The sequence below is a fragment of the Rhodococcus sp. T7 genome, from assembly GCF_009872365.1.
Taxonomy (GTDB): domain Bacteria; phylum Actinomycetota; class Actinomycetes; order Mycobacteriales; family Mycobacteriaceae; genus Rhodococcus_F.
Window position 1 is genome coordinate 56915 of record NZ_WXYH01000055.1, and the last position, 56581, is coordinate 113495.

The 56581-nt window shown below is 68.1% G+C and carries 50 protein-coding genes and 1 riboswitch (2 of these 51 cut by a window edge); of the genes, 22 read left to right on the forward strand and 28 right to left on the reverse strand.

Annotation, left to right across the window (positions count from 1 at the left end):
- Positions 1 to 1147: the 3' portion of a CoA transferase gene (locus MLGJGCBP_RS07980; RefSeq protein ID WP_160094694.1), read on the forward strand. 65 nt of this gene lie to the left of the window's left edge; 1147 of the gene's 1212 nt are visible here — the last part of the coding sequence; its start codon lies off the left edge, out of view; the stop codon is at positions 1145 to 1147.
- 15 nt (positions 1148 to 1162) lie between these two features.
- Here MLGJGCBP_RS07980 and MLGJGCBP_RS07985 read toward each other — a convergent pair whose 3' ends face one another.
- From MLGJGCBP_RS07985 to MLGJGCBP_RS08005, 5 genes are read right to left on the reverse strand one after another with little or no spacing between them, the layout of a single operon-like run.
- Positions 1163 to 1861 (reverse strand): cation transporter, encoded by a 699-nt coding sequence (locus MLGJGCBP_RS07985; protein ID WP_160094695.1) that lies wholly within the window; start codon positions 1859 to 1861, stop codon positions 1163 to 1165.
- On the reverse strand, positions 1861 to 2190 hold the full coding sequence (locus MLGJGCBP_RS07990) for an ArsR/SmtB family transcription factor (protein ID WP_160094696.1): 330 nt from the start codon (positions 2188 to 2190) through the stop codon (positions 1861 to 1863). Before MLGJGCBP_RS07990 ends, MLGJGCBP_RS07985 begins: the two co-directional genes overlap by 1 nt.
- A gap of 27 nt (positions 2191 to 2217) precedes the next feature.
- Positions 2218 to 2802 (reverse strand): cytochrome b, encoded by a 585-nt coding sequence (locus MLGJGCBP_RS07995; RefSeq protein ID WP_160094697.1) that lies wholly within the window; start codon positions 2800 to 2802, stop codon positions 2218 to 2220.
- On the reverse strand, positions 2792 to 3913 hold the full coding sequence (locus tag MLGJGCBP_RS08000) for a catalase family peroxidase (protein WP_160094698.1): 1122 nt from the start codon (positions 3911 to 3913) through the stop codon (positions 2792 to 2794). The genes MLGJGCBP_RS07995 and MLGJGCBP_RS08000 overlap by 11 nt, the downstream gene beginning before the upstream one ends.
- On the reverse strand, positions 3897 to 4397 hold the full coding sequence (locus tag MLGJGCBP_RS08005; protein WP_236580969.1) for a COG4315 family predicted lipoprotein: 501 nt from the start codon (positions 4395 to 4397) through the stop codon (positions 3897 to 3899). Before MLGJGCBP_RS08005 ends, MLGJGCBP_RS08000 begins: the two co-directional genes overlap by 17 nt.
- Before the next feature lie 210 nt (positions 4398 to 4607).
- Here MLGJGCBP_RS08005 and MLGJGCBP_RS08010 point away from each other — a divergent pair, with 210 nt between their 5' ends.
- The 5 genes from MLGJGCBP_RS08010 (at position 4608) to MLGJGCBP_RS08030 (ending at position 8701) form a co-directional block, all read left to right on the forward strand.
- Complete coding sequence (locus MLGJGCBP_RS08010; protein WP_160094699.1) at positions 4608 to 5165, forward strand: sigma-70 family RNA polymerase sigma factor; 558 nt, start codon at positions 4608 to 4610, stop codon at positions 5163 to 5165.
- Complete coding sequence (locus tag MLGJGCBP_RS08015; RefSeq protein WP_236580970.1) at positions 5155 to 5820, forward strand: zf-HC2 domain-containing protein; 666 nt, start codon at positions 5155 to 5157, stop codon at positions 5818 to 5820. Before MLGJGCBP_RS08010 ends, MLGJGCBP_RS08015 begins: the two co-directional genes overlap by 11 nt.
- Before the next feature lie 127 nt (positions 5821 to 5947).
- Positions 5948 to 7393, forward strand: a complete 1446-nt coding sequence (locus MLGJGCBP_RS08020; RefSeq protein WP_160094700.1) for a ferredoxin reductase family protein — start codon at positions 5948 to 5950, stop codon at positions 7391 to 7393.
- A gap of 7 nt (positions 7394 to 7400) precedes the next feature.
- Complete coding sequence (locus MLGJGCBP_RS08025; protein ID WP_160094701.1) at positions 7401 to 7889, forward strand: FMN-binding protein; 489 nt, start codon at positions 7401 to 7403, stop codon at positions 7887 to 7889.
- A complete protein-coding gene (locus MLGJGCBP_RS08030; RefSeq protein ID WP_236580971.1) occupies positions 7886 to 8701 on the forward strand; it encodes an FAD:protein FMN transferase in 816 nt (271 codons plus the stop codon). The genes MLGJGCBP_RS08025 and MLGJGCBP_RS08030 overlap by 4 nt, the downstream gene beginning before the upstream one ends.
- A 316-nt stretch (positions 8702 to 9017) precedes the next feature.
- On the opposite strand, the gene MLGJGCBP_RS08040 is transcribed toward MLGJGCBP_RS08030, so the two are convergent.
- Entirely contained in the window at positions 9018 to 9419 is a 402-nt protein-coding gene (locus tag MLGJGCBP_RS08040) for a DUF6069 family protein (RefSeq protein ID WP_236580972.1), read from the reverse strand.
- Between the two features lie 592 nt (positions 9420 to 10011).
- On the opposite strand from MLGJGCBP_RS08040, the gene MLGJGCBP_RS08045 reads away from it, so the two are divergent.
- Positions 10012 to 10977, forward strand: a complete 966-nt coding sequence (locus MLGJGCBP_RS08045; RefSeq protein ID WP_160094702.1) for a DUF389 domain-containing protein — start codon at positions 10012 to 10014, stop codon at positions 10975 to 10977.
- Positions 10978 to 11105: 128 nt separating this feature from the next.
- On the opposite strand, the gene MLGJGCBP_RS08050 is transcribed toward MLGJGCBP_RS08045, so the two are convergent.
- The 3 genes from MLGJGCBP_RS08050 to kdgD are packed head-to-tail and all read right to left on the reverse strand — an operon-like array spanning position 11106 to position 14887.
- Complete coding sequence (locus MLGJGCBP_RS08050; RefSeq protein WP_160094703.1) at positions 11106 to 12314, reverse strand: L-talarate/galactarate dehydratase; 1209 nt, start codon at positions 12312 to 12314, stop codon at positions 11106 to 11108.
- 51 nt (positions 12315 to 12365) lie between these two features.
- Positions 12366 to 13970 (reverse strand): aldehyde dehydrogenase (NADP(+)), encoded by a 1605-nt coding sequence (locus MLGJGCBP_RS08055; protein WP_160094704.1) that lies wholly within the window; start codon positions 13968 to 13970, stop codon positions 12366 to 12368.
- A gap of 2 nt (positions 13971 to 13972) precedes the next feature.
- Positions 13973 to 14887: a 5-dehydro-4-deoxyglucarate dehydratase gene (gene kdgD / locus MLGJGCBP_RS08060; protein WP_160094705.1), complete on the reverse strand. Its 915-nt coding sequence runs from the start codon at positions 14885 to 14887 to the stop codon at positions 13973 to 13975.
- Between the two features lie 122 nt (positions 14888 to 15009).
- Here kdgD and MLGJGCBP_RS08065 point away from each other — a divergent pair, with 122 nt between their 5' ends.
- From MLGJGCBP_RS08065 to MLGJGCBP_RS08075, 3 genes are all read left to right on the forward strand, one after another.
- Complete coding sequence (locus MLGJGCBP_RS08065) at positions 15010 to 15936, forward strand: LysR family transcriptional regulator (protein ID WP_160094706.1); 927 nt, start codon at positions 15010 to 15012, stop codon at positions 15934 to 15936.
- A 139-nt stretch (positions 15937 to 16075) separates the two neighbouring features.
- Entirely contained in the window at positions 16076 to 17467 is a 1392-nt protein-coding gene (locus MLGJGCBP_RS08070) for an MFS transporter (RefSeq protein WP_160094707.1), read from the forward strand.
- A 41-nt stretch (positions 17468 to 17508) separates the two neighbouring features.
- A complete protein-coding gene (locus MLGJGCBP_RS08075; RefSeq protein ID WP_160094708.1) occupies positions 17509 to 17967 on the forward strand; it encodes a hypothetical protein in 459 nt (152 codons plus the stop codon).
- Between the two features lie 5 nt (positions 17968 to 17972).
- On the opposite strand, the gene MLGJGCBP_RS08080 is transcribed toward MLGJGCBP_RS08075, so the two are convergent.
- The 7 genes from MLGJGCBP_RS08080 to MLGJGCBP_RS08110 form a co-directional block, all read right to left on the reverse strand.
- Positions 17973 to 18725, reverse strand: a complete 753-nt coding sequence (locus MLGJGCBP_RS08080) for an SDR family NAD(P)-dependent oxidoreductase (protein WP_160094709.1) — start codon at positions 18723 to 18725, stop codon at positions 17973 to 17975.
- Complete coding sequence (locus tag MLGJGCBP_RS08085) at positions 18722 to 19030, reverse strand: YciI family protein (RefSeq protein WP_160094710.1); 309 nt, start codon at positions 19028 to 19030, stop codon at positions 18722 to 18724. Before MLGJGCBP_RS08085 ends, MLGJGCBP_RS08080 begins: the two co-directional genes overlap by 4 nt.
- Before the next feature lies 1 nt (position 19031).
- On the reverse strand, positions 19032 to 20765 hold the full coding sequence (locus MLGJGCBP_RS08090; RefSeq protein WP_160094711.1) for an FAD-dependent oxidoreductase: 1734 nt from the start codon (positions 20763 to 20765) through the stop codon (positions 19032 to 19034).
- Between the two features lie 170 nt (positions 20766 to 20935).
- A complete protein-coding gene (locus MLGJGCBP_RS08095; RefSeq protein WP_072936918.1) occupies positions 20936 to 21697 on the reverse strand; it encodes an IclR family transcriptional regulator in 762 nt (253 codons plus the stop codon).
- An 18-nt stretch (positions 21698 to 21715) separates the two neighbouring features.
- Positions 21716 to 23065 carry an MFS transporter gene (locus MLGJGCBP_RS08100; RefSeq protein ID WP_160094712.1) on the reverse strand — a complete coding sequence of 450 codons (1350 nt, stop codon included), beginning with the start codon at positions 23063 to 23065 and terminating at the stop codon, positions 21716 to 21718.
- Between the two features lie 96 nt (positions 23066 to 23161).
- Positions 23162 to 24433, reverse strand: coding sequence for a hypothetical protein (locus tag MLGJGCBP_RS08105; protein ID WP_160094713.1), 1272 nt, complete (start codon positions 24431 to 24433; stop codon positions 23162 to 23164).
- 94 nt (positions 24434 to 24527) lie between these two features.
- Positions 24528 to 25175, reverse strand: coding sequence for a TetR/AcrR family transcriptional regulator (locus MLGJGCBP_RS08110; protein WP_160094714.1), 648 nt, complete (start codon positions 25173 to 25175; stop codon positions 24528 to 24530).
- A gap of 76 nt (positions 25176 to 25251) precedes the next feature.
- Between MLGJGCBP_RS08110 and MLGJGCBP_RS08115 the strand changes: the two genes are divergently transcribed.
- Both MLGJGCBP_RS08115 and MLGJGCBP_RS08120 read left to right on the forward strand, forming a co-directional pair.
- On the forward strand, positions 25252 to 26145 hold the full coding sequence (locus tag MLGJGCBP_RS08115) for an SDR family oxidoreductase (RefSeq protein ID WP_160094715.1): 894 nt from the start codon (positions 25252 to 25254) through the stop codon (positions 26143 to 26145).
- Between the two features lie 29 nt (positions 26146 to 26174).
- A complete protein-coding gene (locus MLGJGCBP_RS08120) occupies positions 26175 to 27680 on the forward strand; it encodes a flavin-containing monooxygenase (RefSeq protein ID WP_160094716.1) in 1506 nt (501 codons plus the stop codon).
- Between the two features lie 40 nt (positions 27681 to 27720).
- Here MLGJGCBP_RS08120 and MLGJGCBP_RS08125 read toward each other — a convergent pair whose 3' ends face one another.
- Positions 27721 to 28782 carry a YihY/virulence factor BrkB family protein gene (locus MLGJGCBP_RS08125; protein WP_160094717.1) on the reverse strand — a complete coding sequence of 354 codons (1062 nt, stop codon included), beginning with the start codon at positions 28780 to 28782 and terminating at the stop codon, positions 27721 to 27723.
- A gap of 160 nt (positions 28783 to 28942) precedes the next feature.
- On the opposite strand from MLGJGCBP_RS08125, the gene MLGJGCBP_RS08130 reads away from it, so the two are divergent.
- Positions 28943 to 30289, forward strand: coding sequence for an MFS transporter (locus MLGJGCBP_RS08130; RefSeq protein WP_160094718.1), 1347 nt, complete (start codon positions 28943 to 28945; stop codon positions 30287 to 30289).
- Positions 30290 to 30358: 69 nt separating this feature from the next.
- Here the strand turns inward: MLGJGCBP_RS08130 and lpdA are convergent, their stop codons facing one another.
- On the reverse strand, positions 30359 to 31729 hold the full coding sequence (gene lpdA, locus MLGJGCBP_RS08135; RefSeq protein ID WP_160094719.1) for a dihydrolipoyl dehydrogenase: 1371 nt from the start codon (positions 31727 to 31729) through the stop codon (positions 30359 to 30361).
- A gap of 35 nt (positions 31730 to 31764) precedes the next feature.
- Entirely contained in the window at positions 31765 to 32703 is a 939-nt protein-coding gene (lipA, locus tag MLGJGCBP_RS08140; RefSeq protein ID WP_160094720.1) for a lipoyl synthase, read from the reverse strand.
- 330 nt (positions 32704 to 33033) lie between these two features.
- Positions 33034 to 33125, forward strand: a riboswitch (glycine riboswitch).
- Between the two features lie 122 nt (positions 33126 to 33247).
- On the opposite strand from lipA, the gene gcvP reads away from it, so the two are divergent.
- Genes gcvP through MLGJGCBP_RS08165 form a run of 5 tightly spaced genes read left to right on the forward strand, consistent with a single transcriptional unit; the run spans position 33248 to position 40402 of the window.
- Positions 33248 to 36202: an aminomethyl-transferring glycine dehydrogenase gene (gene gcvP / locus MLGJGCBP_RS08145; RefSeq protein ID WP_160094721.1), complete on the forward strand. Its 2955-nt coding sequence runs from the start codon at positions 33248 to 33250 to the stop codon at positions 36200 to 36202.
- Positions 36199 to 37311 (forward strand): glycine cleavage system aminomethyltransferase GcvT, encoded by a 1113-nt coding sequence (gene gcvT, locus MLGJGCBP_RS08150; protein WP_160094722.1) that lies wholly within the window; start codon positions 36199 to 36201, stop codon positions 37309 to 37311. Before gcvP ends, gcvT begins: the two co-directional genes overlap by 4 nt.
- 36 nt (positions 37312 to 37347) lie before the next feature.
- Positions 37348 to 37752 (forward strand): glycine cleavage system protein GcvH, encoded by a 405-nt coding sequence (gene gcvH, locus MLGJGCBP_RS08155; protein WP_160094723.1) that lies wholly within the window; start codon positions 37348 to 37350, stop codon positions 37750 to 37752.
- Positions 37749 to 39017 carry a serine hydroxymethyltransferase gene (glyA, locus tag MLGJGCBP_RS08160; RefSeq protein ID WP_160094724.1) on the forward strand — a complete coding sequence of 423 codons (1269 nt, stop codon included), beginning with the start codon at positions 37749 to 37751 and terminating at the stop codon, positions 39015 to 39017. Before gcvH ends, glyA begins: the two co-directional genes overlap by 4 nt.
- A 2-nt stretch (positions 39018 to 39019) precedes the next feature.
- Complete coding sequence (locus tag MLGJGCBP_RS08165; RefSeq protein WP_160094725.1) at positions 39020 to 40402, forward strand: L-serine ammonia-lyase; 1383 nt, start codon at positions 39020 to 39022, stop codon at positions 40400 to 40402.
- Positions 40403 to 40461: 59 nt separating this feature from the next.
- Here the strand turns inward: MLGJGCBP_RS08165 and MLGJGCBP_RS08170 are convergent, their stop codons facing one another.
- Entirely contained in the window at positions 40462 to 41970 is a 1509-nt protein-coding gene (locus MLGJGCBP_RS08170; RefSeq protein ID WP_160094726.1) for a carboxyl transferase domain-containing protein, read from the reverse strand.
- Positions 41970 to 43166 (reverse strand): CaiB/BaiF CoA transferase family protein, encoded by a 1197-nt coding sequence (locus MLGJGCBP_RS08175; protein ID WP_160094727.1) that lies wholly within the window; start codon positions 43164 to 43166, stop codon positions 41970 to 41972. Before MLGJGCBP_RS08175 ends, MLGJGCBP_RS08170 begins: the two co-directional genes overlap by 1 nt.
- A 183-nt stretch (positions 43167 to 43349) precedes the next feature.
- On the opposite strand from MLGJGCBP_RS08175, the gene MLGJGCBP_RS08180 reads away from it, so the two are divergent.
- A complete protein-coding gene (locus MLGJGCBP_RS08180) occupies positions 43350 to 44045 on the forward strand; it encodes a FadR/GntR family transcriptional regulator (protein WP_160094728.1) in 696 nt (231 codons plus the stop codon).
- Positions 44046 to 44057: 12 nt separating this feature from the next.
- Here MLGJGCBP_RS08180 and MLGJGCBP_RS08185 read toward each other — a convergent pair whose 3' ends face one another.
- Genes MLGJGCBP_RS08185 through MLGJGCBP_RS08195 form a run of 3 tightly spaced genes read right to left on the reverse strand, consistent with a single transcriptional unit; the run spans position 44058 to position 48312 of the window.
- Positions 44058 to 45239, reverse strand: a complete 1182-nt coding sequence (locus MLGJGCBP_RS08185) for a CaiB/BaiF CoA transferase family protein (protein WP_160094729.1) — start codon at positions 45237 to 45239, stop codon at positions 44058 to 44060.
- The gene (locus MLGJGCBP_RS08190) at positions 45236 to 46951 is read right to left on the reverse strand and encodes an acyl-CoA dehydrogenase family protein (protein WP_160094730.1); all 1716 of its coding nucleotides are present in this window, start codon (positions 46949 to 46951) and stop codon (positions 45236 to 45238) included. The genes MLGJGCBP_RS08185 and MLGJGCBP_RS08190 overlap by 4 nt, the downstream gene beginning before the upstream one ends.
- The gene (locus MLGJGCBP_RS08195; protein WP_160094731.1) at positions 46948 to 48312 is read right to left on the reverse strand and encodes an MFS transporter; all 1365 of its coding nucleotides are present in this window, start codon (positions 48310 to 48312) and stop codon (positions 46948 to 46950) included. The genes MLGJGCBP_RS08190 and MLGJGCBP_RS08195 overlap by 4 nt, the downstream gene beginning before the upstream one ends.
- A gap of 140 nt (positions 48313 to 48452) precedes the next feature.
- Here MLGJGCBP_RS08195 and MLGJGCBP_RS08200 point away from each other — a divergent pair, with 140 nt between their 5' ends.
- Positions 48453 to 49343, forward strand: a complete 891-nt coding sequence (locus MLGJGCBP_RS08200; protein WP_160094732.1) for a LysR family transcriptional regulator — start codon at positions 48453 to 48455, stop codon at positions 49341 to 49343.
- A 69-nt stretch (positions 49344 to 49412) separates the two neighbouring features.
- Here the strand turns inward: MLGJGCBP_RS08200 and speB are convergent, their stop codons facing one another.
- Together speB and MLGJGCBP_RS08210 are read right to left on the reverse strand one after the other, a co-directional pair.
- Entirely contained in the window at positions 49413 to 50435 is a 1023-nt protein-coding gene (gene speB / locus MLGJGCBP_RS08205; RefSeq protein ID WP_160094733.1) for an agmatinase, read from the reverse strand.
- Positions 50436 to 50472: 37 nt separating this feature from the next.
- Positions 50473 to 51852 (reverse strand): MFS transporter, encoded by a 1380-nt coding sequence (locus MLGJGCBP_RS08210; protein WP_160094735.1) that lies wholly within the window; start codon positions 51850 to 51852, stop codon positions 50473 to 50475.
- 163 nt (positions 51853 to 52015) lie between these two features.
- Between MLGJGCBP_RS08210 and MLGJGCBP_RS08215 the strand changes: the two genes are divergently transcribed.
- On the forward strand, positions 52016 to 53554 hold the full coding sequence (locus MLGJGCBP_RS08215; protein WP_201452995.1) for a PucR family transcriptional regulator: 1539 nt from the start codon (positions 52016 to 52018) through the stop codon (positions 53552 to 53554).
- Between the two features lie 36 nt (positions 53555 to 53590).
- Here the strand turns inward: MLGJGCBP_RS08215 and MLGJGCBP_RS08220 are convergent, their stop codons facing one another.
- Together MLGJGCBP_RS08220 and MLGJGCBP_RS08225 are read right to left on the reverse strand one after the other, a co-directional pair.
- A complete protein-coding gene (locus tag MLGJGCBP_RS08220; protein WP_201452998.1) occupies positions 53591 to 54793 on the reverse strand; it encodes a cytochrome P450 in 1203 nt (400 codons plus the stop codon).
- Between the two features lie 59 nt (positions 54794 to 54852).
- Positions 54853 to 55827, reverse strand: a complete 975-nt coding sequence (locus tag MLGJGCBP_RS08225; RefSeq protein ID WP_160094739.1) for a PDR/VanB family oxidoreductase — start codon at positions 55825 to 55827, stop codon at positions 54853 to 54855.
- A gap of 244 nt (positions 55828 to 56071) precedes the next feature.
- Here MLGJGCBP_RS08225 and MLGJGCBP_RS08230 point away from each other — a divergent pair, with 244 nt between their 5' ends.
- Positions 56072 to 56581 carry the 5' portion of an NAD(P)-dependent alcohol dehydrogenase gene (locus MLGJGCBP_RS08230; protein ID WP_236580973.1) on the forward strand. The gene runs 531 nt beyond the window's last position, so only the first 510 of its 1041 coding nucleotides appear in the window; its start codon is at positions 56072 to 56074; its stop codon lies off the right edge, out of view.

Genomic DNA, 56581 nt, shown 5'->3' on the forward strand with positions numbered 1-56581 from the left:
CCTGTGCGGACTGACCCTGTCCCAGCTGGGGGCCGAGGTCATCCGGATCGACCCCATCGGCGGCGCCGCCGACTACAACCGCTGGCCGATCACGGGCGACGGCGAGAGCATCTACTGGACCGGACTCAACCGCGGCAAGCGGTCCGTGGCCGTCGACATGCGCAACCCCGAGGGGCAGCGGCTCGTCCAGCAACTGGTCGCGGCCCCCGGAACGGGCGGCGGAATTCTCGTCACGAACGCGGGAGGTCGTGACTGGCTCTCCCACGACACGCTGAGCGCGCTCCGCTCCGATGTCATCACCCTCGAAATCCTCGGTGGCCGTGACGGTTCCCCCGGCGTCGACTACACGGTCAACGCCGGGCTCGGATTCCCGTCCATCACCGGTCCCGCCGACCACGCCGGCGTCGTCAACCACGTCCTCCCCGCCTGGGACGTGGCGTGCGGGCTGTACGCCGCGCTGGCCGTCGCGTCCGCGGCCCGTCACCGCGACGCCACCGGCGAGGGCACCCGCATCTCCCTGCCGCTCGAGGACGTCGCGCTCGCCACCGCCGGCACCCTCGGATACCTCACCGAGGTGCAGATCAACGGCACCGGCAGGCAAGGCACCGGCAACTCCGTCTACGGCACGTACGGAACGGATTTCACCACCAGCGACGGCGCCCGTTTCATGATCGTGGCCCTCACCCCACGGCACTTCCGCGACCTCGTTGCCGTCACCGGAACCACCGCCCCGGTGGAGGCACTCGCCACCGCACTCGACGCCGACTTCGCGCGCGAAGCCGACCGCTTCACCCACCGCGACGTCCTCACCGCACTGTTCACCCGCTGGTTCCGCGAACACACCGCAGCCGAAGTGGCCGAGGCACTCTCGAAGACATCCGTCCTCGCCGAGCGCTACCGCACGTTCGAGGAACTGGTCAAATCCGGCGAACTCGAGAACAACCCGATGTTCACCCCCCTCGACCAGCCGCGGATCGGCACCTACCTCGCCTCCGGACACCCCGCATCATTCGACGGACACCACGCCACCGTGGCACCCGCCTCCGCCGTCGGCGACGACACCGGCAGCGTCCTCCGCGACATCCTCGGCAGCTCCGACTCCGACGTCGCCAAACTCCTCGACAGCGGCATCGTCGGGGGGAAGTGACCGTCGGGGGACCTTTCAGTCGTCGCAGCAGTCGCAGGCAGGACCGGCGCCGGCACCGGAGGTGGTGACCGGCGCCGGGCAGCAGGTGTCGCCCTGCCAGGCGCTGATGCCCTCCTTGACCGCGATCGCGGCGATGACCAGGGCGGCGATCGGGTCGGCCCAGGACCACCCCAGCAGGGAGTTGAGCAGCAGCCCGACCAGCAGGACGGCAGACAGGTAGGTGCACAGCAGGGTCTGTTTGGAATCGGCGACCGCCGAGAGGGACCCGAGTTCGCGTCCCGCGCGCCGCTGCGCCCACGACAGCACGGGCATGATCGCGAGACTGACTGCCGCCAGGGCGATCCCGACGATCGAGTGTTCCGCTTCGCCGATGCCGAAGAGGGAACGGATCGCGTCGACCGTGACGTACACGGCCAATGCGAAGAACGAGAACGCGATGATCCGCAGCGTCACCCGCTCCCGCGATTCCGGGTCCTTCCCGGCGAACTGCCAGGCCACGGCCGCCGCGGAGGACACCTCGATGACCGAGTCGAGACCGAACCCGATCAGCGCGGTCGACGACACCCGCGCGCCCTCGCTCAGCGCGATGATCGCCTCGAGCAGGTTGTAGCTGATCGTCGCGGCCACGAACCACCGGATCCGCCGCCCCAGGACCTGCCGCCGCTGCGCGGTGAGAGCCGTTCGCGTGGCGGGCATTCCGAGTTCCGACGCCATCAGCAGCAGCCGTCGGTCTCGGCGTCCGGGCAGCAGGACGGATCGACGGCCAGCACCAGACCGATCAGGTCGTCCAGCGCGCGCCCGATCCGCGGATCCGCCAGTTCGTACCGCGTCCGCCGCCCCTCCGGCGCCGCGACGACGAGGCCGCAACCACGCAGGCAGGCCAGGTGATTCGACAGGATCTGACGCGACACCCCGATCTGTTCGGCCAGCTCGGACGGATACCCGGGACCCGACCGCAGGCTCAGCAGGATCTGCGTGCGCGTCGTGTCCGACAGCGCGTAGCCGAACCGGGCCAGCGCGTCGCGATGAATCAACATCTCCATTCTCCGACGATACAGCGATTCCTGTATTCAGGAAACCCTGAACTCTTGATCCTGTCGTTGCGGCGGCTGGGCGGGCCGGTGTCGGCGCCCCATCGTCATCCGGCCGAGAATCCGGTCACGCAGGACGAACGTGTGGAACAGGATGGCGCACAGGTGCGCGGTGAACGCTGCGAACAGCAGGTACCCGAGCACCGTGTGGAACTGCCGCAACACCGAGTACAGATCCGGATCGCGGGGAGCGATCGCGGGCAGACTCAGCTGCGCGGTGAGGGCGATCGGGAACCCGCCCGCCGACAGCATCGCCCACCCGGTGACCGGTTGCAGCACAAGGAGTCCGTAGAGCAGGTATTCCGACCCGGTCGCGACCATCCGCTCGGCGGGCCGCATCCCGGCGGACGGCGGCGGACGGTGGAGGACCCGGTTGCCGATGCGCACGACCGTGAGGACGAGGATCGCGAACCCCAGCGGTTGATGCACCGTCCGCAACAGGTGGTAGGCGTCCAACGACGCCACCATTGCGACGCCGAGGAAGAGCTGGGCGATCACCAGGATTGCCATCGTCCAGTGCAGCACCCGCGACGTGAACGCATACCGTGTCGGGCTATCGCTCATCGGGCACCTCCGAAACGTTGACTCGACTCGGCGATTTCGGCTCACCGGACCGTCGGTTGAACGATTCCGCGTAGACCGCGGATCGTGCACTGAGCAGTGGGTCATCCGACGGCGCAATGCCGTTCGGCAGTACGAGCGGATCGAAGTTGACGTCCCGCGCGTTGTCCGGTGCTTCGGTGTCGATCGCATCGACGGTCAGCGTGCCGACGTCGAGGGTCTTCCTGTCGGCCGGCCACGGTCGGGTGGCATCGTCCGTCGAGTCCCCCGCCTCCCCGATCGTGAGGATCATCCGCCAGCGCAGTGGTCCTCGCGTGACGTCCCGGACGAGGGCGTCGAACAGGTAGTCGCGGCCGGACCCCTCCTCGGCGCCGGGATGCCGGACGGGTTGCTCCGGCACCAGCTTCCAGCGCACCGGAACCGTGGCCCCGGATCGGTCGGTGCACCGGAACGCATTGAGTCCGTGAAATGTGCTGTCCCCGAACCCGGAAGTGCGAGGCTGTCGCCGGATGATGTCCATCGCCGCTGCCGTCTCGGGATGGCGTGCCAGGAACGAGGCCATCGCGACCGGATCGGGTTTGCCGGTGTCCGGGATCTTCTTCGAGGCAAGCAACCGATCACGAAAACCGTCCGGCGTGCGGTCGGGAAACACCGGACTGTCGATCATCGCGGTCCGCCACTGCTCTCCCCCGGGCAACCGGAAGACCAATCCCAGACCGCGCACGGTGTCGGCGGCGTCGACGGCGTCGGGCAGCCCGCCCGACAACGAGAACCGCCCGGTGACGGGGTGGCGGCCGCCGGCCCGGAAGACGCTCGCCGTGGACACCGCGGACCCCGCACCGGTCGCCGTGAACCACCCCGTGGCACTCACCCCCTTCGCGTGGTTGCGCCGGAACCCCTCGTGCCGGCCGAAAACCTGCTCGAACCGATCGACGAACTGCGACGGGGTGACGCTGTGCGGAGTCAGCCGGCCGCCGGCGAACAGGAACCCACCGACGTCCACCGCGGCGATCGCACCGACCGCCGCCATGCCGATCAGGGCGCTACGCCGGGTGACGCTTGCCCCTGACCGACCACCGACCGAGGGTTCGTGACCGTCACCCCTGCGCGGCATCGACCGTCACCACGTGCCACGTCCCCTTGACCCCGTCTCCGCTCGTCACTCCGGGGGCCGTGTCCTTGGCGAACCGGTAGAGAGGATGACCGTCGTAGGTCGCCTGCTCGACGCCATCGGGACGCGTCGTCGTGCCCACCGTGCCCGGCAAGACGGAGTCCGGGTTGGGTACCGGCGTGCCTTGTGTCGGCGGCCAGATCTCGGCACACGGGCCCACGCACTTCACCAGGTCGGCGGTGTCCTCGTCGAAACGGTAGAGCGTGAAGCCGTCGCCGTCGGTCAGCACGGTGCCCAGCGCGGTCTCCCGCGTGCCGAGCGTCGGCGCTGCATCCGCTACGCCGGTCGTCGGCGCTGCGCCTTGCACGCTGGTCGTCGACGCATCCGCCGCAGCGGCCGGGGCCTCGGTCGCCTGGCTGCAGCCCGACGTCAGGGCAACCGCAGCGCCCGCGCAGGCCACCGCGAGAATCGCTCGCTTCGCGATCATCAGATCTCCGTTCTCTCTTCGATGCCGCCCGCCGATCGCGGACGACGCCGGGGAGTACGGACAGCCCGCCGGCCGCGTTCACGGCGGCCGCGAACTTTCACGAAGACGCTGGTGGAGAATCGACGGTGAACGCCGCGGCACTCACGTCCGTACACCCTGGCGGACGTCGGGCGGGCCGACGACATTTCCGGTGTTGCAGGAGGTGAGGTCGTGCGGCTACGCATGTCGCGCAAGCGGGCGGAGGAGTCGGTCGGGAATTTGGCCGACAACGCGGTGTTGAGGACCGTCTACGACGATCACGCCGGCGAACTGTTCGCCCTCGCCTACCGCTCGCTCGGAGACCGAGGACGCGCGGAGGAAGTGGTGCAGGAGACGTTCCTCCGCGCCTGGCGCGGCGCGGACCGGTACGACCCGCAGCGTTCCACCGTCCGGACCTGGCTGTATGCCATCTGCCGCAACGTGGTGATAGACGCGAGCCGGGCGCGGGCCTCCCGGCCCCAGCTCGCCGACACCGAGCCGCCCGACGTTCCGGTGCCCGAGCGCCCGCTGGAACAGTTGCTGGTGGGACTGCAGGTCGAGGAGGCGCTGCGGCGACTGTCCGAACAGCATCGCGTCGTACTCGTCGAGATTCATCTGCGCGACCGGTCCACCAGCGAGGTCGCGGCGGAACTCGGCATCCCCGTGGGCACCGTGCGCAGTCGGGTGTACTACGGGCTGAAGGCGCTCAAACTCGTACTGGAAGAAATGGGGTGGCACGGTGACCAGTGATCGCTGCCGACAGATGCACACCTTGCTGGGCATGTACGCGCTCGGACGCCTCGACGACCACGAAGCCGTGGCGGTACGCGCCCACCTGGACGGATGCGCGGACTGCCGGGCCGAGTTGATCGAGCTGACCCCGGTGGCCTCGGTCCTGGGGCAAGCAGACCCCGACCGACTGCTCGAGCCGCCGCCGGCGCCGTCCCCCGCACTACCCGGCACGATCCTCGCGACGCTCGACCGCGAACGCAGCCGGCAACGGCACCGCCGGGTCGCGATCGTCGCCGCGGCCGCCGTCACCGCTCTCGGACTGCTCACCGGCGGATTCTTCCTCCGCACCCTCGTCCCGAGCACCCCGCCCGGACAGCCGGTGGCCTTCACCGCGCCCGCCGCGGGTGTGGAGGCGTCCGCGCGGGTGGAGAACCGCGCCTGGGGAACCGGGATCAGCCTCGACGTCACCGGACTCCCCCAGGGCAGCACGTACAACGTCTGGCTGCAACGACCCGACGGAAGTCGCATGAACGCAGGCAGTTTCATCGCCGGCGGCGACCGGAAGATGTCGATGAACCTCGCCGTGGCGCTACCGATGTCCGACGCCACCACGCTCGGCGTCAGCGCACCCGGCGACGACACCGCCATCTTGCAGGCACCGCTGCACCCGTAACGGTGCCATCGAATCGCTTCGCAGGAAACTCACAGCTACCTCGATCCGGGTACCCAGTTCCGTCGCCGATCCTGGGTATCCGGGCGACGTGCCCGCACTCCACCACCGCGCGCCCGAGGGACAGCCCATGCGAACCGAACCGATCCCCATCGAATCGCCAGTAGCGCCGTATACGCGGCACAGCGATCGGAGTCGCCCGGATCGTCACACCGCGGACCGGTTCACGGCTCGGCAGTTCGATGCCGGCGTCCGCTATGGTGCCGGCGTCTCGCTCTGGCTCAGTCTTCTGGTGATCTGTTACTGGTGGACGGCCGACGGCGGTATCGAGGATCTCGTGGTGCCCGAGACCGCGCTGATGTCCGTTGGGCGCCTCGCCGGACTGGTTTCCGCCGACCTTCTCCTCGCGCAGGTCTTCCTCGTCGCGCGTATTCCGATCCTCGAGCGCGCCTTCGGTCAGGACCGGCTGATCGGGTTACACCGCATCGTCGGATCGACGTCCGTCGCGGTCATGGTCGGGCATATCTGCATCATCACCTGGGGATACGCCGGTGGCGACCTCACCCGGAGTCCGGCGATGCTGTGGGACTTGACCGTCGACTATCCCGGGATGTTGTTGGCCGTTGCCGGTACCGCGCTGTTGTTGATGGTCGTGGTCACCAGCATCCGGTGGGTGCGGGACCGGCTGCGCTACGAGAGCTGGCACCTGCTTCATCTCTACGCGTATCTGGGCGTGGGACTCGCTGTTCCGCACCAACTCTGGATCGGTCAGGAGTTCCTCACCTCATCCGCGGCGACGGTCTACTGGTGGACCCTGTGGGCCCTCGCCGTTGCGGCCGTACTCGTATGGCGCGTCGGTCTTCCGTTGTGGCGCAATGCACGACACCGGCTGCGCGTCACCGCCGTCGTTCCCGAAGGCGACGGTGTCGTCTCGGTTCACCTTTCCGGACGCCGACTCGACCGTTTGCCCGCGTCCGCGGGCCAGTTCTTCCACTGGCGATTCCTGAGCGGCCCCGGGTGGACCCGGGCCAACCCCTACTCGCTGTCGGCAGCCCCGGACGGACGCAGCCTGCGGATCTCCGTCAAGGCACTCGGCGAGGGCAGCTCCCGCGCCCACACCCTGGCGCCGGGTACACCGGTGCTGTTCGAAGGCCCCTACGGGCGGCCCTCACGCCGCACCCACGGTACGCGGCGGGTTGCACTGATCGGGGCCGGCGTCGGCGCGGCCCCATTACGTGCTCTGGCGGAAGAACTCGACTATCGGCCCGGGGAGGCGATCATCCTGCTGCGCTACACCTCCGAACCGTTGTTCGTCCGGGAGCTCCAGCAGCTGGCCGAACGACGAGGTCTGCAGATCGTGTGGCTCCCCGGCCCGCGGCGGTCCTCCGCGTCGTGGCTCGGCAGCGGCATGGGCGAGATCGACGATCTCACCGCACTGACCCACTGGATACCCGACGTCGCCGCCCGCGAGGTCTACATCTGCGGTCCGCAGCCGTGGACCGCAGCGGTTCGCCGCACAACCCGCGCGGCCGGCGTCCCCGACAGCCGCGTCCACTCCGAAACCTTCAGGTGGTGACCTCTCGATGAAACGCATCGTCACATGGCTGCTGAGCACGATCACCGCGGGTGTGCTGCTGTTCGGGTACCACACCTCCACCGAGGGCCCGATCGACGCCACCCCCGACACTGTCGTCGCCTCCACCTCCCTACCGGGAAATCTCGGACCCACAGGGTCCTCCGAGCCCCCGGAACCATCCGAACCGACTGCCGCGGACGGCGACCCTGCACCGGAGTCCTCGTCCACGATCACCGGTTCCACAGCCCAGACCCGTTGGGGTCCCGTGCAAGTACAGATCGTGGTGTCGGGCGGCACGATCACCGACGTGACCGTTCCGCAGTATCCGGACGGCAACGGCAAGGACCAGCAGATCAATGCCCGCGCCCTGCCCGTGCTGGTGGACGAGACCCTCGCCGAACAAAGTGCGGACATCGACATGGTGAGCGGTGCCACCGTCACGAGCGCCGGCTATGTGCAGTCGCTGCAGTCCGCTCTCGACGAGGCGGGGCTGTGAGCGTCGACACCGTGCCCGGGTCCACATCCGATTCGATGCGCTGCGAGGCCACGCAGCGCTACGTCCAGCACGTGATGGGGATGCCGGTCAGTCTGGCGATGCGGGGACGGCACGCCGCCGATCGCCGCGGCCGCCAGGCCTGGACCGACGCACTCGCCTCCTTGCGTGCGACGGATCAGCTCTTCAGCACGTATCGACCGGACTCCTTCCTTTCCGCAATGATCCGTGGAGAGAAGGGAACCGATCAACTGCCGGCCGTGGTGGCCGAGGTCTTCGCGCTCGGCCACCGCGCCGAACGCGAATCCGGTGGCGCCTTCGCGATCCGCCGACCCGGACCCACCGGCGAGATCGTCCTCGACCCCGACGGAGTCGTGAAAGGCTGGGCGGTCGAGCGGGCCGCCGAGCACCTTCGGGCACTGGACGCCACCGACTTCTGCCTCTCCGCGGGCGGCGACATGACCTGCCGCACCCTCGACCTTGACGCGGCACCGTGGCGCATCGGAATCGAGAACCCCTTCGACACGCGAACTCTCATTGCCACCGTGCCCGTGCACACCGGTGCGGTCGCCACCTCCGGCACCGTGCACCGCGGCAACCACCTCGTCGATGCCCGCACCGGCGAGCCTCCCACCGGCGTCGCCTCGGTCACCGTCATCGCCGACACATTGACGTGGGCAGACATCGACGCCACCGCCGCCTACGCACTGGGCGAACACGCCGCCGACTGGCTCGACACCCGGCCCGGACGCTCCTACCTGGTCGTCTGGGCGAACGGAACCACCAGCCGCGCAGCAACTCCCGCTGACCGGTAGCAGAAGGGGATGCAGATGAGGCGTCGAAGAGACCCGATCCCACCCGGCCACCACGGGTCCACGCGACCGCCCCGAACACAACGAGCTCCTCCGGACTTCGGCGTCGGCGAAGATGCCGACACGAGCACGAAATCGGGGGCCAAGCCCTGGCGCGACATCCGGAGCGCCGGACAGGGCATCGGCGCCGTCGACGCAGTCGTCCCGGCAGCACAGATCGTCGAACGCCTCGATCACGAATACACGGATGCGCATCAACGCTTTCGTCGACGGTGCATCCGTGCACCGTGCGCCGTGCCGAGCTGATCGATCGGCGAAGTTACTGCGGGTACGGCGATGACGGTGGATATGGGGGCGGGGTGGGGACGATTCGCGCCGAGTTCGCCGCACCACCGACCAGGGAGATGATCACCATGCCGATCACCAGGTAGATCAACGCGCTGCCCAGGCGGGTAGCCGTCGTCGCTTCGACGGTGAACGGCCACAACGCGACGGCGATCGTGACCAGAGCGGTGATCCAGCTGAAGAAAACTAACGGTCGTGGTGTCGTCATCGACAGCAGATGCACGAGTGCGGTCGCCAGCAGCGCCGCCAAGGCCGCGTGCAGTGCCAGCGAGGACACCTGACTCTCCCCGATCCGCCACCACGGTGGTGAGAGCACCGGGGTGGCGAACAAACCGTTCACCACCATGTACCCGACCACCGCGGCGAGCGCGGCCACCAGAGCGGTCGCCGCTCCGCCGACCAGAGCTTCCCCGCCCTCACGCCCGCCGCCAACCCGGATCGGTCCGGGGAACGGCCGTGCAGATAGCGTCCATCGTCACCCTCCAGAGTGAGCACCCTCTGATTCCCTTGTGCAGACTATGCGCGATGCCGACCGATGGGTCATCTGGTACGGGTGAAACCAACCGGGAGCACCACACGAAACACCCCGAATCCGGTCGGTATCGCCGCCACGTCCGATACCTGAATGCCGCACTCCACCGAGTGCGATCACGACCAGGCTCGGCACGATCAGTGCCGCCAGGGACGCGAACGGCCTCGACGTCCGTCCCGAGCCGCGTCGGCCGCTGTCCCGAGACGGGGTTGGCCGCAATGCCTATCAGGAAGTCCTCCGGCGCGACGCCGGGTTGTCGACGGCATGGTCATGCGGTGGGAAACTTCGGTCCGATCAGCATGAGACATGTCGTCATCGACCGCTTCATCCGCGCCGGGTGAGGCCAAGGACGGTCGGTGACAGCCAGTATCGAAGGCGGGCGAACACACGTGCCTGCCGTCGCGCGACGGCGGCTCCGGACGGGAGTGGATCCGCGATGTTGGTTCCGGATACGCAACGGCGAACGTCGGCTGAGCTCGATGAGCGTTTCAACATGTTCACCGGTGATCGTGCGGCGAAACGGTCCGCGTTCTGGGTGATGTTGACCCTGTCGGCGGTCATCGCGGTGTCCGGCGTCGTCGCGGACTCCACCGCGACGGTCATCGGTGCCATGATCGTCGCGCCGCTGTCGACGCCGATACTCGGTGTCGGGCTGGGCATCACCACCGGGCGGGCCTCGCTGATCGGGAAAAGTCTCCTCGTGGTGGCGCTCGGCGCGGTACTCGTCGTCGTCCTCGGGGCCGGGATCGTCCAGCTGGTGCCCAACACCACCGACGTGCTCACCAACTCGCAGGTGCTCGGGCGTACGTCACCGACATTGATGGACCTGACGGCCGCGCTCGCGACGGGACTCGTCGGCGCCATCGCTGCGGCGAGGCGGGACGTCGGCGACGTACTGCCCGGCGTTGCCATCGCGATTTCCCTGGTACCTCCGCTGGCGGTGGTCGGGGTCTGCCTGGGCTCCGGCGCACCGGCCCTCGCGGCGGGCGCGGCGGTGCTGTTCGCGTCGAACGTGTTAGCGATGATCATCACCGCCAGCGTCGTGTTCGTCGGCGCGGGGTACGCGGCCGAGGTCGAGACGACAGTCGGCAGCAGTCGGGTCCGGGCGTACACGGTGCTCGCGGCGGCCTTGGTGGCCGTAGCCATCCCGATGGTGGTCAACTCACTGGCGTCGGTGTGGGCCGGGCAGATCACGACAGCGGCTCAGCAATGGCTCGAGGACGTACCCGGGGCCCAGGTGACCGACGTGTCCTGGCAGGGTCATACCGCGACCGTCTCCGTCCTCGGCCCGGCCGAACTGCCCCCGATCAGCGCACTCGAGAACTCCGTCGACGCCCTCGTGCCCTGGCACCCCCGGCTACTCGTCGTCCACACCGTGGGCGCGCGGATCTCCGCCGAATAGCGACCGTGACGTGCGCGAGATCGGCTGATCGGATGCGGGCGCTACCGATCTCGTCGCACGTCACCCCCGTTGCGGCGCCGGACAGCGAAGGAAAGGATGGTTCACTTCGCCGCCCGGCGGGTCCGGGCTTACTTGCCGAATTCGGCGGATCCCACGGTCCAGGCGTGGGCCTGGTCGCTGAGGGTGAAGCCGAGGCCGGGACGGTCGGACAGGTGCATGCGGCCGTCACGGATCTCGAGGTGTTCGTTGAACAGCGGATCGAGCCAGTCGAAGTGCTCGACCCAGGGCTCGTAGGGGTAGACCGCGGCGAGGTGCAGGTGGATCTCCATCGCGAAGTGCGGCGCGAGCTGCAAATGCTTCTGCTCGGCGAGGGTGGCCAGCTTCAGGAACTGGGTGATGCCACCGATACGCGGTGCGTCGGGCTGGATGATGTCGACCGCACCGGCCTCGATCAGGCGCACGTGCTCGCCGACGCTGGCGAGCATCTCACCGGTGGCGATGGACGTGTCGAGGCTGCGTGCGAGGTGCGCATGGCCTTCGGCGTCGTAGGCATCGAGGGGTTCCTCGATCCAGATCAGGTTGAACTTGTCGAAGATTCGACCCATCCGCATCGCGGTGGGGCGGTCCCACTGCTGGTTCGCGTCCACCATCAGCGGGACCTCGTCGCCGAGGTGTTCGCGGACCTTCTCCAGGCGGGCGATGTCCTGCTTCCAGTCGGGCTGTCCGACCTTGATCTTGATGCCGCCGATGCCACTGGCCAGCGACGCCGAGGCGTTCTCGAGGACCTGCTCGATCGGGGTGTGGAGGAAACCACCGGACGTGTTGTAGGTCTGCACCGAATCACGATGGGAGCCGAGCAGTTTGGCGATCGGCAGACCGGCACGCTTGGCCTTGAGATCCCACAGTGCGATGTCGACGGCGGCGATGGCCTGGGTGGCGACGCCGCTGCGCCCGACGGAGGCTCCGGCCCAGACCAGTTTGGTCCAGATCTTGGCGATGTCGTTGGGGTCCTCACCGATCAGGACCGGCGCGATCTCCTGCGCGTGGGCGAATTGGGCGGGCCCACCGGCTCGTTTGGAGTAGCTGAATCCGATGCCCTCGTGGCCCTGCTCGGTGCGGATCTCGGCGAACAGGAACGCGACCTCGGTCATCGGCTTCTGCCGGCCGGTAAGCACTTTGGCATCACTGATGGGGTTCTTCAACGGCAGGGTGATCGAGGACAGCTTCACCGACTCGATGCGGTCGAGCGTGGCCGCACCGACCGCCAGTGCCGTGATCGCGGCGTCGGGTGCTGCCAGCGCGCTGGTCGGGCGGCTCGCGAGGGAATTGGTGGACATCGGTGATTCTCCTTCAGGGTGGCGTCGTTGCCGGGGTTGGGGAGCGTTCGGTCAGCTCTGCGTCACGGCGCCGTCGATGCGCCGCCAGATGCCGAGTGGATTGTCGGTGCGCAGTTCGTCGGCGAGGAGTTCCTCGGGGACGTTCTGGTAGGCGACCGGGCGCAGGAAACGTTCGATGGCACGGCTGCCGACGGAGGTCGTCGACGGCGCGGTGGTGGCGGGGAACGGCCCGCCGTGCACGATGGCGTGGCCGACCTCGACACCGGTGGGCCACCCGTTGAACAGCACCCGGCCTGCGATGAGTTCGAGCCGGTCGACGAGGACGCCCGCATGCGCGTGATCGGTCGGGGCGGCCTGGATCGTGGCGGTCAGCTGCCCCTCCAGGCGGTCGATGATCGCCGTCAGTTGGGCCACGTCGGCGACCCGGACGATCACCGAAGCCGGGCCGAAGACCTCGTCCTGGAGCTGGTGATCGTCGAGGAATTGCTCGCCGGTGGTGACGAACAGTTGCGGCACCCCGGAGCATCCGGCCGGAGCGGGAGCGGCGTCGGCGACGGCCACGGTGTCGATGTTCTCGTTCGCCGTCAGTCGGCGGGCGCCGTCGGCGAACGACGTCGCGATGCCGGGGTAGAGCATCGGCGCCGGCGTCGCAGCCCGCACAGCCTCGGACGCCGCCCGGACGAACCGGTCAGCGCCGGGAGCATCGACGAGGAAGACGAGGCCGGGGCTGGTGCAGAGCTGACCGACACCGGTCGTCATCGATGCGATGAATCCCGAGCCGAGTTCTTCGGCCCGGTCGGCGAGGGCGCCGGGCAGGACGAAGACCGGGTTGATGCTCGACATCTCGGCGTACACCGGGATGGGCACCGGGCGCGCCGCCGCGGCGGCGGTGAGGGCGATCCCGGCCTGCTGGGACCCGGTGAATCCCACTGCACGGATGCGCGGGTCGGTGACGAGCGCGATGCCGACGGTTTGACCCGAGCCGAACACGAGGGAGAAGGTGCCCTCGGGCAGGTTGTGCGCGCGGACCGCGTTGCGGATCGCCCGCCCGACCAGTTCCGAGGTGCCGGGGTGCGCCGAGTGCGCCTTCACGATTACCGGTGCCCCGGCGGCAAGCGCGGAGGCGGTGTCGCCGCCGGCGACCGAGAATGCGAGCGGGAAGTTGCTGGCGGCGAACACGGCGACCGGGCCGAGCGGCACCTTGCGCTGACGCAGGTCCGGCTTCGGCAACGGCGTGCGGTCTGGGTTCGGGGTGTCGAGGCGGGCGCCGGTCCAGCTGCCCTCTCGGACCACAGCCGCGAACAGTCGAAGCTGGCCGGTCGTGCGGGCGAGTTCACCCTGCACCCGCGGGGTCGGAATACCGGTTTCGGCGTGAACCCGGTCGATCAGCACCGAACCCAGGTCGTCGAGTTCGGCCGCGATCGTGTCGAGGAACGCGGCCCGCTGCTCGAAGCTGGTGTGCCGGTAGCTGCCGAAGGCCGCCCAGGCGAGTTCGGCTGCCCTCTCGACTGCCGCCTCGTCGGCCTCGTGGTAGATCGGCGCGAGTGCGGCGCCGGTGGCCGGGTCGGTGGCCTGGAACGGCGACCGGGTGCCGGGAATGTCGTCCGCGCCGATGAGAGAGGCGCCGGTGAGTTCTATTGTGTGCGAGGCGGTCACGATCAGCTCACCTTCTTGATCAGGTCGGCGAGTTCGGCGAGTTCGACGTCGTCGAGGTCGGTGAGCGGGCTGCGCACTGGGCCGGCGGGCCTGCCGATGACCTTCATGCCGGCCTTGATGATGCTGACCGCGTATCCCTGCTTCTTGTTGCGCAGGTTGCAGTACGGGATCACGAACTCGTTGAGGGCGTTGATGACGAACGCGTTGTCGCCGCTGCGGAGGGCGTTGTAGAAGGCGAGTGCGAATTGCGGGACGAAGTTGTAGATCGCCGACGAATACGTCGTCACACCGAGTGCCAGATACGGCAGAGCGAACATCTCCGCGGTCGGCAACCCGCCGACGTAGGTGAGGCGGTCGCCGATGCCGGCGTAGATGCGCGTCATCTGCTCGATGTTGCCGACCCCGTCCTTGAACCCCACCAGGTTCGGGCAGCTGTCGACGAGTTCGGCGACTGCCGCCTCGGTGTAGACGGCGTTGGCGCGGGAGTAGATGGTGACACCGAGATCGGTGGCGGCGCAGACCTGTTTGACGTGCGCGACCAAACCGTCCTGACTGGCCTCGGTCAGGTAGGGCGGAAGCAACAGGATTCCGTGCGCGCCTGCACGTTCGGCGGACCGGGCCATCTCGACCGCGGTCGCGGTGCCGTAGCCGGCGGGGGCGATCACCGGCAGGCCTCCGGGGGCCTCCCGGACAGCGGCCGTAACGACCTGCTCGACTTCGACCGGGGTGAGGGAGAAGAACTCGCCGGTGCCGCCGGCCGCGAACAGTCCCGACGCGTCGAACTGACTGAGCCAGCCGATGTTCTCGCGGTAGGCCGCCTCGTCGAACGACCCGTCCTCGTGTAGGTGCGTGACCGGGAACGACAACAGACCGGAGCCGAGCTTGCGGGCGATCTCCTGGGGCGAGGCGGTGGTCATGGCGTGTGGGTCTCCTCATCGACAATCGTGCGCTTCGTGTGCACTGATCCACAAGGCTAGGAACTAGGTACTATTCAAGTCCAACACTTCTTAAGAATCATTTGATACAAGAAAGGTATCGGATGTTTTCTCTCAATCAGCTGACGCAATTCGTGGCCGTCGCCGAGGAAATGCACTTCGGGCGGGCCGCGAATCGGCTGCGCATGACTCAGCCACCGCTGAGCCGGCAGATCCAGCTCCTCGAGAAGGACCTCGATGTCCTGCTCTTCGACCGCTCGAGCCGGGCGGTCAAACTCACTCCTGCGGGCAAGGCGTTCCTGGCCGATGCTCGCAGACTGCTGCAACAGTCCGAGCGTGTCGCGCTGTCCGTGCGCAAGACGTCCCAGGGCCGGACGGGCATTCTCCGGGTCGGATTCACGGGCGGCAGCGTCTACTCGGGCCTCGAGACCGTGCTGACATCCGCCCAGGCGACCATCGAGGACGTCGAGGTCGAACTACGGGAGTTGGTGACCATGGATCAGCTCGAGGCGCTGTCGGAGGGCTCGCTGGACCTGGGCCTGGTCCGTCCACCGTTAACGCGGCCCGACCTGGCCTCACACCCGCTGCTGCGCGAACCGCTCGTCGTCGCCATTCCCATCGAGCACGAGTTGGCCGGCCTGACCAGGCCCGTCGACGTCACCGACCTGCACGGGGTCGACGTAGTGATGTACACGCCCATCGAGTCGCGGTACTTCTTCGAACTGCTGTCTTCGGTGTTCCACGAGGCCTCGGTTGCCCCCGTCGTCGTCCAGTACATGCACCAGTTCCACAGCATGCTCGCCCTGGTCAATCTCGGCTGGGGTCTCGCCCTCGTGCCGGAATCGGCGAGCAAGATGCACTTCGACGGTGTCACGTACCGACCGTTGACCACCCCGCGTCCCGCCCAGGTCGAGTTGGACCTGGTGTGGCGGATCGACAACGAGAATCCGGCCCTGGCGCGCCTGCTCGCGAAGTTGGTTGCCGAGACGCCCGTGGACCCGGCTCCGCAAGCCACCGCGTCCGATACCTAACTTGGATGACTTGATGCGATTTCGGGCTTGGACGCGCATACGTCGGCGTCTGTACATTCGGTTCATTCGCGGATGTGACTCACGACACGGTCGATTCGCCGGCACCATTCTTCACGCCCCTCCGAAGGAGCCCTCAGTCATGACACTCAGTCGATCGGTTGAAGAGTCGACCATCGCCTCGACCTTGAAGATCGGCAAGGTCCGATACACGATCCTGGCGATGATCTTCGCGGTGACCGTGATCAACTACGCGGACCGCGCGACCATCTCGATCGCCGGCGACTCGATCCAGGACGAATTCGGTATCAGCTCGGTCACCCTCGGGTACATCTTCTCCGCCTTCGGGTGGGCGTACCTGATCGGGCAGATTCCGGGCGGCTGGCTTCTCGACCGGTACGGCGCGAAGAAGGTGTACGGCTGGGCGATCGTGACCTGGTCGACCTTCACCGTCCTGCAAGGATTCCTCGGGAGCTTCAGCATGGGCACCGCGGTGGGTCTGCTGGTCGCCCTCCGCTTCCTTGTCGGGCTCACCGAATCCCCTGCCTTCCCCGGCAATTCCAAGATCGTCTCCGCCTGGTTCCCGGCCAAGGAGCGCGGGACCGCCGCCTCGATCTTCAACTCCGCGCAGTACTTCTCGACCGTCGTCTTCGCCCCGATCATGGGGTGGCTCGTCACCGCCATGGGCTGGGAGCACGTCTTCACCGTCATCGGTGGCATCGGCATCGCCCTCGGATTGATCTGGACGAAGGTCATTTACAGCCCCCGCAGGCACCCGCGCCTGAAGAAGCCCGAATTCGAGTACATCGAAGCCGGTGGCGCGCTGGTCGACATGGACCAGCCCGGCCAGAAACAGCAGGCCGGATCCGATCAGCTTCGCTACATGAAACTCCTGCTGACCAACCGGATGACACTCGGCGTGTTCGTCGGCCAGTTCTTCATCACCACCATCACCTGGTTCTTCCTCACCTGGTTCCCGGTCTACCTCGTCCAGGAACGAGGCATGAGCATCCTCGAGGCGGGCTTCATCGCCGTCCTCCCCGCGATCTGCGGTTTCGCCGGCGGCATCAGCGGTGGCCTGATCTCGGATGCGCTGCTGCGCCTGGGCTGGTCCCTGACCAGGGCTCGCAAGACCCCGATCATCACCGGTTTGCTGCTCGCCACCGCGATCATCGGCTGCAACTTCGTCGACGCCTCCTGGCTCGTCGTCGTCCTGATGTGCGTGTCCTTCTTCGGCAAGGGCCTCGGCGCGCTCGGCTGGGCCGTCATGGCCGACATCTCGCCGAAGGAAATCTCCGGCCTCGGCGGCGGCGTCTTCAACACCTTCGGATCGGTCGCCAGCATCACCACACCGATCGTCATCGGCTACATCGTCGACAGCTACGGCTCCTTCGAACTCGCCCTCGTCTACGTGGGTGTGTGCGCACTGCTGACCGTCGTCTCGTACATCTTCGTCGTCGGCCCGATCAAGCGCCTCGACCTCGCCGAGATGCAGGCCCGCGCCGACCGCAAGCGCGCCCTGCGTCAGCACTGAACCCGTTGCACCCCGTCGCGCGACGCGACGATGATGGGACGGTGATCATCGAACGCAGCTCGGTCGTCGGCGCGCCGATCGGGCAGGTGTGGGCGAGGGTCGTCGCCCCGGAGGGGATCAACGACGAGATGCGTCCGTGGATGACGATGAGCATCCCGCGCCGTCAGGAGTCGATCACCATCGACTCGGTCGCGGTCGGTGAACCGCTCGGGCGGGCGTGGCTGCGACTGTTCGGGCTGGTCCCGTTCGACTACGACGATCTGACCATTGCGGAGCTGGAACCGGGCCTGCGGTTCCACGAGAAGTCGACGATGCTCAGCATGCGACGGTGGGAGCACGAACGCACGCTCCGGCCGTTCGACGACGGCAGCACCGGCGTCCACGACCGGATCACATTCGAGCCGAGGCTTCCGCTGGTGCCGCTGACGCCGGTGCTCGCCCGCGTCCTGGGCGCGTTCTTCGGGCACCGGCACCGGCGTCTGGCGCGGCATTTCGGCTGACGGCGTCAGTGCGCTGTGTAACCACCGTCGACGACGAGTTCGGTGCCGGTGGTGAAGCCGGACTCGTCCGAGGCGAGGTAGAGCACCCCGTACGCGATCTCGTCGGGTTCACCCTGCCGCGGAAGGGGGTTGCCCGACACGAGTTGGCGGTAGTACTCCTCCGGCCCGAGCGCACTGCCCTCCGCCGACCTCCGGCTCATCGCCGTTCGCATCGACCCGGGGTGGATCGAGTTGACGCGAATCCCGTCCGGCCCGTACGTGACGGCGTCGGATTTGCTCAGCAGCCGCACCGCGCCCTTCGACGCGTGATACAGCGGGACATTGGAACCTCCGGTCAGCCCGTGGATCGACGAGAAGTTCACGATGCTGCCCTTCTTCCTCCCGATCATGTGGGGCACCACGTGTTTGGTCATCAACCAGACACCCTTGACGTTGACGTCGAAGATCTGGTCGAACTCGGCGACCGACGCCTCGTGTGACGGTGCGGGCCTGCCGATGATGCCGGCGCAGTTGACGAGAACGTCGGGGACGCCGACGGTCTCGACGATCGCGGCGACGGTGTGGGCGACGCTGGTCTCTTCGGTGACGTCGACGGCGAACGGCGTGATCGCCTTCGAATCCCACGGCTTGTCCGGAAGTTTCAGGTCGAGCGCGGCGACCCGCGCGCCCTCCCTGGCGAGCATCCGGGCGGTCGCACCGCCCAGATCGCCATTCGCCCCCGTGACGACGGCGACCTTCCCTGCCACCCGACCTGTCATGACCTGCCTCCTGCTGCTGCGACGGCCCACGGACCGATCATCGGAATCCATTCGGTGATGTCGTACGACGCGACGTGCCCGTGTTTCGTGAACGGGTCGCCCTCGACGATGTCGACGACGTCCTGCCGGTCCGCGGCCGCGTAGACCATGGCGGCGCCGGGATCTTCTCCTGCCGCGAACGGCCCGGATCCGAGGATCAGTCCGCGGTCCGCGGCGGCCTGCAGGTGATTCTTGTGTGCGGGTCGGTGCGTGTCCCGGCCGGCGGTGTCGCCGGTGTAGGCGTAGCGGACGAGGTAGAACGGCACGTCAGACCTCTTCCAGGACGGTCGGTGTGGCGGATTCGCTGCGCAGCGACGCGAGGACCTCGGCGTCCCGGCCGATGGTGTATCCGAAGACGAGGGCGGGCCCGATGTTGGCGCCGTAGCCCGGGTATCCGCCGCCGAAGATGCTGACCGCCGCGGAACCGGCCGCGAAGAGACCCGGGATCGGCTGGTTGTCGTCGTCGAGGACCTGACTGTGCCGGTCGACGGCGAGGCCGGAGTAGGCGCCGAGGTCGCCCATCTCGATCTTCGCCGCGTAGTACGGTCCCTTGTCGAGCGGCTCGAGGTTCGGGTTTGGCTGGTGCTCCATGTCGCCCTTGAAGTGGTGGAACCAGTTGGATCCGCGATTGAATTTCGGGTCCTCCCCCTCGGCGGCGCCCGCGTTGAACTCGGACAGGGTCTTCTTCAGCCCGGCGGCGTCGACACCGATCTTGCGGGCGAGTTTCTCGACCGTGTCGGCCTTGTGGAGGAATCCGGTCTTCTTGAAATAGCCTTGCGGGATGGGCCACGGCTTCGCGTAGCCGATTCCGTACTTGTTCATGGCTTTCGAGTCGGCGATGATGTAGCCGAAAGTCTCGTCCTGGCCGGCGTTCTCCTGAATCATCGCCATGCCGAAGTCGTGGTACGAGCTCGACTCGTTGGCGAAGCGTTCGCCCTTGCGGTTCACGGCGATCAGTCCCGGGAGCCCGAACGCCCGCAGGTGCGGGAAGATCCGCTGCTGTCCGCGCAGCCCGGTGAACACCGTGACCGGGGCCCAGGCGGCCGGCTCGTGGACGTCGGTGTCGACGTGCCCGCCGAGCGGCGCGGCCAGCCGTACATTGTCGCCGTCGTGCCCGACCGTCGGCGTGAAGTGGTTGTCGCCGTGCGGATCATGACCCCAGTACTCGGCGCGAAGGGCCGCGTCCGAGGAGTAGCCGCCCGCCGCGATGACGACGCCGAGCCGCGCCTCCACCGTTCCCGCGTGCACGCCCCCGAGCACGGCACCGCTGACGACCCCGTTCTCCGATTGCAGGATCTTCGTGACGGGTGTCTCGGTCCACATCCGAATGCCGAGCTTCGCGGCGGACGACACCATCCGCACCATCAGTGAATTGCCGTTGGTCCGGTCGAACGACCGGCGGCAGAGCACCGTCTCGACCCACGTCTTGAGGAGCTTCTTCGACACGTAGGCAAACGATTTCAACGACTGGTTGGCGTGCAGGAACTGCGCGATGTCGGGTCCGACCTCGGGCATGTAACCGAAGACGGTGTACGTGTCGAGGTAGGGGCGCAACCGGAGCCGATTTTCGCCGAGGGTGCGCGCGTCTACGACCTTGCCGGAGATCGCGCGCCCCGACGGCTTCGCGCCCGGGGCGTCCATCTGGTAGTCCGGGGCCATTTCCGGATAGACGAATTCGACGTCGGTGTCGCGTTCGAGCCAGTCGATCGCCTCGGGGACCTCGTCGAGGAAGGTGTCGACCATCTCGGCCTTGTAGCAGTCCTTGGCGAGTGCCCGGATGTAGGTTTCGATCTCGTGACGGGTATCGCCCTGCGCGACGCCCTGCTTGTTGCCCGGCACCCACGCCCAGCCGCCCGAGATGGCGGTGGTGCCGCCGAGCCACTGCGACTTCTCGGCGACGATGACGCTGTGGCCTTCGCTCGCGGCCTTGAGCGCGGCGGCCATGCCCGCGGCCCCGGACCCGATGACCAACAGGTCGCATTTGACGGATTTCGAGCTCATGTGTGGACCTTCCCTGGAGAGTCGGCACTCGATCGTGGTGCGCGAAGACGATGCTGTGCAGCATGTTTCGAGGCGCAGTGCGCGATCGGTGACGGTGTGTTCGTGTCACCCACTCTGGTCGAGCCGAGACTCGGGTCACAGCCCGACTCCAATGGATGGAAAGGTTTCTGTCAGTGCCGCGATCCGCGCGTCATCGCCCGGGTGATGCCGCGCGACGCCGTCGTCAGCGCCGCCACCACCGACTGCGGGTTCGCCTGATCGTGCGGGATGACGACGGACAGGGCGGCGATCACCCGGCCACCGTCGCTGTCCCGCACGGGCACAGCGACTCCCGTCGCGCCCGGGGTGATGAGACCGGCAGCGACCGCGAAGTGCTGGTGCCGCACCTCGGCGAGGAGACGCCGCATCTGGTCGGGATCGGTGACGGTGGCGTCGGTGTACCGTTCGAGCGGCTGCGACAGCAGTTCGTCCTGCACGTCGCGGGAGGCGTTCGCCATCAGGACCAGACCGGACGAGCAGGCGTGCACCGGCAGCCGTCCGGCGATCTTGGTGACGTTGACGACGGACCCGCGGGTGGAGAGCCGTTCGACGAACAGCACCTCGTTGCCGTCGAGGACGCCCAGCTGGGTGTGTTGTTTGATCGCGGCGTTCACGTCTTCCATGAACGGCATCGCGGCCTCGCGCAGGCTGAGCGTGTGCGAACCGCGGGACCCTAGCTCCCACATCCGGACCCCGATGCTGATCCGGGTGTCGTTGCGCTCGAGGAGGCGGAACTTCACGAGTTCGCCGACGATGCGGTGCGCCGTCGCGACGGGGAGGTCGGACCGGCGCGCGATGTCGGACACCGACAGGGACGGTGTGTCCGCGTCGAAGGAAGACAAGACCCTCACCACGCGGGCAGTGACCGATTCTCCTGTCGGTGTCCGTGACATCGCCATATTGTCCTCCGGCTACTCCCGCGAGGTCGACGGTAGCCCGAGTTCGGCCAGCGGCACCCGGTACGTCTCGCGGGCGGTGAAGGCTGCGACCGACGAGATCAGCATGCACAGCGCCGTGAACACCGCGACCGGGACCCACGCGTTCACCCCGGTGCCCAGCAGCGCCCAGCCGATCGCCGGGGCGAAACCGGCGATGAGGAAACCGATCTGCGTGCCGACGGCGAAACCGGAATAGCGCACGGGCGCAGCGAACATCTCGGTAAAGAAGCTCGGCCACAGGCCGTTCACCATCGAGTAGAACAGCGTCATCGTGAGCAGCGCGGCGAGGAAGATCAGCGGAACGGAGCCGACCGAGATGGCCCAGAAGTATCCGAAGATCGTCACGGCGCATCCGAGGGTGCCGGTGATCCACACGGGGCGGCGTCCGACGCGGTCCGACAGCTTGGCGAGCAGCGGTATCGCGACGATGGAACCCGCGATCGACGCCGACGACGCCCACAGCATCGTGCTGCGGTCGATGCCGACGTCGGGTCCGGTGGCGTAGGCGAGCCCGAAGACGGTGAACACCGTCTGCCCGACCGCGAACAGCGAGCACAGGGCAATCCGCAGGACGTCCCGCCACTGGGTGGTCACGACGGTGACGACGGGCAGTTTCTGCACTTCCGCGTGCTCGCGCGACTCTTCGAACACCGGGGTCTCGTCGAGCTTGGTGCGCACGAAGTAGGCGACGACGAGCATCACGGCGCTGCACCAGAACGGGATTCGCCAGCCCCAGCTGTCGAGTTGATCCTTCGGCAGCGCGGCCACCGGGATGAACACGAGGGTCGCGAGCACCATCCCGGCCGCGTAGCCGGTCATCGTGAAACTGGTGAAGAACGCCCGCCGCCCCTCGGGTGAGTGCTCGAGCGTGAGCGTGCTGGCGCCTGCCGCCTCACCGCCCGCGGAGAACCCCTGCGCGAGGCGGCACAGGACGAGCAGGATCGGGGCGGCGATGCCGATCTGCTCGTAGGTGGGCAGGAATCCGATCGCGAGACTCGACAGGCCCATGATGAGCAGCGTCAGCAGCAGAATCTTCTTGCGCCCCAGCTTGTCACCGAAGTGGCCCAGCACGATTCCGCCGACCGGGCGGGCCACGTAGCCGACGCCGAACGTCGCGAGCGCGGCGACCGTGCCGATCGCGTCGTTGCCGGCCGGGAAGAACGTGTGCCCGAAGACGAGGGCGGCGGCGGACCCGTAGATGAAGAAGTCGTAGTACTCGAGCGCACTCCCGAGGAACGACGCGAGCGCCGCCTTCTTCGGCGTCTTCGTGACGGCGGGTGTCTCGCACGTCGGGCTGTCGTGCGTCACGGCGGATACGTTCATCGACTCTCCTGCGATCGGGCCTGGCGTGGTGTGACTCAACGTGCCAACCACGACCCCGCGTCCGCAACGTCACATCCATCCATTGGAAAGCCGGCGCTACGCCGGGGACAACTCCCAGCCGGTACTCATGTCGCGGGCGAGGTCCGGCACTCGCCGCAGCACCCGCTGGCTTTCGACGAAGTCGCGGAACGGGATTGCGAGCAGAGCCCGCAATTCGCCCGGACGCCCCTCGGCGAGCCGCTGGTAGGACGACGCGATGTCGCTGACGATGTACTGCCAGCGCGGTTCACGGTCGGCCCAGTTGAAACCGGGCAAGGGTGTCCGCAGACGGTAGTCCGAGCCGTTGACGTCGCCCGTCACCGACATCGGCGCGACCTGCCCCGGTGCCCGCGCGCCCGGGACCGAGGGCTGCGCCGCGAGCGTGGTGGCGTAGGTGAGCGCCCGGCCGACACCGTCGCGCGCCGCCGCCGTGACGTCCCACTGGTCGGCGATGATCTGGTTCTGCTCACGCGACGCCATCCGGAACAGGGCGTCCGCGTATCCCGCCGGGGTGCCGGAGAAGATGCCGTTCCAGGCGATCTCGGCGTTCACGTCGAGCAGTCCCGCGGCGGCCATCTCCTCGACGGCGCCCCTGCCGTCGTTCAGGTACGCCTCGTGCATGGGCACCATGTCGAAGTAGATGTGTTTCTGCATCATCAGCAGGCGTTTCTGGTACCAGTCCAGGTCGCCCGCCGTCATCGCCGGACCGACGGTGGCGAGAGTTCTCGGGTCCGGGGGCAGGAGCGTCGTAGCCTCGCCGGGCAGTCCGCGGACCGTGGACGCGACAGCGTTGCCGAGCGTGTGGACGGCGTCGACTCCGAGCACGGTCCGGCCGAGGTCGAGGTCCCAGAAGCCGGCGGCGAACGAGCCGCCCGCCAGCCCGGCCATTCCGGACCAGTAGAGCTCGGCGCTTTGGAGTTGATACCGGCCGTAGTTCTCGTAGACCCGGTCGACCACCTCCGCGTTGGCGATCAACCCGGCGTTCGGATCCCATCCGGCCAGGTCGATGCCGGACGCCTCGGATCCTCGCGCCAGCCAATATTGCTGCAGCAGAGCGGAATACCTTGTCGGCGCGACGCCGTCGGAGCGGGCGGCGGACAGCGCGGCACCGAGTGCGGCGGAGTCGGTGGGTAGCCGGGGGTCGAGCCCGCCGATCGACTCCGCCGCCGCGTTCGCGGGCGTGATGTCGAGGAGGCCCGCGTAGCCGGCGGCGTGCGCGACATTCGGCGCCGGACCGGTCAACGCGAGGACCCCGAGCAACGCGACGAGCACCCCGCGGATCGTCGTGTTGCGGACCCGAGGTGATTGGCAGTGCACAGCACCGGGCATGTCAGGTATTTAACAACATATATGTGATGGCGTCCGGGTTTTCCCTGGATTCCCCCACGTGAGTGCTAAAGAGTGCCCCGGCACACGACGCCACTCACGTGGGGCCGAGTTCACCCAGGACGGCCGAGAGAATGGTGTGCGCGCTGGCGATGACCGTCTCGATCGGCTGACGGTTCTCCGACAGCACCCACTGCTGGGCGATCATCAGGACCGCTCCGACCAGGCCGGTCGCGAGGGTGCGGAGGTGAGGGTCGGGGAACGCGGTGCGGTCGACGGCCGGACCGATGACGACGAGCACGGCGTCCACGAACGACCGAGTGACGCGGCGATAGGCGTTGTCAACCTCCGGACCGACGCCGAGGACCTCCTGGAATGCGATCCGCGGGATCCGCGGGTCGTCCGCGACGGACCGGAAGAACGCGGTCAGGGCCCCGCGCACCCTGGCGTCCAGATCGGCGCCCCCGTCCGCCGCGCCGCGCAGGACGCTGTCCCGGAGACGGTCGGTCACGCTCGCGTACGCCGCCAGCAGCAGGGCCTCGCTGTCGTCGAACGACTCGTAGAAGTAGCGCTTGGTGAGCCCGGCGGTCGCGCAGATCTTCTCGACCGTGGCGGACCGGTATCCGCTGGTCCCGAACACTTCGACGGCGGCGTCGACGAGGCGTGCGCGGCGCTCCTCCTGACGCTGGCGCGGGCCCGCACCGCGGTAGGTGCGGCCCGTCCCGTCGAGCCTGGGCGAACTCACTCCCCAATATTGACACCGCACAGTTCCAGATACAAACTGACACTGAACGGTGCCAGATCACACGCCAGGAGATCGCATGCCCACGCTCAGGAATAAAGTCGCACTCGTCACCGGCGCCGCGCGTGGCATCGGAGCCGAAACGTCCCGCGCCCTGGCCCGCAAGGGCGTCAAACTGATCCTGATCGACCTGGACGCCGAACCGCTGAAAGCCCTCGCCGCTGAACTCGGTGACGACGTCGCGCTCGGCGTCGCCGCCGACGTCTGCGAACTACCCGCCATGCAGAAGGCCGTCGACGCCGGAGTCGCGAAGTTCGGCGGCATCGACCTCGTCCTCGCGAACGCCGGCATCGCCAGCTACGGCTCGGTCATGCACGTCGATCCAGCCACATTCAAGCGGGTCATCGACATCAACGTCCTCGGCGTCTTCCACACCGTCCGGGCCGCACTGCCCTCCGTGATCGAGCGAAAGGGCTACATCCTGGTCGTCTCGTCGCTCGCCGCATTCGCGCCCGCACCCGGTCTGGCCGCCTACAACGCGAGCAAAGCCGGCATCGAGCATTTCGCCAACACCCTGCGCCTCGAGGTCGCGCACCGCGGCGTCACCGTGGGCTCCGCTCACATGTCGTGGATCGACACCCCGCTCGTTCAGGACGCGAAAGCCGACCTCACCGCGTTCAACCAACTTCTCGCCGTCCTGCCGGGACCGCTCGGCAAGACGACGTCGGTGGACTCGTGCGTCGACGCGTTCGTGGACGGCCTTACCGGGCGCAAGCGCCGGGTCTACGTGCCGCGGTGGGTGGGACTCGTCGGTTGGCTGAAGGCAGTGGTGACGTCGTCTATCGGGGATCGCAGCCTGCTGCCCCACGTCCCCCGCATTCTTCCGCTGATGGACGAAGAGGTCGCGAAACTCGGCCGCTCCACCAGCGCACGTAATGTCGCTCTCGACGACGTCGCCGTAGACCCGAAGTAGCCCCCGTCCCACCCAGCGAGAGAGTGTTCATGTCACACACCGATACCGCCGCCGACACCACCGACGCGAAGGCTCCCGTCGAACATCTCGACGTGCTGATCATCGGGGCCGGACTGTCCGGGATCGGTGCCGCGTACCACCTGCAGGACCGCTTCCCCGGCCGGACCTACGCAATCCTGGAGAGCCGCGAGTCGATCGGCGGAACGTGGGACCTGTTCCGCTACCCCGGCATTCGGTCCGACTCCGACATGTACACGCTGGGCTACCGCTTCCGGCCGTGGGAGAACGACAAGTCGATCGCCGACGGTCCCTCGATCCTCGAGTACGTCAAGGACACGGCGGCCGAGCACGGGATCGACCGAAACATCAGGTTTCGGCACAGGGTCGTTCGCGCCGAGTGGTCGACCGCGGACGCCTGTTGGACGATCGACGCCGAGCGCACCGACACCGGTGAGACGGTCCGGTTCACCGCCGATTTCCTGATGTCCTGCAGCGGGTACTACCGCTACGACGAGGGCTACACCCCCGAGTTCCCGGGCATCGACCGGTTCGCCGGGCAGGTCGTGCACCCGCAGACGTGGCCCGAGGCCCTCGACTACGCCGGTAAGCGGGTGGTCATCATCGGAAGCGGGGCCACCGCGGTGACGCTGGCACCGTCGATGGCCGCCGAGGCCGCGCACGTGACCATGCTGCAGCGCTCGCCCACGTACATCATCTCGATGCCGGCCAAGGATAAGCTGGCCAACAAGTTGCGGCGCCACCTGCCCACGCGGCTCGCCTACGCGCTGACACGACTCAAGAACGCGTCGGTGGCGACGGCGATCTACCAACTGTGCCAGCGGTACCCGGAATTCATGAAGGGCCGCATCCGGCAACTGCAGGAGAAGTGGCTGCCGAAGGGCTACGACATCGACAAGCACTTCACGCCCCGCTACAACCCGTGGGATCAGCGACTGTGCCTCGTGCCCAACGGGGATCTGTTCCGCTCCATCCGCAACGACGAGGTATCGATCGTGACCGATCACATCGACACCTTCACCGAAACCGGAATCACGCTGAAGTCCGGCGACGAGCTGCGCGCCGACGTCGTCGTCACCGCAACAGGTTTGAACCTGCTCGCGTTCGGCGGGATGACACTCGCCGTCGACGGCCGCGACATCGACCTCACCGAGACCATGGCATATAAGGGGATGATGCTCAGCGGGGTACCCAACTTCGCGTTCGTCATCGGCTACACCAACGCGTCCTGGACACTGAAGGCCGACCTGGTGTGCGAATACGTCTGCCGGTTGCTCGCGCACATGGACGCGAACGGATTCACCCAGTGCTCCCCGGAGCGGGACAGCGCGGTCGACGAGGAGCCGTTCCTCGACTTCGCCGCCGGCTACGTGCTGCGGTCGGTGGAGTCGTTCCCGAAGCAAGGCTCGAAGGCGCCGTGGCGGCTGCGGATGAACTACTTCCGCGACCTGGTCACACTGCGGCACGGCAAGATCGTCGACGACGCTATGCGCTTCGCGCCCGTGAGTACTTGTTAACCGCCGGCGGTTAACAAGTACTCACGGGCCCGGAGGGCAGTCACCGCTGCACCTCGTCGAGGTCGGACGTGCCGCCGTCACTTTCGCGTAAAGCCCTGCCCTGCTGCACGTACTGCTCATACTTCTCGGCGTTCTTGTCGGAGACCCGGGTGTCGCGAGGCGGGAGTTGCAGTTCGTCCTCGGCCGGCATGCCGGCCTGCAATTCGCGTCCGCGTTCGAGTTCGGCATCCAGTTCGGCACCGAACAGCAACGCCAGGTTGGTGATCCAGAGCCAGAGCAGGAACACGATCACACCGGCCAGGGACCCGTACGTCTTGTTGTAGCTGCCGAAGTTGGCGACGTACAGACCGAACACGACCGACGCCAGGATCCACGTCACGATGGCGAGAAACGCGCCGGCACTGATCCAGCGGAACTTCGGTTGCTTCACGTTGGGCGTGACGTAGTAGAGGATGGCCACCGCCACCACGACGACGCCGAGGACGAACGGCCAGCGGGCGATGTTCCAGACCGTCAGCGCGGTGTCGCCGAATCCGAACGCGTCACCCACCGAGCGTGCGACGGGACCACTCAGGGCGAGCATCGCCGCGGCGGTCGCCACCAGGACCAGACCGGCCACGGTGACGGCCAGCATCAACGGCCGCAGCTTCCAGACGGGACGCCCCTCCTCGACTTCGTACATGCGGTTCATGGCACGTCCGAACGCCCCGATGTAGCCGGACGCCGACCACACCGCTCCCAGCAGACCGAGAACCAGTGCCATTCCCGCGGTCGGAGTCTCGACCAGTTGCGCGATGGGGTCGCGCAACGTGTCCACCGCCGAGGACGGCCCGAGATCGTCGACCATCTGCAGCACGGCATCAGTGGTGCGCTGCCCCTGCCCGAACACCCCCAGCAGTGACACCAGCGCCAGCAGCGCGGGGAACAGCGAGAGGACCGCGTAGTACGTCAGGGCAGCCGCCAGGTCAGTGCACTGATCGCGCGTGAACTCGTGCGCCGTCTTCCTGACGACGTACCACCAGGACGGTTTCGTCAGGTCCGCAGGCGAATCCGGCTTGCGCGGATCGTCTGGTTCCGGTTCGGCGTGCTGATCGTCATTCATCGGTCACGCCTACCCGAAAGCCCACTCGGGGAAACTGCGCACGTCCGGCCTCGTCTTCCGACATTCGGAATCGGAGTTGGAAACGGGTGACCTGTCCGCCACGGTAAATGGGTCGTGAGCCACATCACAGGCCATCTCCGAGGAAGAGCAGGTCCCGCGCATGCAATTCGACCTACGCGAACGCATCGACAGCAGTCCGATGACGCGCTACCAATGGGGCGCCATCGCCATCTGCGGTCTACTCAACGTGCTCGACGGCTTCGACGTCCTCGTCATGGCGTTCACTGCACAGTCGGTGTCGCAGGAGTGGGATCTGTCCGGCTCCGTCGTCGGCCTCCTGCTCAGCGCCGGACTGTTCGGCATGGCCGCGGGGTCGCTGTTTCTGGCGCCGTGGGCAGACACCATCGGTCGCCGGGCCATGATTCTGCTGTGCCTGGCGCTGGCGTCGTCGGGCATGCTGCTGTCGGCGGTCAGCCAGAACGCGATGCAACTCGGCCTGCTCCGCGCGCTCACCGGGGTCGGTATCGGCGGAATCCTCGCCAGCAGCAACGTCATTGCCAGTGAGTACGCGTCGAACCGTTGGCGCGGGCTGGCCGTGAGCCTCAATTCCACCGGCTACGCCGTCGGCGCCACTCTCGGCGGCATCATCGCCGTCGTGCTGCAGAGCTCGCTCGGCTGGCGCTCGGTGTTCCTGTTCGGCGGTCTGTGCACGGCCGTGATCATCCCCGTCGTCTACGCGCGGCTCCCCGAATCGATCGACTTCCTGCTCGTCCGTCGCCCGGCCAACGCCCTCGACCGGATCAAGGCGTTCGCGCAACGGGCCGGTCAGCCGCCCCTCGACGAACTGCCCGCACCGCGCGCCGCCGCCGCTGCGGATGCCGGATTCGCGGTGCGCGTACTCCTCTCCCCGGAGCGGCGCCGCAGCACCCTGCTGGTGTGGTTCGCGTTCTTCATGGCGATGTTCGGCTTCTACTTCGTCACCAGCTGGACCCCGAAACTGCTGGTCGAGGCAGGCATGTCCGCCAACCAGGGCGTCACCGGCGGTGTGCTCCTCAACCTCGGCGGCATCTTCGGCGCCACCCTGCTCGGCGCGCTGTCGGCGCGGTTCGCCCTGAAGCGGGTGCTCATCGCGTACCTGGCGATCGCCGGGGTGCTCCTCGTCGTCTTCGTCCCCGCCACCGCATCCATCGTCATCGCATTCGGGCTCGGCGCCCTCATCGGCGTCTTCGCCAACGGCTGCATCGCCGGGCTGTACGCGATCACCCCGTCCGTCTACTCCCCGGCCGTCCGCGCCACCGGAGTCGGCTGGGGCATCGGCATCGGACGCGTCGGCGCCATCGCGTCCCCGATTGTCGCGGGCGCCCTCCTCGACCGCGACTGGTCGCCCACGCAGCTGTACATCCTGGTCGCCGCATCCTTCGCCCTCGCCGGGATCGCCGTGTCGCGGCTGCGGTTCGAGAAGACCACCGCAGGCACCGCCGCGGACGCACCGCTGACGACCCACTGAGGCGGCTCCGCCACTCGTGCGCCTTTCTGGTTGTCCCCGCAACCAGAAAGGCGCACGGGCCCGGAGGGCCTAGGCGTGCACGTGCAGCGGTTTGCCAGCCACCGCCAGCAGTGCCTCGCCGAGGGCCTCGCCCTGGGTGGGGTGGGCGTGCACGAATTTCGCGGCCTGGGCGGCGTCGACCTCGAAGTTGTACAGCAGCTGCGCCTCGCCGATCAGTTCGCCGACGCGGTCGCCGACCATGTGCACACCGACCACGACGCCGTCCGGCGCCACGACGAGTTTGACCGCCCCCGACGTCTTGAGGATCTGGCTCTTGCCGTTGCCGGCGAGGTCGTAGACGACCGTCCGGATCTCGTCGCCGAACTTCTCCCGCGCCGCGGACTCGGTCAGTCCGACCGATGCGACCTCGGGGTGGGAGTACGTGACCCGGGGGATGCCGGTCTCGTCGATGACGTCGGGACGGAGCCCGGCGATCTCCTCCGCCACGAAGATGCCCTGCTGGAAGCCGCGATGCGCGAGCTGGAGTCCGGGCACGATGTCGCCGACCGCGTAGACGTTGGGCACGGTGGTGCGCAGCCGGTCGCTGGTGACCACGAATCCCCGGTCGAGGACCACCCCGGTCTCCTCGTACCCCATCGAGGCGGTGTTCGGACCGCGGCCCACCGCGACCAGCACGACGTCGGCGTCGAGCACGTCGCCGGAGTCGAGTGTGACGGTTACCCCGTCGTCGTCCTGCGCCACCTCGGTGACGCGCACCCCGGTCTTCGCGGCGATCTTGCGACGACGGAACGCCCGCTCGAGGTATTTGGAGACCGTCTCGTCCTCGTTCGGAACCAGCCTCGACATCGCGTCGACGATCGTGACCGACGCACCGAACGACGCCCACACACTGGCGAATTCGACGCCGATGACACCGCCGCCGAGGATGATCGCCTTCCTCGGAACCGTCGGCAGCACCAGCGCCTGGTCACTGGAGACGACCCTGCCGCCGATGCTGATGCCCGGCAACGTCTTCGGAGACGAGCCCGTCGCCAGGACGACGGCAGCGCCGGTGATCAGCTCGCCATCGACCTCGACACCGTTGGGCCCCACCAGCCGTCCGCGTCCGTTGACGACGGTGATGCCGTAGGAGTCGACGAGACCCTGCAAGCCCTTGTGCAGGCGGGTGACGATGGTGTTCTGATAGCTCAGCACCTTCTCGAGGTCGACCCCGCCGAACGTGACGTCGACCCCGAACTGCGCGGCCGTGCGGGCACTGTCCGCGATCTCCGCGGAATGCAGCAGCGCCTTGGTCGGAATGCACCCCTTGTGCAGGCAGGTGCCGCCGAGTTCGTTCTCTTCGATCAGAATGACCGAACGGCCCAGTTCGGCCGAGCGGATGGCGGCCGCGTAGCCGCCGGAACCGCCACCGAGGATGACGACATCTGCAGATCGGGACATGGGAACTCCTTGCTGGAACGGAAAGGGAATCGACATCAGAGGGAAGCGGTCGCGGCGACGGCGTCGGCGTGCAGGCGGCCCGCCCGGTAGGACGACCGCACGAGCGGTCCGGACAGGACGCCGAGGAATCCGATCTCGCGGGCGACCCCGTCGAGCATCACGAACTCCTCCGGTTTCGCCCACCGCTCCACCGGATGATGCCGGGCCGAGGGCCGGAGGTACTGCGTGATCGTGATCAACTGGCAACCGGCGTCGTGCAGGTCACGGAGCGCCTGGATCACCTCGTCCGTGGTCTCCCCCATCCCGAGGATGAGGTTCGACTTGGTGATCAGACCGTCCTCCCGCGCGCGGGTGATCACGTCGAGGGAACGCTCGTAGGTGAACGCCGGCCGGATCCGACGGAAGATCCGGGGAACGGTCTCCACATTGTGTGCCAGTACCTCCGGGCGGGTGTCGAACACTTCGCGCAACTGCGCGGCGACGGCATTGAAATCCGGGATCAGCAGTTCGACGCCGGTGCCCGGGCACAGTTCGTGAATCTGCCGGACCGTCTCGGCGTACAGCCAGGCGCCGCCGTCGGGTAGATCGTCACGCGCCACACCGGTGACGGTGGCGTACCGGAGGCCCATGGTCTGCACCGATTCCGCGACCCGCCGGGGTTCTCCCCGATCGAGGGCCGCGGGACGGCCGGTGTCGATCTGGCAGAAGTCACACCGCCGGGTGCACTGGCTGCCGCCGATGAGGAACGTGGCCTCGCGGTCCTCCCAGCATTCGAAGATGTTGGGACATCCGGCTTCCTGACACACGGTGTTCAGGTTCTCGCGCTCGACGAGGGCGGCGAGAACCCGGTATTCGGGGCCGGTCCGCATCTGCACCTTCATCCACGACGGTTTGCGTTCGACCGGGGTCTGGGCGTTGCGGACTTCGAGGCGGAGCAGGCGCGTGCCTGCCGGGGATACAGGGGCTGTAGTCATGGAGGAACTCCTACGACCGGACGAAACCGGTCGGTATGCGACGACCCCCGGCAGCACGGCACGGGGGAAAATGAGGGAGAAGGCGAGCACACGACGACAACCGTTGCACTCGAGGCTGTCTGGGCTCTCATCGATCGGCGTGTGCGGTCACGTCCGAGCGAGGATCAATCGAGGATGCCAAATGACGAGGCGTTTTGGCAATACGGCTCCGCCACCCGTGCGCCTTTCTGGTAGCGGGAACAACCAGAAAGGCGCACGAGCCCGAAGGGCCCAGGAGACAAACCGGCACCGCCTGTGTACTGTTTGGCCAACCACAACTGAAGACGCCGTTGACGCGCAGCGGGAGAACCTCCTTTTCGGAGGCGCCGTAGGAGCAACTTCCTCCCCGGGAATCTCTCAGGCCCCAGTACCGCAGCGTAGAGGCAACTCTGGAGAACAGAATCGGCCGCAAGGCCGGTACTTACCGAAGGTGAAGAGCACGCCGCGCAAGCGGTACGCCCAAACTCTCAGGTTTCAGGACAGAGCGGGGAGGTGCCCCCTGTCGATGTCCGGTGCGGTCCGGACTCAACGAAACCGGAGTCACCTCGTGTCAGTCGAATCCCGTCACGCGCATCGCAGCGCGCCTCTCACCAGCGATTTTCCGTCACGCCACATCGGCCCCGACGCTTCCGCCAGCCAGCGCATGCTCGGCGCTCTCGGTTACGACACGCTCGATCAGCTCATCGATGCCGCGGTGCCCGATCAGATCCGCAGCTCGGAGGCCCTGGACCTGCCGGTGGCGCGGTCCGAGCAGCAGGTGCTCTCCGACCTGCGGACGCTGTCCGAGCGCAACGAGACCCGCGTCCAGATGATCGGCCTCGGCTACTACGACACCATCACGCCTGCAGTTCTGCGCCGCAACATGCTCGAGTCGCCGGCCTGGTACACCGCGTACACGCCGTATCAGCCGGAGATTTCCCAGGGCAGGCTCGAGGCGCTGCTGACGTTCCAGACGGTCATCGAAGACCTCACGGCCCTCCCCCTCGCCGGTGCGTCCCTGCTGGACGAGGCCACCGCGGTAATGGAGGCGGTGCTGCTGATGCGGCGCGCGAACAAGGCGAAGTCGGGGACGCCCCGCGTGGTCGTCGACGCCGACTGTCTGCCGCAGACCCTCGCGGTGGTGTGTGGCCGGGCCAAGTCGGTGGGCATCGACGTCGAGGTCGCCGACCTGACCGACGGTCTTCCGGACGGTGATCTGTTCGGCGTCGTGTTCCAGGCGCCCGGCGCCAGTGGGCACGTGCGTGATCTGGCTCCGCTCATCGCCGCCGCCCAGGAGCGTGGCGCCCTGACCACGGTCGCGGCCGACCTGCTGTCGTTGACGCTGCTGACGCCGCCCGGTGAGCAGGGTGCCGACATCGCGGTGGGATCCGCGCAGCGTTTCGGGGTGCCGCTGTTCTTCGGTGGGCCGCACGCCGGTTACATGGCCGTGCGCGGCGGGCTCGAGCGCATGCTCCCCGGCCGACTCGTCGGTGTGTCCGTCGACGTGGACGGGAAAACCGCCTACCGGCTGGCACTGCAGACCCGCGAACAGCACATCCGGCGCGACAAGGCGACCAGCAACATCTGCACCGCGCAGGCGCTCCTCGCGAACGTCGCCGCCATGTACGCCGCATATCACGGCCCGGAAGGGCTGCGCGCCATCGCGACTCGGGTACACGCACACGCGACGGCCATCGCAGGCGGCCTCCGCACGGCCGGACACTCGGTGGTCCACGACAGCTTCTTCGACACCGTGCTGGTGCACGTTCCGGCCGGGGCCCGCGACGTCGTCGACCGCGCCGACCACGCAGGCATCAACCTGAGGCTGGTCGACGCGGACCACGTCGCGATCGCCTGCGACGAGTGCACCACCGACGAGATCGTCGACCGCGTCCTGTCCGCGTTCGGCGCCCGAGTCGAGACGGCAACGACCTCCGCGCTGCCGCAGTCGCTGCTGCGCACGTCGAACTACCTGCAGCACCCCGTGTTCCACGAGCACCGATCCGAGACGTCGATGCTCCGCTTCCTGCGCGCGCTGTCGGACAAGGACCTCGCACTGGACCGCACCATGATCCCGCTCGGCTCGTGCACGATGAAGCTCAACTCCGCCGTGGAGATGGAGCCGATCAGCTGGCCCGGGTTCGCGTCCATCCACCCGTACGCCCCGGTCGAACAGACCAGCGGCTACCTGCAGCTCATCCGCGGCCTCGAGCGGTGGCTGGGTGAGATCACCGGATACGACCGGGTATCGTTGCAGCCCAACGCCGGATCGCAGGGCGAACTGGCCGGGCTGCTGGCCATCAACGGCTACCACGACAGCCGCGGCGATCACGGACGCGACATCTGCCTCATCCCGCAGTCCGCGCACGGCACCAACGCCGCCTCCGCGGTACTCGCCGGCATGCGGGTGGTGGTGGTCGCGACGGCGCCGAACGGCAACATCGACCTCGACGACCTGCGCGCGAAGATCGCGGCGCACGAAAACAAGATCGCCGCGATCATGCTCACCTACCCGTCCACCCACGGCGTGTACGAGAACGACGTGCGGACGGTGTGCGATCTCGTGCACGAGGCCGGCGGTCAGGTGTACGTCGACGGCGCCAACCTCAACGCGCTCGTCGGTCTGGCCCAGCCGGGGAAGTTCGGCGGCGACGTGTCGCACCTGAACCTGCACAAGACGTTCTGCATCCCGCACGGCGGCGGCGGCCCCGGTGTCGGACCGGTGGCGGTGCGTAAGCATCTGGCCCCGTTCCTGCCCGGCAACCCGCTCGGCGGAGACCAACTCGGCACTCCGGTGTCGGCGGCGAACTACGGCTCCGCCGGCATCCTGCCCATCACGTGGGCGTACATCGCCCTGATGGGCCCGGACGGACTGACGGACGCCACCAAGACGGCGGTTCTCGCCGCCAACTACGTCGCGAAGTCTCTCGACGCGCATTTCCCCGTCCTGTACACCGGGCCCTCGGGTCTGGTGGCGCACGAGTGCATCCTGGACCTGCGTCCGGTCACGAAGGCGACCGGCGTGACCGCCGAGGACGTCGCAAAGCGGTTGATCGACTACGGTTTCCACGCCCCCACCCTGTCGTTCCCCGTCAGCGGCACCCTGATGGTGGAGCCCACCGAATCCGAGGATCTCGCCGAACTCGACCGTTTCATCGAGGCGATGATCTCGATCCGCCGCGAAATCGATCTGGTCGGCGAGGGTGTGTGGCCGCTCGAACGCAGCCCGCTGCGTCAGGCCCCGCACACCGCGGATCAGGTCACCGCCGACAACTGGGATCTGCCCTACCCGCGGCACCTGGCCGCCTTCCCCGTCGCGTCACTGCGTGCCGGAAAGTACTGGCCTCCGGTTCGCCGCATCGACGGCGTGCACGGCGACCGCAACCTCGTGTGCTCGTGCCCCGCGCCCGAGGCCTTCGAGAACACCACCGACATCAATTCCTCGGCCCTCGCCGAGACCCCCGAGGAGGCCTTCGCATGACCGTCACCACGACACCCGCGTCCCCGCTACTGGACGAGCACGGCGCTCTCGGAGCGCATTTCACCGACTTCGCGGGCTGGCAGATGCCGCTGAAATACGACAGCGAACTTGCCGAGCACCACGCCGTCCGCAAGTCCGCCGGACTGTTCGACCTCTCACACATGGGTGAGATCGACGTTACCGGAACCGAATCCGGCGCACTGCTGGACTACGCGCTGGCCGGCGAGCTGTCGAAGATCGGCGTCGGCCGGGCCAAGTACTCGCTGCTGTGCAACGCGAACGGCGGCGTGATCGACGACCTCGTCGTCTACCGGCTCGCCAACGAGCACTTCCTGGTGGTCGCGAACGCCGCGAACGCCCCGACCGTGTACCGCGAACTGGCAGCGCGCGCCGAAGGTTTCTCGGCGAAGGTCGACGACCAGTCCACGGAGACCGCGCTGATCGCGGTGCAGGGACCGGCAGCCCAGGACATCGTGCAGTCCCTCGTTCCCGCGTCGCAGGTGGAGACCGTCGCGGAACTGAAGTACTACGCGGTCACCCGGGCGGTCGTCGCCGGCATCGACGTCCTCCTGGCCCGCACCGGCTATACCGGTGAGGACGGCTTCGAGCTGTACGTGCCGAACGAGCAATCCGTGGCGCTGTGGCGCGCCCTGCTGGCCGCCACCACGGAGCGTGACGGCGTCCCCGCGGGTCTCGCGTGCCGCGACACCCTTCGGCTCGAGGCCGGGATGGCGCTCTACGGGCACGAACTGACCCTCGACACGAACCCGTACGAGGCCGGTCTCGGCAAGGTGGTGCGGCTGAACAAGGAGTTCGTCGGCCGCGACGCCCTGCAGGCGTTGTCGGAGCAGGCCCCGCAGCGGGTGCTCGTCGGTCTCGCAGGCACCGGACGCCGCGCCGCCCGCGCCGACTACACCGTCCACGACGCGAGCGGAGTGGCCGTCGGCACGATCACGTCCGGCGCACTGTCCCCGACGCTGGGACATCCGATCGCGCTGGCGTTCGTGGACATCGCGTTCCGCGAGCCCGGCACCGAGCTGACCGTCGACATCCGCGGCAAGAAAGAACGGTTCGTGGTCACCCCGTCGCCGTTCTACCGCCGTTCCTGAACCCTCCTGTCCCTTCAGCCCCGAAAAGGTACCGCCATGTCTTCAGCAGCCTTCCCCGACGACCGCAGCTACACCGACGACCACGAATGGGTCCTGATCGCGCCGGGCGCCGAATTGCCCGACGAGCCCGTCCGCGTCGGCATCACGTCCGTCGCCGTCAACTCGCTCGGTGAACTCGTCTTCGTCGATCTGCCCGAGGTCGGGACGACCATCGTCGCCGGTCAATCGTGCGGCGAGGTCGAGTCGACCAAGACCGTCTCCGAGCTGTACCCGCCGGTCAGCGGCCGGGTGACCCTGATCAACACTGCCGCCGTCGACGACCCCGGCCTGGTGACGTCCGACCCGTACGGGGAGGGCTGGTTGTTCGCCGTCCAGCCGTCCGACGCCGGAGAACTCCTCACCGCCGCCGAGTACGCCGAGAAGAACGGAGCGAACGCATGAGCGTCCTGAACCGTGACCTCGCGGACTTCGACCCGGACGTCGCGGCACTGATCGGCAAGGAACTCGAGCGTCAGCGCACCGGCCTGGAGATGATCGCGTCGGAGAACCACGCGCCGCTCGCGGTCATGCAGGCGCAGGGATCGGTGCTGACCAACAAGTACGCGGAGGGGTACCCGGGGCGCCGCTACTACGGCGGCTGCGAGCACGTCGACTCCATCGAGCAGCTCGCCATCGACCGCGTCAAGGCCCTCTTCGCCGCGGAATATGCCAACGTGCAACCACATTCGGGCGCCACCGCGAACGCGTCGGTGATGCACGCGCTGATCAAGCCGGGCGACACCATCCTCGGCCTGTCCCTCGCCGACGGCGGTCACCTCACCCACGGCATGCGGCTGAACTTCTCCGGCAAGCTCTACAACGTGGCGGCGTACGGGGTGTCCGAGAAGGACTACCTCATCGATATGGACGCGGTCGCGAAGGCGGCGCGTGAGCACCGGCCGCAACTGATCATCGCCGGCTGGTCGGCCTACCCGCGCCAGTTGGACTTCGCCCGGTTCCGGGAGATCGCGGACGAGGTCGGCGCCTACCTGATGGTCGACATGGCCCACTTCGCCGGCCTCGTGGCCACCGGATACCACCCGTCCCCGGTCCCGCACGCGCACGTCGTGACGTCGACGACGCACAAGACCCTCGGCGGGCCCCGCGGCGGGATCATCCTGACCAACGACGCGGCCATCGCGAAGAAGATCAACTCGGCGGTCTTCCCCGGCCAGCAGGGCGGGCCGCTCGAGCACGTGATCGCCGGTAAGGCAACGGCATTCAAGATGGCCGCCGAACCCGAGTTCGCGGAACGCCAGGAACGCTGCCTCGACGGGGCGAAGGTCCTCGCCGAGCGCCTCAGCCGCCCCGACGTGAAAGAAGCCGGAATCAGCGTCCTCACCGGCGGCACGGACGTGCACCTCGTCCTCGTCGACCTCCGGGACGCCGACATCGACGGGCAGCAGGCCGAGGACCGCCTCGACGCGATCGGAATCACCGTCAACCGCAACGCCGTTCCGTTCGACCCGCGGCCGCCGATGGTGACGTCCGGCCTACGCATCGGCACACCGGCACTCGCGGCGCGCGGTTTCGGCCGGGACGACTTCGTGACGGTCGCCGACCTGATCGCCCAGGCCCTCGTCGCGCCCGAAGGTACCGACACGTCGGCACTCGCGGCCCAGGTCCGCGCGCTCGCCGACAAATACCCCCTCTACCCGGAGCTGTAGGGATGACCATCAGCGTCTTCGACCTCTTCTCCGTCGGCATCGGCCCCTCCAGTTCACACACGGTCGGGCCGATGCGGGCGGCGGGGACGTTCGTCGACGACCTCGGCGCACTCGGCGTTCTCGGGGACGTCGCCGGTGTTCGTGTCGACCTGTACGGTTCGCTCGCGGCCACCGGTGCCGGGCACGGAACCATGTCGGCGATCCTGCTCGGCCTCGAAGGGTATCGGCCGGAGACCATCGCCACCGAGGAGATGGAGACGCGGCTCGCGACGGTGCGAGCGAGTCGGCGGATCCGCGTCGCCGGGACGGTCGAGATCCCGCTCGCCGAGGATGAGATGGTGCTGCATCCGTTGACGGTGCTGGATTTTCACCCCAACGGGATGACCCTCACTGCCACCGCGGCGGACGGTCGGGAACTGCACGCGCAGACGTACTTCTCGATCGGCGGCGGATTCGTCGTCACCGGCGCCGAACCGGCGATGTCCGTCGGCGCAGGCGCGAACTCGTTGTCGTTCGGGTCGGCGCGCGAATTACTCGACCTCTGCGAGCACTACGGACTCGGCATCGGCGAGGTGATGCTCGAGCACGAACGGACCCTGCGGCCCGAGTCGGAGGTCCGGGCGCGACTGCTGCACATCCGGGACGTGATGGTCGAGTGTCAGCAACGCGGCATCAGCCGGGACGGGTACCTGCCCGGCAATCTGCAGGTGCGCCGACGCGCCCGCGGCTGGTACGAGCGGCTGAACGCGGAAGACCCGCACCGTGATCCCGCGTTCGCCGAGGACTGGGTGAATCTGGTGGCCCTCGCCGTCAACGAGGAGAACGCGTCCGGGGGGCGGATCGTCACCGCCCCCACCAACGGCGCGGCCGGCATCATCCCGGCGGTGCTGCACTTCGCGCTGCACTACACCCCGGCGGGGAAGGCAGATCCGGACGGCACGTCGGTGCGATTCCTGTTGGCGGCAGGCGCAATCGGATCCCTGTACAAGGAGCGAGCCTCGATCTCCGGTGCCGAGGTGGGGTGCCAGGGCGAGGTCGGCTCCGCGGCGTCGATGGCCGCCGCCGGTCTCGCCGAGATCCTCGGCGGCACCCCCGCGCAGGTGGAGAACTCGGCGGAGATCGCGATGGAACACAGTCTCGGTCTGACGTGCGATCCCATCGGCGGGCTGGTGCAGATTCCGTGCATCGAGCGCAACGCCATCTCGGCGGGCAAGGCGATCAACGCCGCCCGGATGGCATTGCGCGGCGACGGCACCCACCGCGTCAGCCTCGATCAGGTGATCGAGACGATGCGCGCCACCGGCGCCGACATGAGCTCGAAGTACAAGGAGACGTCCACCGGTGGTCTGGCCGTCAACGTGTCGGTGAACCTCGTCGAATGCTGACGCGGGGCCACCCCACGGACGTGGTGCCGGGGATCCGATCGGGATCCCCGGCACCGCGGTCATGCAGGTGCGGGTTGCAATAGACCGATCCGGTCGAATCGCGCCGCACGTTCGGAGAGTCGCTGGGTGGTGTCCGCCGCATCGAGGAGCGCCAGCTCGCGGTGGAGCACCGCACCGACCCGGGTGCAGAATGCCGTGGATTCCTCGGCAGCGTCGGGGAATTCGGGGATCACCTCGTCCACGATGCCGCTCGCGAGGAGATCGGAAGATCGGATGCCCTGCCGGGCAGCCATGTCCGGCGCATGCGCGATGTCGTGGTGCAGGATCGCGCTCGCACCCTCGGGCGGCAACGGTGACAACCAGCCGTGCTCGGCGGCGAGCACCCGATCGGCCGGAATCAACGCGAGCGCGCCGCCGCCGGTGCCCTGCCCGAGCAGCAAGGAGATCGTGGGAACGTCGAGCGAGACCATGTCGGCGATGCAGCGCGCGATCTCACCGGCCAGCCCGCCCTCCTCGGCCTCCTTCGACAATGCCGCTCCCGCGGTGTCGATGACCGTCACCAGCGGCAGATTCAGTTCCGCCGCCAGCCGCATTCCCCTGCGCGCTTCCCGCAGGGCGGCCGGGCCGAGCGGCGACCGCGTGGTCTGCCCGCGACGGTCCTGCCCGAGCAGGACGCAGGGCATGTCACCGAACCGGACGAGCGCGAGGATCAGACCCGGATCGATCTCCCCCTGACCGGTTCCGTTGAGCGGAAGCACATCCGACGCGGAGTGGAACATCACGTCGCGCACCCCCGGCCGGTCCTCGCGTCGCGACGCGAGCACCGACTCCCACGCGGGGACGTCCGGCAGACTCGCGTGCACGGTGGGGTCGGCGGGAGCCGGGCGGCCACCGCGGCTGGAGGTGATGATGCGCAGTGCGCGGTCGACGATCTCGGCGAGCTGTTCAAGAGGCCGCACCGCGTCGATGAGTCCGTGCGCGTGCAGGTTCTCGGCGGTCTGGACACCGGTGGGGAACGGCGCGTCGTACAGCGCCTCGTACACGCGCGGCCCGAGGAATCCGACGAGCGCTCCCGGTTCCGCGATGGTGACATGGCCCAGCGATCCCCAGGACGCGAACACCCCGCCGGTCGTGGGGCTCCGGAGGTAGACGAGATACGGCAGGTGCGCCTCCTTGTGCTTGATCACCGCTGCCGTGATCTTGACCATCTGCAGGAACGCGGTCGTCCCCTCCTGCATACGCGTCCCACCCGAGGTGGGCAGGGCGAGCAGCGGAAGCCCTTCGTGGGTGGCGCGGCGGATCGCGGCGACCAGACGCTCCCCCGCCGCCACGCCGATGGAGCCGCCGAGAAAGCCGAACTCGCAGACGAGGATCGCGGTTCGGCGGCCGCGAACGGTGGCGACTCCGGTGAGCACCGCCTCGTCGAGGCCGGTCTTCTCCTGCGCGCGGAGAAGCTCGTCGGCGTACTCGGAATCCGCGGCGACCTGGATCGGTGGGGTGTCCCACGACTCCCAGGTGCCGGCGTCGACCACCAGATCGAGCAGTTCGGGAGCGGTCAGGCGCGCCATCAGCTGCATTCCTTCAGCCACGACAGCACGCTGTCGTTGTCGGCGCCCAGGACCGGCGGTGCGGTGTGCCGGGTCTCGGTGACCTCGGTGCCGTCCGGTTCGAAGAACCGCAGCGGCGGGCCGGGCAGCGTGATGTTGCCGAGGGTGCGGTGGTCGACGTCGACGAGCAGCCCCTGCGACTTCGTCTGCTCCCATTCGTAGACCTCGGAGATGGTCCGGACGCGTCCCGCGGGCACCCCGATCCGGTCGAGTTCGATCAGGAGTTCGTCGCTCGTGTACGCGCCGAACGCGTCCTCGACCAGTTCGAGGACCTGCTTGTGGTTCTCGACGCGTTCGGGGTTGGTGGCCATGCCGGGAGCGTCGGGGTCGAGGTGGAAGCCGGCGCAGAACCGCTTCCACAGTCCTTCGCTGCCGACCGAGATCTGCACGGCGCCGTCGGCGGTGCGGAACAGTCCGTACGGGGAGATCGAGGGATGGTGGTTGCCCTGCGCCTCGCCGACCTCGCCGGCGACGGTCCACTTCGTCCCCTGGAAGGCGTGCACGCCGACGACGCTGGCCAGCAACGACGTTCGCACGACGCGGCCCCGTCCGGTGCGCTCGCGTTCCTGCAACGCGGCGACGACGCCGAACGCCCCGTACATGCCGGCGAGCAGGTCCGCGATGGGGACGCCGACACGCTGGACGTCGTCGGGATTCGGTCCGGTCAGCGACATCAGCCCGGCCTCGCCCTGTGCGATCTGGTCGTAGCCTGCGCGGCCGCCTTCGGGTCCGTCGTGACCGAAACCGCTGATGGACAGGACGACCAGGCGCGGGTTCAGCTCCGCGAGACGCTCGGTGGTGAACCCCAGCCGGTCGAGGACCCCGGTGCGGAAGTTCTCCATGAGGACGTCGGCCCGCCGGACGAGGGCTTCGAGGGTGGCGCGTCCGTCCTCGGACTTGAGGTCCAGAGTGATCGACTTCTTGTTCCGGTTCGCGGACAGGAAGTACGTCGATTCGCGCGGCGTGTCGGCGGGTTCGACGAACGGCGGCCCCCACCCGCGGGTGTCGTCGCCGCCGTGCGGGGTTTCGACCTTGATGACGTCCGCGCCGAGGTCGCCGAGCATCATCGCCGCATGGGGGCCCGCCAGTGCGCGCGTCAGATCGACGACGACCACTCCTTGTAGCGGACCCGTGCGCTCCATCGTTTTCGTGGACATGTGAAACCACCATTACTTCCTGGCGAGAGCCGCGAGAGCTGGACTGTTGGTGCAGTGACCTAGTGGACTAGCCAATTAAATGAAGCAGCTGATCCGACCGATGTCAAGAAACCGTGCGTGCGGTTACCTGCCTCCGGGAGATACCGTGGAGTAGTTTCAGTGGAATGGAGAGTGGGTGGCCCAGTGGCTGAGCAACTGCGTCCGGTGGCGCGACCGCGGCTGTACGAGGTGATCGTCGAACAACTCTGCGCCCACATCGCCGAACACGGGATGACGCCGGGCGACCGCCTCCCCGCCGAGCGTGAACTCGCAGCTCAACTGGGGGTGTCCCGCGCGTCCCTGAGCCAGGCACTCGTAGCGCTCGAGGTGCAGGGCGTGGTGTCGGTGCGACATGGCGACGGCGCCGTCCTCGTCCGACAGCCCATCGAGGAACGCGCGATCAAGGCCCTGCGGGAACACGCCGACCGGCTTCCCGAGGTGATCGAGGCCCGCGAGGCACTCGAGGTCAAACTGGCGGGGCTCGCCGCCGAGCGCCGGACCGACGCGGAGATGGCGGCGATCGATTCCGCCCTCGCGACGATGGAGGCCGAGATCGCCGCCGGGGATCGCGGCGTCGGCGGCGACGAGCAGTTCCACGAGGCCATCACCGTCGCCGCGCACTCGTCGCTGCTCGCCAAGCTGATGCACGAGATCTCCGGGCTGATCCGGGAGACCCGGATCGAATCCCTCTCCCAGGCCGAACGCCCGCGGGCCTCCCTCGAAGGGCACCGTCGCATTGCGACGGCGATTCGAGATCAGGACTCCGCGGGCGCCTCCCGTGCGATGGCCGATCACATCCGGATGGTGTCCGACGTCGCGCTGCTGCGCGAGGGCAGCTGACCTGCTCCGGGACTACCTGCCTGCCATCGAATGCGGGCGGTGGGCACCGACGATCGCGTCGGTGTCGGCGCCGAGCACCGGCGGCGCGGACGTCAGGTGCGGGCGTTCGCCGGAGAAGCTGACCGGGAACGCGATCTGCCGCAGACTGCCGATCGTCGGGTGGTCGACCGTCCCGATCATGCCGAGCGCCGCGGTGTGCGGGTCGGCGTAGATCTCGTCGAGGTGCCGGATCGGTGACACCGGCACGGCGTGCGCGGCGAGCGTGTCGCACCAGTGCTCGACGGTGCCCGGCGCGAAGGCCGCCGACAGTTCCCGCTCGAGATCGCCGCGATTCGCCACCCGGTCCCGGTTGCGCTCGAACCGCGGATCGGCCGTCAGGTCGTCCCGCGCGATCGCCGAGCACAGGCTCGCCCATTGCGTGTCGTTGCCCACCGCGACGACGAAGTACCCGTCGCTCGCGGGGAACGCTTGATACGGAGCGAGATTCGGATGACCGGAGCCCAGCGCGCCGGGACGCTCCCCGGTGGCGAAGTAGTTCGTCGCCCAGTTCACGTGCAGCGCGAGCTGGCATTCGAACAGCGACGTCGTCACGTACTGCCCGCGGCCGGTCCGCGACCGCTCCACGAGGGCCGCGAGCACGCCGATCAGCCCGAACAGCGCCGCCCCCAGATCGCCCATCGCGAATCCGGCCTTCATCGGCGGCCCGCCCGGCTCACCGGTCAGCGACATGAGGCCGCCGGCGGCCTGCGCGATCATGTCGTAGCCGGGTTCGTCACGGAGTGGCCCCTCCTCCCCGAACGCGGAGATGTGCAGCACGACCAGGTGCGGGTACCGCTCGGACAGGGTCCGGTAGTCGAAGATCCGCTGCAACCCGCTGCCGGGTTTGAAGTTCTCGACGACGACGTCGGTCTCCTCCAGGATCCGGTGGATCAGATCCTGTCCCTCTTCCGATTTGAGGTCGACGGTCACCGACTTCTTGCCCCGGTTGATCGCGAGGTAGTACGTGGCGTCGGCGCCGACGAACGGCGGCCCCCACGACCGGGTCGGGTCACCGCCCTCGGGATGCTCGACCTTGGTGACGTCGGCGCCGAGGTCCGCGAGCGACATGGTGGCGTACGGCCCGGCGAGGATCTTGGAGAGGTCCAGCACCCGCACCCCCGCCAGGGGTGCCGGTCCGGTGTGGGTGGCGTTCACAGCAGAACTCCTGTCGCAGAGTCGGATCGGGGTGCGGCGGCCTGCGCTACGTCCGCGGTGACGTCGGTGCCGTCGACGACGGCCGCGAGGTGGCGGAGGGCGAGGTCCGGGACGTCGCCCGAGTCGCTCGACAGGTACGCGTTGGCGACGAGCAGCGACCGGTAGCCGCGGCCCGACGTGACGGCAAAATCGGCGAGGTCGTAGAGCAGGGTGGCCATCGTCGCGCGGGCCAGATCGTTGGCGTAGCGCGCGCACCCGGCCTGCGCGGTGTCCTCGTCTCCGGCGACCAGCAGGTCGCCCTCGTCGACGAGGTCGTCCCACCGTCGACGGAGCACGTCGGCGCCTGCGCCGCAGTCCGGTCCGAGCCCGGCGAGGATGCCGCGCATCGTGTCCGCCAGCTGCCGGTGCGCACCGAGTTTGCGCATGCACCGCAGCACGTCGAGGGCGATGACGTTGCTCGATCCCTCCCAGATCGACCCCAGGTGGGCGTCGCGGACCAGGCGGGCGTGTGCCCATTCCTCGATGTAGCCGTTGCCGCCGCGAACCTCCATGGCCTCGCCCGTGACCACCCGGGCCCGCTTGCACACGTAATGCTTCGCGAGCGGGGTGAGGACCCGGATCAACCCACGCGCGGAGTCGTTCCCGGCGTCGGCCGCCTGCAGACACTGCGCGCTGTACGCCACCAGGGCGAGCGCCGCCTCGGCGTCGAGCGCGAGCGGCAGCAAGGTCGCATGCATCAGGGGCTGGTCGAACAGGGTCTTGCCGAACACGACCCGCACCCTTGTGTGGTCGACGGCGTCGCGCACGGCCCGCCGCATCAGCGCGCTCGACCGCATCGCGTTCGACAGCCGCGACGTGTTCACCATCTCGGCCATCTGCCGGAACCCGCGGTCCAGTTCGCCCACCTGAAGGGCGTAGGCCCCGGTCAGCGACACCTCACCGCTGGGCATGGACCGGGTACCGAGCTTGTCCTTCAGCCGGTCGATCGTGTAACTGTTGCGCTCGCCGTCCGCGAGAACCTTGGGCACCATGAACATTCCGACGCCGCGGGTGGAGCCGTCGTCACCGCGGGGGAACCGGGCGAGGGTCACGATGACGTCGGCGTCGGGATTGGACGCGAACCACTTCTTCCCGGTCAACCGCCACGCGTCGCCGTCGCGTTCGGCCAGGGTCTCCGTGCGGGCGATGTCCGTGCCGGCCTGCGGTTCGGTCATGAACATCGCGCCGGTCATTGCACCCTCGGGGTCCGTCGAGGTCAGCGCGTCGATCCACGGCCCGAACACGTCGGGGTCACCGAACATGCGCAGCGTGCGGGCGGCGGCATCCGTCATCGACACGGGGCACGCCAGCCCGAACTCGGCCTGCACGAAGACGTATGACGCGAGGTACTTCACCAGGTGCGGCGGGACCGCGTCCCAGCCGTGCAGGCCGCCGCGGTGCGACAGCGCGGACAGTCCGTATTCGCTGTAGGCGGCGCGGCACAGCTCCTGATAGGCCGGGTGGTACGTGATCCGGTCGATGCGTTCGCCGTCCCGGTCGAACTGCTCGAGCACGGGCGGATTCTTGTCCGCGGTGGCAGCGAGTGCGTCGAGTCGGCCGGCGGCATCTGCGCCCAGCCGGCCGAGCAGGGCGTTCAGCGTGTCGCGGTCCGACGGTGCGGCCCAGCGGTCGACGACGGCGCGCAGAGCGGGATCGGTGTGAGCGAAATTCATGAGTGGGCAGCATCTTTCCGGGTCGAGGTGTGGGCGGGAAGGGGCTCTGCATCCCGGCTCCGACGGGCTTCGCCCCTGCGGAGCAGCAGCGTCATGCAAACGAGCGAGAGCACGACGTAGCCGAGTCCGAGGGCGACCACCGGCCAGATCGAGTCGGTACGGGTGAGCAGGAACTGGCAGAGCATCGGGGCGGTTCCGGCGAAGATCGCCGTGGACAGCTGATACGACAGCGAGATTCCGGTATAGCGGACGTTGGTCGGGAAGACCTGGGCGAGGATGCCGGCGAGCGCGGCGTAGTACATCGCGTGCGGCGCGGTGGCCAGCACCATGCCGAGCATCGCCAGCGGCACCGACCCCGATTGGACCAGGAGGAACATCAACGGCAGCAACACGAGTTCGGGCAGCAGCATCCACCGGATCGCCCGCGACGGATCGATTTTCGTGGCCAGCACGGCGCCGAACGGCTGGACAAGCACCTGCGCAACGAGCGCGATGGTGATCACGAGGAGGAAGTCGCCGCGGTCGAAGCCGAGATCGGCGGTGGCCCAGGCGAGTGCGAACGTCGTCTTCACGTAGGTGATGGCGACACCGGCGACCACCGCGCCCACCCCGAGGGCGAGTTCGACGGGGTGCGAACGCAGCACCTCGACGAGCGGCATCCGGGTGCGTTCCTGCGCGACGACGGCCTTCTTCATCTCCGGGGTCTCCGAGATGCGCAGCCGGATGTACAGCGCGACGACGACGAGCGCGGCGGACCCGAGGAACGGCAGCCGCCAGCCCCAGGACTCGAACACGCTGTCCGACAACAACGTCAGCGCGAGAAAGGCCAGGGTCGCGAGCAGGTTGCCGACGGGCGATCCCTGCTGCGCGAACGCGCCGTACAGCACCTTCTTGTTCGGTGGCGCGAATTCGGTGGCGATGAGCACGGCGCCACCCCACTCACCGCCCATGGCGACGCCCTGGACCACGCGGAGCGCGACGAGGAGCACCGGTGCCCAGATCCCGATCTGCGAGTAGGTGGGGAGGCAGCCGACCCCGACCGTTCCGATCCCCATGAGGATCAGCGTGATGATGACGGCGTTCTTGCGTCCGAACTTGTCGCCGAAGTGACCGAACACGATCCCGCCGAGCGGGCGGGCCACGAAGCCGATCGCGAACGTCGCGAACGCGGCGAGAGTGCCCACCGCGGGTGAGGCGTCGGGGAAGAACAAGCGGCCCAGCACGAGCGCGGAGGCGGTGCCGTAGATGTAGAAGTCGAACCACTCGATGGTGGTGCCGACGAAGGCGGTGACACCCGCCTTGCGGGCCTGCCGGGTGCTGTATTCGGGTGGTGCCGCGTCGCGGCCGGGATTCGGATTCACGGTTCTCCCTGACTTTCGTGCTCGGGGCGTCACACCGATGTTGAGGTGGTGTGCATCACTATGGTCGGGATTCCGTGTAGAGTCCAAGACTTAATTCAGCTTGTTTAGGTGATCCAGACACATAGTCCTCGAGGAGCGTCATGGAACTCCGTCACCTGCACGCCTTCCTCGCCGTGGCCGAAGAACTGCATTTCGGACGGGCCGCCGAGCGTCTCCATGTCGCGCAGTCGCCGCTCAGCCAGACCGTGCGGGCCCTCGAACGGGAACTGGGCACCGACCTGTTCGTCCGCACCACCCGCTCGGTGCGCCTCACGGCTGCGGGCGAGGCACTGGTGGGTCCGGCCCGCACCATCGAGGCGCAGATCGGGATCGTGCGGGGCATCGCGCAGGCGGCGGCCGCCGGGGAGACCGGCCGCGTGACCGTCGGGTTCGGCGGCGCGGGCGGCTACACGGTGCTGTCCGTGCTCGCCCGCTCCCTCGCCGACGCCTACCCCGGCATCGAACTCGACCTTCGCCCGCAGATGTACTCCGGCGAGGTCCTCGACGCCCTCGCCCGCGGCACCCTCGACATGGGCATCGTCGGACTGCCGGTCCCGCGGGGTTTCGCGACGCACACCGTGCTCGAGGAGGCGCTGATGGTCGCGGTCCCGGCCGGCCACCGCCTCGTCGCGGCGGGCGCCGTCGTGCCGCAGGAACTGGCGAGCGAACGGTTCGTGATCTACCCCGCCGAACACGGGTCCGTGGTCCGCGACGCCACGCTCGCGCTGTGCGCGGCGGCGGGGTTCGCCCCCGTCGTCGCGCACGAGGCGCCCGACCCGTACAGCCTGCTCGCGATGGTCGGCGCCGGGGTCGGGGTGGCCGTCGTGGTCGATTCGACGGCACACCTCACGATGGACGGGGTCGAATACCTGCCGATCGCGGGCGACGCCCCGACCCTCCCCATCGCGATGGCCTGGCAGGACGCGAATCCGTCGCCGTCGGTGCAGACGGTCACCCGGGTGCTGCGCGACGTGATCGGAAGCGCGCGGTAGCCACTACTGCCCAGGCACGAAGGAGCGGCGCCCCTCGCCGGGGCGCCGCTTCGTCAGCTCGTCGGGTATTCAGGACGGGTAGCTCGGCACCGACGCGCCGATGGCTTCGGCCGCCGCGGCGACGGTGTCGCGCTGTGAACCCGCGACCATGAGCGACACGAGGTCGAATACCACGGTAGCGGCTGCGACACAGGTGATCTCGGCGTGATCGTAGGCCGGGGCCACCTCGACGACGTCGGCGCCGACGACGTTGAGGCCGGTCAGCTGACGCAGCATCCGGAGCAGTTCGCGGGATGTCAGGCCACCCGCTTCGGGTGTGCCGGTTCCGGGGGCGAACGCGGGGTCGAGGACGTCGATGTCGATCGACACGTACACGGGGACGTCACCGACACGTCGGCGGACCACGTCGACGGCCGCCTCGATGCCCATCACGTCCAGATCGCCTGCGCGGATGATCCGGAATCCCATCCGAGCGTCGTCGTTCAGGTCGGCCTGGTCGTAGATCGGACCGCGTATTCCGACGTGGATGGAGTGGTCCTCGACCAGAAGACCCTCTTCGAATGCGCGCCGGAAGATCGTCCCGTGCGTGACCGGCTGACTGAAGTAGGTGTCCCAGGTGTCGAGGTGAGCGTCGAAGTGCACCAGTGCAATCGGTCCGTGCTTTGCGTGCAGCGCCCGCAGATTCGGCAGGGCGATCGTGTGGTCGCCGCCGATCGAGACGATCTTGCGGTCGCCGCCGCCGAGAATCTCGGCGGCATGTGCCTCGATCTGCCGGCAGGCCTCGCCGATGTCGTACGGCGTGATCGTCACGTCACCGGCGTCGACGACCTGCACTTCTTCGAGCGGTGCGACACCGAGTTCGACGTGATAGCCGGGGCGCAGTGCACGCGCCGCCTGCCGGACGGCCATCGGGCCGAACCGGGCGCCGGGCCGGTACGACGTGCCGCCGTCGAAGGGGACGCCGAGGATCGCGATGTCGTAGTCGTCGACCTCGTGGATGTCGGCGATGCGGGCGAACGTGCCCTTGCCGGCGTAGCGGGGAACCTGGGTTGCGGGCAGTGCACCGACGAGGGATTCTCTGGGCTGGGGCATGGCTGTCTCTCCTGTACTCGGGAAGGTTCTTGTCAGGTCAGGCGCGGGTCACGGGCGCCGGGTCGGGATCGTCGGATTTCTCTACTTCTGACTCGGTTTTCGACGCGGTGTCCGTCAGCGACGCGCCGCGGGTTTCCGGTGCGAGGAAAATGGAGGCCACGAGCCCGATGAGCGTGACAACCGCTCCGATCATGAGTGCGCCGCTCGCGCCGAAGCTGATCAGCGCCATCGGCATCAGATAGGTGCCTGCGGCAGAGCCGATCCGGCTGATCGCGGTGCCGACACCGACCGCAGTGGCTCGAACCTCGGTGGGGAAAAGCTCGTTGGGGTAGACCACCTCGAGGAAGCTCGAGGCACCGGAGCCGATCGCGAAGACTGCGAGGGCCAGGAAGAAGATCTCCGCCGGAACGTCGGGGATCAGGGCGGGGACGGCCAAAGTGACACCGATGACGGCGAACGACCCGATCAGCAGTTTGCGTCGTCCGATCTTCTCGACCAGCCACAGACCGGGTATGCCGCCGACCACGAACAGGACCGCGATGATGAGGGAACCGCCGTAGAGGTTGGCGTCGCCGTACAGCCCGAAGGACTCGAGAAGGTCGGGGGCGAACGTGTACACCGCGAACAGGGGGATCACCTGGGCGGTCCAGAAGATCGCCACGAAGATGGTGCGTCGCAGGTAGGGCTTCTGGAACACCCGGAAGAACGACGTGCTGACGACGGGTTCCTCGGGAAGGTCGGCGACACCGTACTGCTCGCCGTAGACCAGCTTGATCGACTTGTCGGCCTCCGCCATGCGCCCCTTGCTCATCAGCCACCGCGGCGACTCGGGTGTACCCATCCGGGCGAGCAGCGTGATGACGGCGAAGATGGCGGGGCTCGCGAGGAGGAAGCGCCAGGCATCCGGGCCGAGATCCTTCGCCAGGTAGCCGACGATGTAGGCAGCGGCGGCACCGACCGCCCACACCACGAACATGGCGCCGAGCAGCCGGCCGCGCTGCCGTTTCGGCAGGAATTCCGCCAGCAGTGACGTAGCGATCGGGTAATCGGCGCCGATCGCGACACCGAGCAGGAACCGCAGCAGAATGACCTGCCAGGCCTCACCGCAGAAGGCGGAGAGGACGGAGAACACCGCGAGCGCGACCAGGTCGGCGATGTACATGAAATGCCGGCCGATCTTGTCGGTCACGTAGCCGAACACACCGCCGCCGACGAAGATCCCGACCAAGCTTGCCGCACCGATCAATCCGATCTCGGTGGTGCTCAGGCTCATCGCCGGTTCCATGGTGATCAGCGCGACGCCGATGATCGACAACGCGAATCCGTCGATGAACGGCCCGCCGGAGGAGAACGCTGTCAGCTTCTTGTGGAAGGAGGTCAACGGTGCATCGTCTATCAGATGACCGGTATTAGTCATTGGGGCTCCTGGACTGGATGAAGTGCGGGTGTTGCCGTTTGTGACGTCCAACACAGAATGCCTGGCCGTTTGGGCGGAACACGAGTAGCCAATGCGCAAAACCAGTGGTTACGCTTTATTCGATCGCACAAACCTGATTGGGCGTTGACGCAGAGGAGGCTCCGTGGCTGTCACCGTCGGTGAGCTCGTGGAGATCCCGCACCTGCGCCTGGAGGTGTATTCCGGGGCGTCCGGACTCGGTCGCGAAGTCACCTGGACCCACACCTCCGACCTACCCGAACCGTGGCGATGGGTCACCGGCGGCGAATTCCTGATGACCAACGGCATGTCGTTCCCGAAGTCGGCGAAAGAGCAGGCCGACCTGGTCCGGCACCTCGCCGACGCCGGAGTGGCCGGGCTGGGCATCGGCGAGAACATGTACTGCCCGCGCCTGACGGCGGCGTTCACACGCACCAGCGACGAACTGGGCTTCCCGGTCCTGTGGATCCGGTATCCCCTCCCCTTCGTCGCCATTTCCCGGTCGGTGGCCGAAGCCACCCTCGTCGACCAGTCGCATCGCCTCGCTCGCACCGTCCGGATCTACGACCTGATCCGCAGGCACACCGCCCGCGGCGCCGCACCCGCCGACCTTCTCTCCGCACTCGCACGCGAACTGGGTTGCGAGATCCAGGTGTGCGACCGCGCCACCGGGGAGCCCTGGTTTCCGGGCACGACCCCGCTGGACCCGACAATCAGCGACGCGGTGGTGGCGTTGTCCGAGGCGTCGAAGAACGTGGCGGGCGGCGCGTACGGACTTCCGTCGGTCGGCGACCGGGCCGCGATGCTCACCGACATCCCCCGCCATGCAGGTGCCGCACTCGTCACGCTCAGCGATCCGCGGGTGGGCGTCGACCCGATCCAGCTTCAGCACGCTGCCACCGTCGTCGCCATCGAACTGTCCCAGACGCAGTTGATGCTCGAACACGAACGCCGTTACGGTTCAGGGCTTCTCACCCAGATGCTCGAAGGCCGCATGGACGTCGCCGGGGTCACCGCCCAACTCGCCGATCTCGGCTTGAAACCCGAGTCCGCCGTGTTGGTGGCGGCGCGCAGCGAAGAGCCGGAACGGATGCTCGAACTGCACAATTCGCTGTGGCGGCACACCCTCCCGTATCTGTGCCTGCTGCGCATGGGCACCGCGCACGTCCTGGTGCCGGACGGCCCGGACACCGACTCGGTGCTGTCCCGCGCGCTGGGCCCGACCGCCCGCATCGGTATCAGCCGAACCGTCGGGTCCCTCGCGCGTTTTCAGGATGCGGCGCGGGAGGCCGCGTGGGCACTGTCGATCGCCGAACGACGCGAGACGGTCGTCTCCCGATACGGCAGCGCCGTCCCGTGGGTCGGGCTGTCGAGCGTGGCCGACGCACAAACCCTGGTGGACAGGATCCTGCGCCCGGTTCTGGACTACGACGAGCAGCACAACTCGAGACTCGTCGAAACGCTCGACGCCTTCCTGCAGAACCAGCGGTCGTGGCAGCAGACCGCGCAGGCGATGCACATTCACCGGCAGACGGTCATGTACCGCATCCGCAAGGTCGAGGCGCTGACGTCCCGCGACCTTGCGGACACCAATTCACTGTCGGAACTCTGGCTCGCCGTCCGCGCTGCGGAACTGCTGTACACCCGCGACAGCGACCGGTCGGAGTCTAAGCCGGCGACCTGACCAGTCCCTATTCCGTCAATACATACGTACGTATGGTCATGCGAGCCGCACCCGCACCGGCACCGATTCCCACGACCGCAGCGTGTTGTTGAGGTGACGGCGCACCGGCCCGGCGATCTCCAGCGACTCCACCCGGGATGCCAGCGCCGTCAGCAGCGCCTCCGATTCGAGGCGCGCGACATGCTGGCCGACGCACTGGTGGATGCCCATCCCGTACCCCACGTGCCCGGACGGGTTCCGGCCGAGATCGAACACGTCCGGGTTGTCCCACCTGCGCGGATCGCGGTTCGCGGCGCCGAGGAACATCAGAATCTTCCTGCCGTCCGGGATCACCGTGCCGCCGATCTCGGTGTCACTCGTAGCCGTGCGGAAGAACGTCTGGACCGGCGACTCCCACCGCACGGCCTCGTCGAAGGCCGTCCGGGCCAGCGTACGATTCTCGCGCAGCCTCGCCCACTGCTCCGGATGCCGCGCGAACGCGTAGAGCACGGCCGCGAGTCCGTTGACCGTGGTGTCCACCCCTGCCGTCAGCAGCGAGCGCACGGCGAGCGGCGCCTGCTCGTACGTGATGTCGCCGCGGTCCGCCGCCGCCCAGATCTGCGCACCGAAGCCGTCGCCGGTGAGCGCGTCGCGCGCGCACTGCTCGCTGACCCAGCCGGACAGTTCGGCCACCCGGGGCGCGCCCTTCTTCACCAGGCTGTTGACCGGACCGAACGCGTTGAACGCGTGGTCCCCGTACGGCAGCAGGTTCTCCCGTCCGATGCCGGCGATGCCGACGGCATCCGGGAAGACCCGCAGCGGGAACGCGGCAGCGAGGTCGGTGACCGCGTCGAATTCGGTTGCGTTCGAGAGCAACTGGTCGACGAGGATGTCCGCGTCCTGAATCCACGACGCCCTGAGCTTCTGCAGTGCGCGAGGACCCAGAATCTTGCTCAGCACCGCCCGCGGGGCGTCGTGGTGCGGCGGGTCGGCCTCGAGCAGGATGCTCGGGGGACGCCACGGAGTCTCGTACCGGAAGTTGCTCAAACCGACCCCGGCGGCGGATTGGAACGACTGCCAGTCGATCAGCGCGGCATGGACCTGCTCGTAGCGGCCGAGCGCGAAGACGTCGTAGCGCCGCAGGTACACGACCGGGCCCGCATCGCGCAGGTCCGCCTGGAACGGCAACGGGTCCTGCAGGACGTCGAGGGCGAACGGGTCGGCATCGCTGACGGGCAACGTGGGGGCGGGGGCGAACATCGTCACGGGAAATCCCTTCGCTGGGTGTGTCACGTCTGGGTGTGTCACGTCTGGGTGTGTCAGAGGTCGAGCACGAGGCGGTCGGAGCACGACCGTGAGACGCAGATGAGCATGCAGTCGCCGGCGGATCGCTCGTCGTCGTCGAGGACGGAATCGCGGTGGTCGGGGACGCCTGCGAGGACGGTCGTCTCGCAGGTCCCGCACGTGCCCTCGCGACATGAGGACAGGACGTTGACCCCGGCCTCCTGCACCGCGTCGAGGACGCTGGCGCCGGGAGTCACCGTCACCGCGAGGCCGGAGCGCGCGAGTTCCACCTGGAACGGTTCGTCGCGCAGCGGAGCGCCCCGGTCCCGCGGCACGAAACGCTCGGTCCGCAGCGAGCCCATACGCCATCCGGCGCAACAGCTTTCGACGGCCGCGAGCAGTGGCCCGGGTCCGCACACGTAGACCTTCGCGTCAGCGGCGGCCGCGGTGGCGAGGTACGCAGGCAGGTCGGGATGGCCCTGCTCGTCCCGCGGCACGACGACCACCCGGTCGCCGTAGCCGGCGAGTTCGTCCCGGAACGCCATGGACGTCCGGGTGCGGCCGCCGTACACGAGTTGCCACTCGATTCCCATCAGTTCGGCCTGGCGGATCATCGGCAGCAGCGGGGTGATTCCGATGCCGCCGGCGACGAACAGATACCTCGGCGCGGGGACGAGCCGAAAGTTGTTGCGCGGAACGCCGACCCCGACGAGGTCGCCCTCGGCGAGTTCGTCGTGGACGTACGCGGACCCGCCGCGGCCTGCGGATTCCCGCAGCACACCGACCCGGTAGGTGTGCGCGTCCCAACGGTCACCGCACAGCGAGTACTGGCGGGTCAGCCCGTTCGGGAGCATCAGGTCGATGTGGGCGCCGGGCGCCCAGTCCGGCAGCCGCCGGCCGTCCGGGTGCTGCAAGGTCAGCGCAACGACACCTTCCGCGACAATATCTTTGGCGACAACTCGCAGCGCCGCGTCCGCTGGCGCACCGGAAGAAACCGGGTTGTGTGGCATCTCGACTCCTCGATCTCGCGTTTGTTCGAGGATCTTCCGAGCAGGGGCCGAGCCGCCAGAGCATTTTCAATAGTTGAATGTCGAGACCGTAACCGGAGTCACTCCCCCGGGCGAATTCCCAGTGCCGTCACACGCTCGAGTCCGTCCGGAACGAGATCCAGCCCGGTCTGCGGCCGGTCGGCTTATTCTTCACGTGACGGCCGGGAATTGCGCACCCGACCCACCGTCCGAACGGAGTCCGAAGATGGAGCCACCGACCGAACCCGAACGCCCCGCCGACGCATCCAGGCACCCACGCGGCACGATGAAGGCCGTCGTCCGGGACGTCTACGGCCCGCCCGAGATCCTCGAACTGCGGGACGTCGCGGTACCCGTTCCCGCGGCCGACCAGGTGCTGGTCCGAGTGCACGCGGCGGGTGTCGATCGCGGCGTGGCACACCTCGTGACCGGGCTCCCGTACCCGTTGCGCCTCGCCGGGTACGGCCTCCGCAGGCCTAAGGTCGCCGTTCCCGGGATGGACCTCGCCGGGCGCGTCGAGGCGGTGGGCGACGGCGTCACCGGATTCCGGCCCGGCGACGACGTCTTCGGCATCGGCACCGGGACGTTCGCGGAGTACGCGTGCGCGCCCGCGGCCAAACTCGCGCACAAGCCGACCGACCTGACGTTCGAGCAGGCCGCGGCGATCGCGATCTCCGGGCTCCCGGCGCTGCAGGCGGTACGCGACCACGGCCGGGTCTCGGCGGGGCAGTCGGTG

What these genes read in the sequence shown, in the direction of transcription:
- MLGJGCBP_RS07985 (WP_160094695.1), bottom strand. Translation starts at nt 1,861, where the DNA reads ATGGCGTCGGAACTCGGAATGCCCGCCACGCGAACGGCTCTCACCGCG.
- MLGJGCBP_RS07990 (WP_160094696.1), bottom strand. Translation starts at nt 2,190, where the DNA reads ATGGAGATGTTGATTCATCGCGACGCGCTGGCCCGGTTCGGCTACGCG.
- MLGJGCBP_RS07995 (WP_160094697.1), bottom strand. Translation starts at nt 2,802, where the DNA reads ATGAGCGATAGCCCGACACGGTATGCGTTCACGTCGCGGGTGCTGCAC.
- MLGJGCBP_RS08000 (WP_160094698.1), bottom strand. Translation starts at nt 3,913, where the DNA reads ATGCCGCGCAGGGGTGACGGTCACGAACCCTCGGTCGGTGGTCGGTCA.
- MLGJGCBP_RS08005 (WP_236580969.1), bottom strand. Translation starts at nt 4,397, where the DNA reads ATGATCGCGAAGCGAGCGATTCTCGCGGTGGCCTGCGCGGGCGCTGCG.
- MLGJGCBP_RS08020 (WP_160094700.1), top strand. Translation starts at nt 5,948, where the DNA reads ATGCGAACCGAACCGATCCCCATCGAATCGCCAGTAGCGCCGTATACG.
- MLGJGCBP_RS08025 (WP_160094701.1), top strand. Translation starts at nt 7,401, where the DNA reads ATGAAACGCATCGTCACATGGCTGCTGAGCACGATCACCGCGGGTGTG.
- MLGJGCBP_RS08045 (WP_160094702.1), top strand. Translation starts at nt 10,012, where the DNA reads ATGTTGGTTCCGGATACGCAACGGCGAACGTCGGCTGAGCTCGATGAG.
- MLGJGCBP_RS08050 (WP_160094703.1), bottom strand. Translation starts at nt 12,314, where the DNA reads ATGTCCACCAATTCCCTCGCGAGCCGCCCGACCAGCGCGCTGGCAGCA.
- kdgD (WP_160094705.1), bottom strand. Translation starts at nt 14,887, where the DNA reads ATGACCACCGCCTCGCCCCAGGAGATCGCCCGCAAGCTCGGCTCCGGT.
- MLGJGCBP_RS08065 (WP_160094706.1), top strand. Translation starts at nt 15,010, where the DNA reads ATGTTTTCTCTCAATCAGCTGACGCAATTCGTGGCCGTCGCCGAGGAA.
- MLGJGCBP_RS08070 (WP_160094707.1), top strand. Translation starts at nt 16,076, where the DNA reads ATGACACTCAGTCGATCGGTTGAAGAGTCGACCATCGCCTCGACCTTG.
- MLGJGCBP_RS08080 (WP_160094709.1), bottom strand. Translation starts at nt 18,725, where the DNA reads ATGACAGGTCGGGTGGCAGGGAAGGTCGCCGTCGTCACGGGGGCGAAT.
- MLGJGCBP_RS08090 (WP_160094711.1), bottom strand. Translation starts at nt 20,765, where the DNA reads ATGAGCTCGAAATCCGTCAAATGCGACCTGTTGGTCATCGGGTCCGGG.
- MLGJGCBP_RS08095 (WP_072936918.1), bottom strand. Translation starts at nt 21,697, where the DNA reads ATGTCACGGACACCGACAGGAGAATCGGTCACTGCCCGCGTGGTGAGG.
- MLGJGCBP_RS08100 (WP_160094712.1), bottom strand. Translation starts at nt 23,065, where the DNA reads ATGAACGTATCCGCCGTGACGCACGACAGCCCGACGTGCGAGACACCC.
- MLGJGCBP_RS08105 (WP_160094713.1), bottom strand. Translation starts at nt 24,433, where the DNA reads ATGCCCGGTGCTGTGCACTGCCAATCACCTCGGGTCCGCAACACGACG.
- MLGJGCBP_RS08115 (WP_160094715.1), top strand. Translation starts at nt 25,252, where the DNA reads ATGCCCACGCTCAGGAATAAAGTCGCACTCGTCACCGGCGCCGCGCGT.
- MLGJGCBP_RS08120 (WP_160094716.1), top strand. Translation starts at nt 26,175, where the DNA reads ATGTCACACACCGATACCGCCGCCGACACCACCGACGCGAAGGCTCCC.
- MLGJGCBP_RS08125 (WP_160094717.1), bottom strand. Translation starts at nt 28,782, where the DNA reads ATGAATGACGATCAGCACGCCGAACCGGAACCAGACGATCCGCGCAAG.
- MLGJGCBP_RS08130 (WP_160094718.1), top strand. Translation starts at nt 28,943, where the DNA reads ATGCAATTCGACCTACGCGAACGCATCGACAGCAGTCCGATGACGCGC.
- lpdA (WP_160094719.1), bottom strand. Translation starts at nt 31,729, where the DNA reads ATGTCCCGATCTGCAGATGTCGTCATCCTCGGTGGCGGTTCCGGCGGC.
- lipA (WP_160094720.1), bottom strand. Translation starts at nt 32,703, where the DNA reads ATGACTACAGCCCCTGTATCCCCGGCAGGCACGCGCCTGCTCCGCCTC.
- gcvP (WP_160094721.1), top strand. Translation starts at nt 33,248, where the DNA reads ATGTCCGGTGCGGTCCGGACTCAACGAAACCGGAGTCACCTCGTGTCA.
- gcvT (WP_160094722.1), top strand. Translation starts at nt 36,199, where the DNA reads ATGACCGTCACCACGACACCCGCGTCCCCGCTACTGGACGAGCACGGC.
- gcvH (WP_160094723.1), top strand. Translation starts at nt 37,348, where the DNA reads ATGTCTTCAGCAGCCTTCCCCGACGACCGCAGCTACACCGACGACCAC.
- glyA (WP_160094724.1), top strand. Translation starts at nt 37,749, where the DNA reads ATGAGCGTCCTGAACCGTGACCTCGCGGACTTCGACCCGGACGTCGCG.
- MLGJGCBP_RS08165 (WP_160094725.1), top strand. Translation starts at nt 39,020, where the DNA reads ATGACCATCAGCGTCTTCGACCTCTTCTCCGTCGGCATCGGCCCCTCC.
- MLGJGCBP_RS08170 (WP_160094726.1), bottom strand. Translation starts at nt 41,970, where the DNA reads ATGGCGCGCCTGACCGCTCCCGAACTGCTCGATCTGGTGGTCGACGCC.
- MLGJGCBP_RS08175 (WP_160094727.1), bottom strand. Translation starts at nt 43,166, where the DNA reads ATGTCCACGAAAACGATGGAGCGCACGGGTCCGCTACAAGGAGTGGTC.
- MLGJGCBP_RS08190 (WP_160094730.1), bottom strand. Translation starts at nt 46,951, where the DNA reads ATGAATTTCGCTCACACCGATCCCGCTCTGCGCGCCGTCGTCGACCGC.
- MLGJGCBP_RS08200 (WP_160094732.1), top strand. Translation starts at nt 48,453, where the DNA reads ATGGAACTCCGTCACCTGCACGCCTTCCTCGCCGTGGCCGAAGAACTG.
- speB (WP_160094733.1), bottom strand. Translation starts at nt 50,435, where the DNA reads ATGCCCCAGCCCAGAGAATCCCTCGTCGGTGCACTGCCCGCAACCCAG.
- MLGJGCBP_RS08210 (WP_160094735.1), bottom strand. Translation starts at nt 51,852, where the DNA reads ATGACTAATACCGGTCATCTGATAGACGATGCACCGTTGACCTCCTTC.
- MLGJGCBP_RS08220 (WP_201452998.1), bottom strand. Translation starts at nt 54,793, where the DNA reads ATGTTCGCCCCCGCCCCCACGTTGCCCGTCAGCGATGCCGACCCGTTC.
- MLGJGCBP_RS08225 (WP_160094739.1), bottom strand. Translation starts at nt 55,827, where the DNA reads ATGCCACACAACCCGGTTTCTTCCGGTGCGCCAGCGGACGCGGCGCTG.